The organism is Sinorhizobium americanum, assembly GCF_001651855.1.
Classification (GTDB): domain Bacteria; phylum Pseudomonadota; class Alphaproteobacteria; order Rhizobiales; family Rhizobiaceae; genus Sinorhizobium; species Sinorhizobium americanum.
The window spans coordinates 54994-100121 of the sequence record NZ_LNQC01000050.1; the positions used below are offsets into that span (position 1 = coordinate 54994).

General features: G+C 59.7%; 31 protein-coding genes and 2 pseudogenes (1 of these 33 running past the window's edge). 24 read left to right on the forward strand and 9 right to left on the reverse strand.

Annotated features, from left to right (window positions below):
- Positions 1–1084, forward strand: partial view of a LysR family transcriptional regulator gene (locus ATC00_RS13125; protein ID WP_234782291.1) — the 3' portion only. Its footprint begins 23 nt before the window's first position; only the last 1084 of its 1107 coding nucleotides appear in the window; its start codon lies off the left edge, out of view; it ends in the stop codon at positions 1082–1084.
- Positions 1085–1438: 354 nt separating this feature from the next.
- Here the strand turns inward: ATC00_RS13125 and ATC00_RS13130 are convergent, their stop codons facing one another.
- Entirely contained in the window at positions 1439–2554 is a 1116-nt protein-coding gene (locus ATC00_RS13130; protein ID WP_064253123.1) for an IS110 family RNA-guided transposase, read from the reverse strand.
- Positions 2555–2829: 275 nt separating this feature from the next.
- On the opposite strand from ATC00_RS13130, the pseudogene ATC00_RS33410 reads away from it, so the two are divergent.
- A pseudogene (locus ATC00_RS33410) lies at positions 2830–3297 on the forward strand (type IV secretory system conjugative DNA transfer family protein); the annotation flags it as partial.
- 395 nt (positions 3298–3692) lie between these two features.
- On the opposite strand, the gene ATC00_RS13140 reads toward ATC00_RS33410, so the two are convergent.
- On the reverse strand, positions 3693–4712 hold the full coding sequence (locus tag ATC00_RS13140; RefSeq protein ID WP_064253124.1) for an ABC transporter substrate-binding protein: 1020 nt from the start codon (positions 4710–4712) through the stop codon (positions 3693–3695).
- Between the two features lie 684 nt (positions 4713–5396).
- Here ATC00_RS13140 and ATC00_RS13145 point away from each other — a divergent pair.
- From ATC00_RS13145 to ATC00_RS13170, 6 genes are read left to right on the forward strand one after another with little or no spacing between them, the layout of a single operon-like run.
- Complete coding sequence (locus tag ATC00_RS13145) at positions 5397–6404, forward strand: ABC transporter substrate-binding protein (protein WP_064253125.1); 1008 nt, start codon at positions 5397–5399, stop codon at positions 6402–6404.
- A 44-nt stretch (positions 6405–6448) separates the two neighbouring features.
- Positions 6449–7465 carry an ABC transporter substrate-binding protein gene (locus tag ATC00_RS13150; RefSeq protein WP_064253126.1) on the forward strand — a complete coding sequence of 339 codons (1017 nt, stop codon included), beginning with the start codon at positions 6449–6451 and terminating at the stop codon, positions 7463–7465.
- Positions 7462–8046, forward strand: a complete 585-nt coding sequence (locus tag ATC00_RS31015; protein ID WP_072642859.1) for an SCO family protein — start codon at positions 7462–7464, stop codon at positions 8044–8046. Before ATC00_RS13150 ends, ATC00_RS31015 begins: the two co-directional genes overlap by 4 nt.
- Complete coding sequence (locus ATC00_RS13160) at positions 7976–10645, forward strand: ATP-binding protein (RefSeq protein WP_161951906.1); 2670 nt, start codon at positions 7976–7978, stop codon at positions 10643–10645. The genes ATC00_RS31015 and ATC00_RS13160 overlap by 71 nt, the downstream gene beginning before the upstream one ends.
- A complete protein-coding gene (locus tag ATC00_RS13165) occupies positions 10642–11007 on the forward strand; it encodes a response regulator (RefSeq protein ID WP_064253129.1) in 366 nt (121 codons plus the stop codon). The genes ATC00_RS13160 and ATC00_RS13165 overlap by 4 nt, the downstream gene beginning before the upstream one ends.
- 13 nt (positions 11008–11020) lie before the next feature.
- The gene (locus tag ATC00_RS13170; RefSeq protein ID WP_064253130.1) at positions 11021–12160 is read left to right on the forward strand and encodes a response regulator; all 1140 of its coding nucleotides are present in this window, start codon (positions 11021–11023) and stop codon (positions 12158–12160) included.
- Positions 12161–12617: 457 nt separating this feature from the next.
- Here the strand turns inward: ATC00_RS13170 and ATC00_RS13175 are convergent, their stop codons facing one another.
- Complete coding sequence (locus ATC00_RS13175) at positions 12618–15941, reverse strand: ATP-binding protein (RefSeq protein ID WP_064253131.1); 3324 nt, start codon at positions 15939–15941, stop codon at positions 12618–12620.
- A gap of 556 nt (positions 15942–16497) precedes the next feature.
- Here ATC00_RS13175 and ATC00_RS13180 point away from each other — a divergent pair.
- The 11 genes from ATC00_RS13180 (at position 16498) to repC (ATC00_RS13225) (ending at position 30322) form a co-directional block, all read left to right on the forward strand.
- Positions 16498–19707 carry an ATP-binding protein gene (locus tag ATC00_RS13180; protein WP_064253132.1) on the forward strand — a complete coding sequence of 1070 codons (3210 nt, stop codon included), beginning with the start codon at positions 16498–16500 and terminating at the stop codon, positions 19705–19707.
- A gap of 1429 nt (positions 19708–21136) precedes the next feature.
- Positions 21137–22414, forward strand: a complete 1278-nt coding sequence (repC, locus tag ATC00_RS13185) for a plasmid replication protein RepC (RefSeq protein WP_064253133.1) — start codon at positions 21137–21139, stop codon at positions 22412–22414.
- Positions 22415–22425: 11 nt separating this feature from the next.
- Positions 22426–22923: a thermonuclease family protein gene (locus ATC00_RS13190; protein WP_064253134.1), complete on the forward strand. Its 498-nt coding sequence runs from the start codon at positions 22426–22428 to the stop codon at positions 22921–22923.
- A gap of 399 nt (positions 22924–23322) precedes the next feature.
- The gene (locus ATC00_RS13195) at positions 23323–23655 is read left to right on the forward strand and encodes a DUF736 family protein (RefSeq protein ID WP_064253135.1); all 333 of its coding nucleotides are present in this window, start codon (positions 23323–23325) and stop codon (positions 23653–23655) included.
- Positions 23656–23772: 117 nt separating this feature from the next.
- Positions 23773–23976, forward strand: coding sequence for an antitoxin VbhA family protein (locus tag ATC00_RS13200; RefSeq protein WP_064253136.1), 204 nt, complete (start codon positions 23773–23775; stop codon positions 23974–23976).
- Between the two features lie 166 nt (positions 23977–24142).
- Positions 24143–24292 (forward strand): hypothetical protein, encoded by a 150-nt coding sequence (locus tag ATC00_RS33415; protein WP_234782292.1) that lies wholly within the window; start codon positions 24143–24145, stop codon positions 24290–24292.
- Positions 24293–24564: 272 nt separating this feature from the next.
- On the forward strand, positions 24565–24894 hold the full coding sequence (locus ATC00_RS33420) for a hypothetical protein (RefSeq protein WP_234782293.1): 330 nt from the start codon (positions 24565–24567) through the stop codon (positions 24892–24894).
- A 374-nt stretch (positions 24895–25268) separates the two neighbouring features.
- Complete coding sequence (locus tag ATC00_RS13210; RefSeq protein WP_064253137.1) at positions 25269–26147, forward strand: ArdC family protein; 879 nt, start codon at positions 25269–25271, stop codon at positions 26145–26147.
- Positions 26148–26761: 614 nt separating this feature from the next.
- Entirely contained in the window at positions 26762–27937 is a 1176-nt protein-coding gene (gene repA, locus ATC00_RS13215) for a plasmid partitioning protein RepA (protein ID WP_064253138.1), read from the forward strand.
- Positions 27934–28926, forward strand: coding sequence for a plasmid partitioning protein RepB (gene repB, locus ATC00_RS13220; protein ID WP_064253152.1), 993 nt, complete (start codon positions 27934–27936; stop codon positions 28924–28926). The genes repA and repB overlap by 4 nt, the downstream gene beginning before the upstream one ends.
- 181 nt (positions 28927–29107) lie before the next feature.
- Positions 29108–30322 carry a plasmid replication protein RepC gene (gene repC, locus ATC00_RS13225; protein WP_064253139.1) on the forward strand — a complete coding sequence of 405 codons (1215 nt, stop codon included), beginning with the start codon at positions 29108–29110 and terminating at the stop codon, positions 30320–30322.
- 21 nt (positions 30323–30343) lie between these two features.
- Here the strand turns inward: repC (ATC00_RS13225) and ATC00_RS13230 are convergent, their stop codons facing one another.
- The 6 genes and pseudogenes from ATC00_RS13230 to ATC00_RS13250 all read right to left on the reverse strand — a co-directional run bounded on the left by ATC00_RS13230 (position 30344) and on the right by ATC00_RS13250 (position 33386).
- Positions 30344–30940, reverse strand: coding sequence for a nucleotidyl transferase AbiEii/AbiGii toxin family protein (locus ATC00_RS13230; RefSeq protein WP_064253153.1), 597 nt, complete (start codon positions 30938–30940; stop codon positions 30344–30346).
- Positions 30941–31020: 80 nt separating this feature from the next.
- The gene (locus tag ATC00_RS13235; RefSeq protein ID WP_037381689.1) at positions 31021–31293 is read right to left on the reverse strand and encodes a hypothetical protein; all 273 of its coding nucleotides are present in this window, start codon (positions 31291–31293) and stop codon (positions 31021–31023) included.
- Positions 31294–31499: 206 nt separating this feature from the next.
- Positions 31500–32209, reverse strand: a 710-nt coding sequence (locus ATC00_RS13240) for a site-specific integrase (protein ID WP_234782295.1), incomplete at its 5' end; no start/stop codon positions are given.
- 1 nt (position 32210) lies between these two features.
- Positions 32211–32523, reverse strand: a pseudogene (locus tag ATC00_RS33425) (integrase); the annotation flags it as partial.
- Between the two features lie 222 nt (positions 32524–32745).
- Positions 32746–33132: a type II toxin-antitoxin system VapC family toxin gene (locus tag ATC00_RS13245; RefSeq protein ID WP_064253140.1), complete on the reverse strand. Its 387-nt coding sequence runs from the start codon at positions 33130–33132 to the stop codon at positions 32746–32748.
- A complete protein-coding gene (locus ATC00_RS13250) occupies positions 33132–33386 on the reverse strand; it encodes a type II toxin-antitoxin system VapB family antitoxin (protein WP_037381694.1) in 255 nt (84 codons plus the stop codon). Before ATC00_RS13250 ends, ATC00_RS13245 begins: the two co-directional genes overlap by 1 nt.
- Positions 33387–34054: 668 nt before the next feature.
- On the opposite strand from ATC00_RS13250, the gene ATC00_RS13255 reads away from it, so the two are divergent.
- The 5 genes from ATC00_RS13255 to ATC00_RS13275 all read left to right on the forward strand — a co-directional run bounded on the left by ATC00_RS13255 (position 34055) and on the right by ATC00_RS13275 (position 45082).
- The gene (locus ATC00_RS13255; protein WP_064253141.1) at positions 34055–34633 is read left to right on the forward strand and encodes a hypothetical protein; all 579 of its coding nucleotides are present in this window, start codon (positions 34055–34057) and stop codon (positions 34631–34633) included.
- 220 nt (positions 34634–34853) lie between these two features.
- Positions 34854–36461: an N-6 DNA methylase gene (locus tag ATC00_RS13260; protein ID WP_064253142.1), complete on the forward strand. Its 1608-nt coding sequence runs from the start codon at positions 34854–34856 to the stop codon at positions 36459–36461.
- Positions 36462–37621: 1160 nt separating this feature from the next.
- Complete coding sequence (locus ATC00_RS33435; RefSeq protein WP_234782296.1) at positions 37622–39226, forward strand: hypothetical protein; 1605 nt, start codon at positions 37622–37624, stop codon at positions 39224–39226.
- Positions 39223–43557: a DEAD/DEAH box helicase family protein gene (locus ATC00_RS13270; RefSeq protein WP_064253144.1), complete on the forward strand. Its 4335-nt coding sequence runs from the start codon at positions 39223–39225 to the stop codon at positions 43555–43557. Before ATC00_RS33435 ends, ATC00_RS13270 begins: the two co-directional genes overlap by 4 nt.
- Entirely contained in the window at positions 43529–45082 is a 1554-nt protein-coding gene (locus ATC00_RS13275; protein WP_234782297.1) for a hypothetical protein, read from the forward strand. Before ATC00_RS13270 ends, ATC00_RS13275 begins: the two co-directional genes overlap by 29 nt.
- Positions 45083–45128: the final 46 nt, after the last annotated feature.

Here is a 45128-nt window from a genome sequence, read left to right on the forward strand (position 1 = left end):
AAGGAAGGCGGTCGCACCGACAGCTAGACCGAGGTTCCGGCGAGTAATCGTTGTTAGGGGCATTGTCGGCGCTTCCTCATTATTCGCTCAAATAATATTTGGTGGAATCCAGTTTGATAATCTGCAAAAATATGAAAGGGTTTTTAAGGTAGATTTGATAATGCGAGCGGACCTACTGGATGGAATAGTCGTCTTTACCCGTGTCGCGGAACGACGCAGCTTTACCGCTGCTGCGCTCGAACTCGGCGTGACGCCTGCTGCGATCAGTTGGACGGTCAAGCAACTGGAAGCGCGTGTGGGCGCGCCGCTTTTCACCCGCACAACACGATCTGTCGGGCTTACCCAAGCGGGACAACTCTTTTTGGAGCAGGCTACAGCGGGCATCGCCTACGTTGAAGCTGCATATGAGGCAGCTCAGCGCCTCAGTGACAACCCAAGAGGGCTGCTGCGCTTGAGCGTACCCTATGTGGCGCAGACGCTTATCGAGCCCATGCTCAAGGGATTTACTGACGCATACCCGGACATCGAACTCGAACTGGTCTTTGAGGACCGTTTTGTCGATGTCGCCGGAGAAGGCTATGATGCTGGCATCAGGGTCGGAGAAATGATCGCACAGGATATGGTGGCCGTACGGCTCACCCAAGCTTCTCCGAGGGTGGTTGTAGGGTCACCTGCTTACTTTGCAGATCGCGGGAAACCTCTGCGGCCGGAAGAGCTTGAGCATCATGCCTGTATCAATATTCGCCTCGCCGGAGGCGCGGTCTACCGCTGGGATTTTGTAGAGCACAGTAAGGAGAATGGGACCCGATCCTTCGTGATGGACGTGGAAGGGCGTCTAACCGTGAATGGACCTGCAACTTCCCTCTCGGCGGCGCAGGCAGGGGTAGGTCTAGCCTACAATATCGAGGTTGTTGTCGAACCGCTGATCCGCGAGGGTCTCCTCGAGAAGTGCCTCGAAGCATTTATGCCTATAAGCCCCGGTTTTTTCATCTACTTTCCGGACCGAAAACAAGCACTACCAAAATTACGAGCATTCATAGATTACTGGCACCATTATCACCCCTCTCAAACCACTGTGTTCTGAGCACAGTTAGCTCGCCGAGCAAAAAGCAAAATCGGATTCCGGCGCAACCTGATCAAGGTGTAAGGGGAACAGCGCTCTGATGTCCGTTGTCAATGCTTTGGGCACGAGGAACCGACCGTCCAAACGAACGGCTGTTCATGATGATGATCGCGTATGGGTGGAGGCGGGACTCAAGGACGTCGGTGATCAAGCTCTGATGCGCGGATTGGATACCGCATTCCCGATAATGCGTCCGGGGCTGTTCCTATCTTACTGCGGGCGTCGGTCAGTGCCGGCCACAAAGCGGCTGACGGATATTCCCCTGCCGTTGTCCCGCCTCCGCCCATGCGCGAGGTGCAAGTTTGCTGCAGTGACCTATGTTCTGATCGCCTGCGCCTCCCTTGCAACAGCCCACATGAAGCCGGCCAGTTCTCGGGCAATTGCAGTGCAAACTACTGTCGTTCGTTTTCCCCGTACGGCAAGCAAACGATATCGAGCCGTCAATCTGCTCTGAGCTTTCCACGCGATCTCTCTGACTGCCGGCGGGGCTGCCTGCAGGTGGTACAGCTTCCTAACGCCCAGCTTCGGTGGATGCCGATACGTCCACGCACTCTCAACAAGCATGTGTCGGACTCGTCCATTGCCAGCCTTCGTTATTGCGCCTCGTCTTACGGTCTCCCCCGTGGATCGCTCGCCAGGAACGAGACCGAGATAGCCCATCAATTGGCGTGGGCTTTCAAAGCGGGTCACGTCACCGACTTCCGTGGCGAAGGTGACGGCGACAATCAGATCGACCCCGCGCAGCGTTTGCAGGGCTCGAACAACCGGGCCGAGAGACCAGTTCGGGACGAACTCCTCGATCACTTTCTCCAGTCGTTCGACACGCTCCTTCGAGATGCGAACTGCCTCGACCATTTCTTGCAGCGCTATCTGATGTGCCGGATGATCGAACCACTGCTCTTGCAGCCAGTGCAGATACCGCATCGTCCAGCCTTTCTTGCGCGGATAGACGCGCCCGTGTTTGAGCATGAAGGCACTTACCTGTTGCCGATGAACCCGCAACGTCTCGACAGCGGCAGAGCGGGCGCGAACGAGATCTCGCATAGCTTCGTGACCCTCGTCGGGAACCCAGACTGCCGTGAGCTCGCCGGCCCTCAATAGCCGGGCGAGCGCAAGCGCGTCTCGACGGTTCGTCTTGACGCGGTCACCAGGCTTTTTCGGGATTAGCGACGGAGCGACAACCATGCAGTCATGGCCCAGCGACTTGATGAGCCGGTGGAGGCCGTAACCGGTGGGGCCGGCCTCGTAGCAGAAATGCACGTGATCAAACTTTGCGGCTATACGCTGGATAATGCGGCGCATGCTGGCATCCGATGCCTCAACCTCGCCGACATAACGGATCTCTCCGTTCCGGCCACATTCAGCAATCGCAATCGCGTTCTTCAGCTTGGCAACATCGATTCCGACAAAAGCTTCTCTATAATCTGCCACGGCTCGTCCTCCTGTCGTGAGGATCGGCTCGGCCTATCCGTGCAACCCTCGGAAGACCAGAGTAGGGCGAGCCACCTCAGCCACGAAGAAGGACATACGGACTTATGGTGCGTCAGGGGACGGTCCGCGCTTTGAGCGCGCCGGCCAGGCATAGAGCTTGCGCTCTCGACGGTCATGTGAGCGCGAGGTCCGCCCCGATGGGGCCGGATTACGCCTGTGACACTGGGCTCCTCCCATCCTCATGAGGAGGAGTCGCCGAAGTGCGGCACGCTCCCGTTCCGGAAGTCGATTATCTGTCACCGAAACCCGTTCCGGCGACAACTCCGGAATATGCCAAGGGGGGAGATCCTTCCGTCGAAATTGCCGCGCCGGCGCCAGTAACGGAGAAGCCTTTGACGGCCGCCGCGGCGGAGGCGGGCCCGGTCAAGGCAGAACCTGCGGCAGACGCGAAAGCTGCAGCACCTGCCAAACGCACCGCCAATAAAGAGGCGCTGCGCCCGAAGCCCAAGGCGACTGCTGCAAAAGCGGCTGGTGCGGAAGCATGTGCAAGCCTTGATGCAATGGAAGCCCGGATAAAGGCCATCGAGGAGGGCCTCAAACCAAGGGCCGCGCAGCTCAAGGAAGTGGTCGAGACGAAAGCTGAGAAGCTTGGCGACAAGTCTCCGACCAAGCGCCGCAACATCATGGACATCTTCAGCGCAACCGTGCCTGATCCCGTCGAAGTTGGCGTTGCGGCCGAATAGCTTGCGGAGACCGCTCCGAACCCAAGCGGAAGTTCGCCTGCCCCGGTCGAATTCACGCCCATGACCCGTCCCGGTAGGTCGCTGCGACGCAGCTGAATGTCCCAGAACCGGACGAAAGCAGAATCCAACTTACGCTGCCTGCAGCCCGACCAGCTTCGCGGTCAGCTGTGGACAGGCGTCGGCGCGGGAGGCGAAGATAAAGGCCACCACCACGACATCTTCCCGCGCAGCTCCTTGAGGGACCCGCGCCTGCAATCCTGGATCGTTAAACTCACCTCTGGCGCCGGCCAAATACTTGGCCAGGCTTCACACTCTGGGGTGGCATGACGGAAGATGAGCCCCAGGCGGCCCACCCCTCCAGCCCCATCTCGCCTCCGCGTTCCCCTCTCCCCCTGCTATCCCTTCAACTCCTTCTTCAGTTCGTTCAAGAAACGCCAGTCGGTGCCATGGGCCAGGAGCTCATGGGGTGTGCTCTTGAGCATTCCGACTTCGTGGAGGCGCAGGGCGTAAAAGCGCAGGGTGTCCTCAGCGCTATACTCACGCCACTGATAGGGGAGCGCCTTCATGACCTGGAGGGCGTGGTCATAGCGCTCAGTATAGCCCTGGTCCACCATAAACTGAGCGGATTGCTCGGGCTCGCTGGCGCAGAAATCCGCCGCTTTCAAGATGGCGCGGAGGGCGCGTTTGGTGGCCACCGGATTCGTGCGGACGAACTCCCGGTTCCCAGCCAGCATGCAGCAGAAGTATTGCGACCAGGGCCGGTCCACGATGCTGCTAATCACCACATGGCCGATCCGCTGCTCCCGCATCTCCTGCGGTTCGGGGGGAAAGCCTAGGTAGGCATCGATCTTCCCCTCGCTGAGGAGCCGGATGGACTCGGGTCCCGGATACGTGACGAAGTGTATGTCCTTGTGGAGGTCCAGGCCCACATAAGCCGTGATGGTGGCGAGAAAGACGAATCGGCTGGAATCCAGCGTTGGTACGGCCACGGTCTTCCCCTTGAGGTCGCGGATCGCCTGGACGCGATCGGTCCCGAACAGCTCAAAGCAGCCGACGTGGAGTCCTGCCAGGATGACGATGGGATCCCCCGCCTCCAGGCGGAGAAGGAGCGGGGCGGCGAAATGCCCATTGAGGTCGGCTTCACCGGAGGCGAGGGCCGGCGCGATGTCTGCGGTCCCCTCTTTTTGAAGGTAGTGCACCTCGGTGAACCCTTCGCTGCGCAGCAGTTCTTCGGCTACAAACTGGGGGGCCTGACAGATGCTGGGAATCCGGACGAGCCGGATCCGCGTCGTCTCAGGCGGGGGCTCCGCAGCGGCTGGCCCGGGGTGCCAGCCCAGGAGCCCCGCAGTCCCCGCCAGCGTCATCCCACTCAGAAACTTCCGGCGGCTGAACCGTCCAGGGTATAGGGTATGCATGGCTCCCTCCCTTCCAAATGCTGGCCAGTGTGAACCGAGAACGTACCCATGGACGCCTCCGACCGTGCATGAACAGGTACAGCCTCATACGATTTAACGGGATGGGCGATGATAACACATAGTGCCACGGATTGGCACGCGAGGTTGAACCAGCGGCTCGGTGCACGGAAGCGAAGCAATGCTATCTCCGTTCGATCGAGTAGCCCGCGAGCGGTAGGCGCGATCGCTCGAACTGCGCGCGGCGTATTCGCTCGCAGGAGCCGCGATGTGGCGCCCATGCATACGAGCGGCTACGAGCTGAGCAAGCTGCGCCGTCTCCCCGGCGCGACGCCATGATGGCGGTCGGCGGATTCAAGCGAACTATCAAAGTCGGCGCGAACAGATGCTCAAGTAGTAGTCGAGCCGGATGCTGAATGAGAGCTTTCCTCTCGATACCGGCGCATCTAAGGCGTATAGTTACGTGGAACTCAGTGCCCGGTGCGAGAACCACTCCTCTTGGTAAGGCGCACTCCGCATTGATAATTACTTTGCACGGAGCTTCTGCCCTCTGGGATGATTTCTTGAGCGACTCTGATTGGAATTTTTCTGCTGAGTTTGGTGCAGGCCGATGCTGATCGTTCAGAAACGCTGCCAAAACGTGCGGACGTAATCTAAACGATGTGCTTTTCCAGGAAGGAGAGCACGATGCACCTCATGCTCAGCCGCCGCCGCTTCTTGGCAAACGCCACATCGGTGGTCGTCGCTGGCCGGGTCGGCGCAGCGGAATCATTCGCCGCTGAAGCGCCATTGGAAACCAGCACTATCCGCCTGGCAAAGATCGGGGGCATCTGCATCGCCCCCCAGTACATCGCCGAGGAGTTGCTGCGCCTGGAGGGGTTCACAGGCGTCCGCTATGTGATGGCGGAAGCAGGCTACGGCCAGGCCGAGAAGATCGCGCGCGGCGATGTGGATTTCAGTTTGAACTTCGCTGCACCACTTGCCCTTGCGATCGATGCGGGTGACCCGATCACTGTTCTGGCCGGCGTGCACCCCGGCTGCTTCGAACTGTTCGGAAACGAAAGCATTCGCGGCATCACGGATCTGAAGGGCAAAACTGTGGGCGTACAAGGCCTGGGTTCAACGCCGCATGTGTTCGTGACCAGCATGGCTGCCTATGTTGGACTTGACCCACAAAAGGATATCCGCTGGGTCACCAATCCATCGGTCCGGCCCATGGAGCTTTTCGTCAAAGGGAAAGTCGACGCGTTCCTCGGTTTTCCACCCGAACCCCAGGAACTGCGCGCCCGCAACATTGGCCACGTGGTCGTAAACAGTGCCATCGATCGTCCCTGGTCGCAGTACTTCTGCTGCATGCTGGCCGGCAATGCGGATTTCGTTCGGAACAACCCTGTAGCCACCAAGCGCGTGTTGCGCGCCATTCTCAGGGCGGCAGACCTATGCGTTGCCGAGCCGCAGCGCGTCGCGCGGCAGATCGTCGATGGCGGGTTCACAGCTAACTACGATTATGCCCTGCAGACGATGAGCGAGGTGCCTTACGGCAAATGGCGCGAATACGATCCCGAGGACACGATTCGGTTTTACGCCCTGCGGCTGCATGAGTCGGGCATGATCAAGTCGAGCCCGCAAGAAATCATCGCCGACGGTACCGATTGGCGCTTCCTCAACGAGGTGAAACGCGAGCTGAAGACGTAAGCGGGTGGCCGGCACGCTCTTTCGAAGGGGAAGGAGGGGTCCCAATGCAGATCATCCAGAACCGCCGCTCTTTCTTGACCAGCGCAGCGGCAGCTGGCGTCTTTGGCTTTCTCGGCACCACGGAACAGGCCTTGGCCGAGCCGGGGCCGGAGACAACTTCTGTTCGCTTGCCGCGGTGGATCGGTGGCGCCTACTGCTGGGCGGGCTTGTACCTCGCAGGAGAGCTGCTGCGCGCCGAGGGCTTCACCGATGTGCGATACGTGCAAGGCGACCCCAAGGTCGATCAGTCGGTGTGGATTGCCCACGGCGAAACGGATTTCAGTGTGAACTACGCGCCTGTTCATGTCTCGTCGATCGAGGCCGGCATACCGATCAAGGTGCTTGGCGGTCTGCATTCCGGATGCCTCGAACTGATCGCCAACGACAGCGTCGACAGCATCAAGGATCTGCGAGGCAAACGGGTGGGCGTGTTTGACCTCGACTCGGCGGGGTATGTGTTCGTCGCTCTGATGGCCGGCTATGTCGGACTCGATCCGGTCAACGATATCGATTGGATCATCGTGCCGAACGATGAGACGATGGCGAACAGCTTCGTCGAAGGAAAATTCGACGCATTCCTCGGCCAGCCACCCGTTGTGCAAGTGCTGCGCCCCAAGAAAATCGGCCATACGATCCTCAACTCGACCATTGACCCACCGTGGTCGCAGCATTTCTGCTGCATGATTTCCGTCACCGAGGATTATGTGAACAGATACCCGGTAGCGACCAAGCGTGTCCTACGGGCAATCTTCAAATCAGCCGACCTTTGTGCTTCGGATCCTGCATTGGTTGCACGGCAGTTGGTCGACCGAGGTTTCGTCCCCAGCTACGAAATCGCGCTGCAGACTCTGAACGACATCCGCTACGATAGATGGCACGACTATGACGCTGAAGCCTCTCTGCGCTTCTACGCGCTGCGCATGCAGGAGACGGGGATGATCAGGTCGAGTCCCAAAGAAATCATCGCCAACGGTACGGATTGGCGCTTCGTCAACGAACTAAGGCGTGAGTTAAAGACATGAGGAGGTGGCCGGCACTGGTTTTGCTGTTGGTGCTGCTAGCTGGGCCCGCGCAGGCGCATGATGCATCGCAAGACCAGCGCTTGCCGACTATTGGAGCGGCGCCAGACTTTACCCTGACGTCGCAGGACGGTGTACCTGTGTCACTTCGCGATCTTCGCGGCAAAGTAGTCGCCGTAGCGTTCATTTTTGCATCCTGTACCGACATCTGCCCGATGCTGACCGACAACATGGCGCGTGTGAAGGACGCGCTGGGCCCTGTGTTCGGGCCGCAGATCAGCTTCGTTTCGATCACCGTCGATCCGGAGCGAGATACGCCCGACGTGCTGAAGCAATACGCGCGGAATTTCGCCGCCGATGTCAAGGGGTGGTTGTTTCTTACCGGCGATCCGGCAGTCGTCCACGAGGTCGGACGGAGGTACGGCGTCATCTCGAAGAAGACAGCGAAAGGCGACGTCGACCACATTCTGCTGACGTCGCTCGTGGACCGCAATGGCAGCCTGCGCGTGCAGTATGTCGGCGCTGGCTTCGATCTGGAGGAGTTCCGGAGTGATCTTCTCAGACTCGTGGATGAACCCCGGTAATGTTGCGACCCGGCTGATTGGTTGGGTTGCGCGTCTGCCGGTGCGCGTTCAGACCAAGCTGTTGATCGCGTTCCTGTCGATTGTCGCAATGCTGATCGTGCTTGGGGCGGTCGGGTTGCAGGTGTTGAGCGGGATCAACGATCAGACAACCGAACTGATCAAGCTGCAGCGCAGGATCGCAGCCTATCGCCAGGTCCAGCACGACACGACCAACCAGCTCTACGGCATCTCGACGGCACTTTTGCTGCAGGATGAGAGGATGCTGGATGCGGCGCTACGCCAACTCAACCAGTTCGGTTACGATCTCGACCGCATGGAGTTCGTCGCCATAAGCGAGGTGGAAGTGCTCGGTCAGGTGCGGCTCGAGTATGATCGGTTTGCGGCCGGCGTGACGCGCGTCGCGGAATTCATCCGCGCCGGTCAGACAGAGGAAGCACGCAACGTTCAACTCAATGAGATCATGCCGTCGGCCGACCGGCTCGAACGGCTGACAAATCAGCTGGTCAACATGGCAGAAGCCGACATGGTGACGGCAATCGAGGTGACGGAGGGAGCCTACGATACCTCGCGACTGGTCGTAGTGTCCTTTGCTGTGGGTAGCATTCTGCTAGCACTGGGTCTCGGCTACGGCATCTCCTGGTCGCTGGTCGACCCCGTCAAGAAGATCGAGTTGCGTCTGCGTCAGATAGCTGCCGGCGACTTTGCCCAACAGGTTGCGGTTGGCAACCGGGACGAGCTTGGAGCGCTTGCCGACAATGTCAACCAGACCTCAGCGCAACTCGGACGGCTGTATCGGGAAATCGAGACCCGCAACCGGGAGCTGACCGAAACACTTGAGCAGCAGATGGCGACGAGCGCGATCCTGCGCACGATCGCCGCTTCCCCCACCGACATTCGACCCGTCCTGAATGCCGTTGCCGAGAGCGCGGCAAAGCTCTGCGACGCTTACGACGCGGCCATACTCCTGCAAGACGGTGAGTCGCTGACAATCAGAGCGCATCACGGCCCGATCCCGATTGATTTCGTGAAATGGCCGATCAGCCGTGACTGGGTTGCCGGTCGCGCCTTTGTAGACCGGAAGTCCGTGCATGTAAGCGATCTCAGCGCCGCAGGCGACGATTTCCCCGCGGGCCGGCAAATGGCCATGCGGCTTGGCCATCGGACGACCCTTGCTGCCCCGCTCCTGCGGGAAGACGAAGCCATCGGAAGTCTGATAATCCGGCGAGTCGAGATTCGGCCATTCGACCGCAAGCAAATTGAACTGCTCACCACCTTCGCTGACCAGGCGGTGATCGCGATCGAGAATGTGCGTCTGTTCCAAGAGGTCCAGGCCCGGACCGCCGAACTCGCGCGCTCCGTTGCCGAATTGGAGGCACTCGGGGAGGTGAGTAAGGCGGTCAATTCGACGCTTGATCTCGACACCGTGCTGCAGACGATCGTGGCAAAGGCCGTGCAACTGTCGGACACGGATGCGGGTACCATCTATGTGTTCAGCAGCACGACGCAGCAATTCCGCCCGCGTGCAACCTGTGGGATGAGCGACGAGCTCGTTGCCGCCATTTTTGGGCAGCGCATCGGCCTGAATGATCCAGGCATCGGTGACGCCGCACGGCGGCGCGCACCTGTGCAGGTGCCCGAACTCGGTGAAGGAACGCCGACTCCCGTTCAAAGAATTATCCGCGACGCGGGATATCGCGGCGTGTTGATTGTTCCATTGCTCAGGCCGAACAAAATTGTCGGCGCACTCGTCGTCAGGAGCCGCAATCCCGGCGAATTCGACGAGCGGGTCGTCCACCTTATGGAAACCTTTGCCGCACAGTCGGTGCTGGCCATTCAAAACGCCAAGCTGTTCCGCGAAATAGAGGAAAAAGGCCGGGAGCTGGAGGCCGCTAGCCGCCACAAGTCTCAGTTCCTCGCGAATATGAGCCACGAGCTGAGGACTCCGCTTAATTCGGTTCTGGGCTTCGCCGAACTGCTGGTCGACGGCATTTACGGTGAGCTTCCGGACAGGGCAAAAGCGACGGTGGCGCGGGTGCAGGCCAACGGTCGTCACCTCCTGGGGCTCATCAACGACGTGCTCGATCTTTCAAAGATCGAAGCCGGCCAGCTCACACTGACGTTTGACGATTATTCCCTTGGGCAGATTGTTCGAACTACCGCCGCCGCGGTCGAGCCGCTGGCGCGGGAAAAGGGCCTGGCGTTCACTACGACAGTTGCCAACGACCTTCCGACCGGCCGCGGCGACGAGCGCCGCCTGACCCAGGTCCTGCTCAATATTGCCGGTAACGCTGTCAAGTTCACCGAGGCGGGTTCCGTCGACATTCTGGCCAGCGCAGACGATGGCCACTTCGAGATCGCCGTGCGGGACACCGGTCCGGGCATCGCGCCTAAAGACCAGGGGCTCATCTTCGAGGAATTCCAGCAGGTCGACAACAGCAGCACCAAGCAGAAAGGGGGCACGGGTCTCGGTCTGGCAATCTCGAGACGCTTTGTCGAAATGCACGGCGGAACGATAACCGTGGAGTCGGTGCCCGGTTCCGGGGCGACGTTCCGCGTGACGATACCAATCAATGCAGAGGAGAACTTTGAAGCGCCATGAGCAAAAGAATCCTGTTGGTGGAAGACACTGAAGACAACCGCCAGATCGTACGCGACCTCATCGCTACCACCGAATACGAGCTGATAGAGGCTGCGGATGGGGCCGCCGGCGTGACCGCTGCGGCGGCGCAGAAGCCGGACTTGATTCTAATGGACATCCAGCTGCCCGTGATGGACGGGTATGAAGCGACGCGTCAGATCAAGTCCGACGCGGCGCTCCGGCACATTCCGATCATCGCCGTCACCTCCTATGCGTTGTCGGGGGACGAGGCGAAGGCCCTTGCTGCAGGATGCGACGGCTATGTCGCCAAGCCGTTCAGTCCGCGCCAACTGCTGGCGAAAATCCAGGAATTTCTGTCTTGAGGGAGGCCGCACCATGCATGATCCGGCCCGCATTCTCGCCGTCGATGACACGCCGGAAAATCTCGAAATCCTGCGGATGCGACTCGAGGCGAATGGCTACGAAGTGGTGACCGCCGCGGACGGCGAAGAGGGTCTTGCAAAAGCACGCGACCTCAAGCCTGATCTCATCCTTCTCGACATCATGATGCCGAAGTTGGACGGCATCAGCGCCGTGCGCCTGCTCAAGCAGGACATTTCGCTACGATCGATCCCGGTCATTCTCGTGACTGCGAAAGCCGACACGCGAGATGTCGTCGAGGGGTTGGACGCTGGCGGCGACGACTATCTGACCAAGCCGTTCGAGCATAAGGCGCTGCTGGCGCGTGTCCGGTCGATGCTGCGGCAGAAGGCGCTCCACGATATGGTTGAAGCCCAGGCCCGGCGCCTTCAGGAACAGGCCGATCAATTGGCGGCATGGAACCAATCCCTCGAACAGAAAGTGGCGGAGCAGGTCACGGAGATCGAGCGATGGGCTCGGCTCCGACGGTTTCTGCCCGCTCAGGTTGTCGATCTCATTGTTGCGGCCGGCAATGGCGACGCGCTTCTCCAAAGCCATCGCCGCGAGGTGACGGTCGTTTTCTGCGATCTGCGCGGCTTCACAGCATTTGCCGAGACTGCCGAGCCTGAAGAGGTGATGACAGTTCTTGGGGAGTACCATTCCTGTCTCGGTGAACAAATCACTCGCCACGGAGGGACGTTGGAACGGTTCGTGGGCGACGGCATTCTTGTGGTTTTCAACGACCCACTGCCCTGCGCCGACCACACCGAGAGCGCTGTTTCAATGGCCGTGGCGATGCGTGACGCAATCGACGAGCATTCAGAGCGATGGCGCAAGCGGGGCTATTTGCTCGGTTTCGGAATCGGCATCGCCCGGGGCCACGCAACCATCGGACAGATTGGCTTCAACCAGCGCTCGGATTATGCGGTCATCGGTACGGTCCCGAACCATGCGGCCCGATTGTGCGAGGAGGCCAAATCTCGTCAGATTCTCGTCAGCCAACGGGTCTTCGGCGCCGTCGAGCCATTAGTCGAATCCATTCCTGTTGGCGAATTGACTCTGAAAGGTTTCCACCGCCCGATGCCGGCCTACGAAATTGTTCGGTGGCTTGACTGACAAAGTTAGCAGCCGATCGTATCCAGACGACTTACAACGCGCGCAATCCACCCACCCGCCAGAACTGGACACTTCTAAATGACCGCAGCGGGTGGGGAACGGTCGTCCCGCCGACAACAAGCAAATGGCAACAATTGGCGCACAGGCGCCCTTCGGAGCGTGGGCGTCAACCTGTTCAAACCACGCGTCGTTGTTGCCGCCAGCTCAGAATTTCACAGATGGCCAAAGCAACGCCTTTTCCACGGCCGCAACCGCATGCAGCTTGGTAGTATCGAAGATCGGTACTGGGCTGTCATCCGAAGCAACAAGCAGCAGATTTCCGTGCAGCCCAGCACCACCAGCGGTGAGTTTCGCCGTGTTCCACCGGCAATTGCTCCGGCCCGCGACAAAGCCGCTCCGGTACCCGCACGAACGGCGGCATGCCGACCTTCAGCGTCACATCTTTCAAACAGCATTGCTAACGCAAGGGGTCGAGAAGTGCCTTGGCCTCGACAAGATCGCCAGTATCGAAGCCCTCGGTGAACCAGTCGTAAATTGGGACAAGCAGGATTCGTGCCGCATCGTCGCGCCCCTCGTCGATGTAGAGCCGGGCAAGGCTCTCTGCAGCTCTTAGCTCGGACGATTTTGTACCTTCGATATGGGCCATCGCCAGTGCCTTTCTAAACCACCTCTCGGCAATCTCATCGTGCGGATTGAGACGCCACAGGAGTTCACCTTTGGTGCGCAGCAGTTCGGGCAGCTGGTATTTCGAGCGGGTTCTGGCGGTGATCTCGAAGGCCTTTTGCAGCAAAGCCAACCCCTGGTTACCCGCGCCGAACTCCCCGTAGGCTTGCGCCAGGACACAAAGACAGAAGCTCATGCCCATGTCCGCACCGGTGGCCTCGAAGCCTTCGAGCGCCTTTCGCATTTCCCGGATCCCATCCTCCAGTTTCCCTTGCTGGGAGAGCGCCCAGCCGATGTTGAACAGGGCCGCGGCCGCCATGAGCCTCAGGTCGAATTTCGTAGCCACCTCGAGCTGCTCTTGCGCTGTCTCGCGGGCTGCCGCGGGCTCGCGGCGCATGAGCTGGATATTGGCCATGTTGTTCAGGGCGGTGGCCATGGTGACGGAATGGCCAACCCGCCTTGCCAGAGCCACCGCCTCCCGTATGCGCGCAAGAGCCTGGTCTGGATAGCCGCGAATCCAAAGCATCTGGGCCGAGAAATTCCTGCAACAGACGCCGGGGTCGTGGCCAGTGAAGATGTAGGTCAGGGGATGATCCCGATCGGGATCGTAGGTTGCCATTCCCCAGTCCGCATGCTTCTCGGCGGCCCGATAGTCCCCAAGGAAGAACCTCGTCGCCCACAGCTGATGATGCGCTTCGAGGAGGAGGCTTCTGTCATTGGCGGAGCGAGCGATCCTCAGGCATTGGCAACCGAGGTCGTTCGCCTCGCGCAGGTGGCCCGATATCAACTGGTATGAGGCTTCGCCCCGAACCGCCACGAACAGTTCGTTGCTATCGCCCAGCTCCTCGCAAAGCATCCGGGCCGACGAGAAGGCGCGCAGGACCTCCGGAGCCCCCCAGCCTCTCACCGCCATTGAGGCCACCCCCATGGCGTTCTGAAGATGAATCTCGCGCCTCAATCGGTCCTCGTTGCTGGGCAGCGATGCTACCACCTGCAAGCCCTTGCGGAGGTGCGCCACGGCTTCGACATTCGCAGACCGCTTCAGCGCAAGCTGACCTGCCTTCAGCCAGTACTCTGCGGCCTGGTCGGGGAGCTGGGCGGATGTGTAGTGACGCGCGAGTGTCTCGGGTTCGGCCTCGGCGACTTCCGGGAACTCCGACTCAAGCGTCGAGGCGATGATCGCGTGGATATGATGCCGCCGGCTCTTGAGCAGGCTCTCATAGGCAGCGTCCTGCACCAGCGCGTGCTTGAAGGCGTAGGTCGCCTCCGGCGGGATGCCGTTGCGCAAGACAAGCCCCGATCGCTCGAGTTTCAGAAGATCGGCTGTCAGCCTCGCGTCCCCACATCCGGCGACCGCCGCCAGCAGCCGGTGATGGAAGACGCGGCCGATGCATGCGCCGGTTTGGGCAACGCTCTTGGCCGACGAAAGCCTGTCGAGGCGCGCCATCAGCGAATCCTGAAGGGTCGACGGGATCGCAAGCGACGTCGTCGGACCCTTGGATCGGTCGCGGTCGCCGACGGGCGTCACCCAATTGGTTTCGAGGACGGCCTTGGTAAACTCCTCGACGAACAGAGGCACGCCCTCCGTTCTGGCCAGGATTTCGCTCCTGATTTCCGAGGGCAGCGTCCTGCCTGCGGCCACCCCGTCGGCGACGGCGGCTCCCTCGTCGGGGGCGAGCGGGTCGAGCGTTATCACCGTCACGTTCGACGCCACCCACGCGGGGCGGAACTCCGGGCGGAAGGTGACGACCAGAAGCACGGGCAGGTCGTGCAGGCGCTCGATTATCATGTCGAGCCAATCGCGCGTCGTGGGGTCGATCCAATGCGCATCCTCGACGACGAGGACTGTCGGCTGGCTTGCCGCCATCCCTTCGATCTGCTGCCTGAGTATGCCAAGGGTGCGGGCTTTCTGCGCCTGCGGCGTCAGCTGCGTCGGCGGGTATCGGCCAGTGGAGTCGATCGGCAGCAAAGCCGCCAATAGCGGGACCGCCTCGGTCGTGTCGGAAGCCCACTGCAGCGTCAGCGCCTCGAGCTTGTCGAGCTTCGCGCTGTCGCTGTCGCCCCGCGTCAGTCCGGCGGCGCGTTCAAGCTGCCTGATTACGGGATAGAGTGCGCTGTTCACGTGGTAAGCCGAACAGAAATAGCGCAACCGTGGGTGCGGCTCCTTGTCCAGGCTCTCTTCGAGCGCGGCGATCAGCCGGGACTTGCCGATCCCCGCTTCGCCCGAGAGCATAACCGCCTGGCCTTTTCCCGCCCGAGCCTGGTGCCAGCACCGGACCAGAAGCTCGAGTTCCTCGGACCGCCCCACCAGCGGTGTCGCGATCCCATGCAGCGCATCGAAACGGCCCTCGGCATCCGCCTCGCCAACGACACGCCAGGCGGTGACCGGAGCTGCGAAGCCCCGCAGCTGTTGCAAGCCGAGATCGATCGTCTCGAACAAGCCGGCAACCAGCCGATGCGTGCCGTCGGAGATCACGACGGTGTTTGGTTCTGCCAGGGCCTGCAGGCGTGCCGCGAGGTTCGGCGTTTCCCCGACGACTGCCGCTTCCTGGGCCGATCCTTCGCCGATCAGGTCGCCCACCACGACTACCCCGGTAGCAATTCCGACACGGCCTGCAAGGGCGTCTCCGGCGGGTATCGCAAGCCTTGCGGTCGCGGTCGCGGCGGCCAGACCCGCGCGCACCGCCCGTTCGGCGTCGTCCTCGTGCGCCATCGGCCAGCCGAAATAGGCGAGCACGCCATCGCCCATGAGCTTGGCGACGCGGCCCTCGTACCGTCCGATTTCGGCCGAGACCGCGCTTTGATAGGCCCGGATGACGTCGCGCATCTCCTCCGGATCGAGCCGCTGCGACAGCTGAGTAGAACCGACGAGGTCGACGAACATGATGGTCAGCTGCCGCCGCTCGGGTTCGCGTGGCGCAGGAGCCGACATTGTGCCAGCCGCTAGCGCGGCGATTGCCGCCAGAACCTTCCGACGAGGGCCGACGGGTAAGCCCAGTTCTTTCAGGTCGTCGTCGCTGAGGTGACGAAGCGCATCCAAGTCGATCTCGTTGGCGGTAAACGCCGCTGTGTACTTGGCTAGTCCGAGGCGGTCCAGCCAAGAGGCAATGTCCGACATAACTGCTTCCTCGCCGTCGACGAATATAGCACCGTCAGCCGAGGGCAGTAACGTTGATCGGTTCCAGTCAGGTGGCGGAGTTTAACAGAACCCTCCAGCTACCGGATTTCCCGTGCCGGCTCAGAGTGGGGTTCAAAGCGGGCCAATGCTCCACGGACCCACCTCGTTCTCCACCCAGACGGCTGCTTTTGGATACTGAGCGTTGGCACGCTGAGTCCGGTCCAGAGGTGCTGCGGGACTTTGGCTACGACTTGAACCTGCTCTTTCACCAGCTGGTTGGCCTTGACCACATAGAGGCAACCGGAGTTCGGCGCCAACCTTGAGAGTGCGGCGCTGGAGAACGCATGAAAGACGATTGATCGGGGCGGATGCGTGGGCAGGTCGGGTTACCCGCTTGCAGCCACAGCGAACTTCATCTGTTGATCGGCGGCTGCATGTCCTGTGCTATATTGCGATTAAGGAGGGTCGCTGACGAGGGCGTCTTGAGAACGCGAGTCGGCTCACTTCGGTTCAAGAATATTTCCGCCGTCCCCTTAAAGCTGAAAGGACCGGGCAGGTGGACGTTGTCAGCTGGTTGCGCTCACTAGAGCTCGAGCAATACATCGGGTCGTTTCAGGAAAACGCCATTGACGGTGAAGTCCTGCGGGGCCTGACTGATCAGGATTTGCGCGACTTGGGTGTTTCTGCGCTAGGGCACCGCAAGAAGCTGCTCGACGCGATCGGGAAACTAGCCGCATCCCACGACGAGAGATGGTCGGGCGCATCAACGCACCGGCTGGATAGCGAGCGCCGTCAGGTCACCATCCTCTTTGCAGATATGGTTGGCTTTACCGCCCTTAGCCGGGAGCTGGATGCCGAGGAACTGCATAATCTCGTGGACGGTTTCTTCGAGCGTGTGGACCCGGTCGTTGTGAACCACGGAGGATACCTCAACAAGCACATCGGTGACTGCGTAATGGGCGTTTTCGGTGCACCCATAGCTTATGGCAATGACGCCGTCCGCGCGATTTATGCAGCCTTGGAAATTCGCGACGCTGTCTCAGAACTCGCAGAAATGCACGGCCGCAGGCTCCAGGTCCATGTAGGGGTCGCTGGAGGCCAAGTGCTCGCAAGCACGACTGGCAGCGTTAGCCACCACGAATACACTGTAACGGGCGAGTCCGTGAACCTCGCCTCGCGACTTGCGGCTGCGGCGCTACCGGGAGACATTCTCATTTCCGACACCGTCATGAGGATGACGCGCGGAAAGATTGATTGTGTTGACGCAGGTTTGCTGACCGTAAAGGGCTTTGCAGAACCTGTACGGGCGTGGCAAGTACTCCGCCGCAGGACAGAGGTTTCTTCGGAAGAAGGTCCTCTCGTTGGTCGCCGGGTCGAGATTCAGATGTTCCAGGCTGCAGCGGCGGCATGCCGAGCGTTTGGCCGAGGTCAGACATTCTACGTGCGCGGCGAAGCCGGAGTTGGAAAGACCCGCTTGGTCGAGGAACTTCAACACGTCGCCCGCGACGCCGGCTTTGATTGCCACGCCACTCTTGTTCTCGACTTTGGAGGCGGGACTGGACGGGACGCAATCGGCGCTTTGGTGCGAAGTCTCCTGAACATCAGCTTAAACGATGAAGATTCGGCCAGATACTCCGCCGTTGACTTGGCGCAGGCCAATGGGCTCGTGGGCCAGACCGAGGTCATTTTCCTGAACGATCTCCTAGACCTACCGCAGCCTCCCGATCTTCGACCTCTCGCCGAGGCGATGGACAACGACACCCGACATGCCGGCAGGATTACTGCGGCCGCCAGCCTGGTAAAGCGGGCAAGCCGCGACCATCCTATCCTCCTTGTCGTCGAGGACCTCCACTGGGCTGATGAGATGACATTGGCCCAACTTGCGGAAATCGCCATTGCGACCGCCCGGTGCATGACCATTGTTGCTATGACGTCGCGTATAGAGGGCGATCCTCTTGCATCCGCGTGGCGTGAGCAACTCTCTGGAGCCCCGCTCATCACTGTCGATCTCGGACCATTGCAGCCGGACGAAGCTCGTTCACTCGCCAGTGGACTGCTTGCGGCGAGCACGAGTTTCGTAGAGCGCTGCATTGAGCGTGCTGCAGGCAATCCCCTGTTCCTTGAGCAGCTCCTGACGGAGACGCAGCTTGGAACGCCTGAAGTTCCTGGTTCCGTGCAGAGCCTGATGCAGGCCCGACTTGACCGGCTCGACCCCGCCGACAAGACGGCTCTCCAGGCGGCTTCCGTCATGGGACAGAGGCTTGACCTAGGGGCTTTGCGGCACGTTATCGGAAACCCGCATTACATACCGGATCGGTTGTTCGAACATCGCCTTCTCAGGCTTTATGGCCATGCGATTATGTTCAGCCACTCGCTCATTCGGGATGCGGTGTATGAAACTTTGCTCCGAAATCGGCGCCGCGATTTCCATCTAGCGGCTGCCGAATGGTTTACAGCGAATGGCGACCTAGTTTTACGGGCGGAGCATCTCGATCGCGCCGAAGACACGAGGGCAGCCGCTGCATACCTGGCTGCAGTGCAGATGCAGCTCGGAGGCTATTGGTACGAGAGCGCGCTTCGACTTGCAGAGCGAGGCCTTGAGATTGCCGTTGCCGCTGACGAGGGTTACGAATTGGCCCAATCCAGGGCCGAAATTCTGGAGCAATTGGGCCGGATTCGGGAAGCGGTGGCGGCCTATGACGTCGCTTTGGCGACAGCGATTGACGATCGGGGCCGTTGTCACGCCCTGATTGGCCTCGCAGGAGCGAAACGGACCATTGACGACATTGATGGAGCCTTTTCTGACCTGGAGCAGGCCGAAAACACCGCTTCGCAGCTTGGCCTCACGGCGGAGCTGGCTCGCATTCACTTTCTACGCGGCAATCTTTACTTCCCGAGCGGTAACGCCGAAGGCTGCAGCCGCGAGCACGAGCAGGCCCTTGAGTTGGCGAAGCAGGCTGGCTCGGTCGAGCTTGAAGCCATGGCGCTCGGCGGTTTGGCCGACGCGCAATTCATACGCGTCAGAATGCTGTCTGCTTACGAGCTCTTTGACCGCTGTGTGACGTTGGCCCAGGAATGCGGGTTCGGCAGGATTGCTGCGGCGAACCGCCCCATGGCGGCCCTTGCTCAATACTATTCAGGAAGCACGGCGGCGGCTCTGGACATTGCCCTGCTCGCTATATCGGACACGGCAAAGATAGGCCACAAGCGGGCGGAAATCCTTGCTCAATACGCCGCTGCCCTCTGTTATCGCGAGTTGGGCGAATATGGCAAAGCGTTCAGTTACACCCGGGCAGCCTTTGACCTGGCGAGAACTCTCGGTGCAAGGCGCTTCGAAGCCATGGGTTTATATATACGCGCCAGCCTCTTGCGGCTCTCGGGTGATCTGAATGAGGCGCTTCATCATGTGAACCAAGCCCTCGCAATCGCACGTGAGACAGGGATAGGCTTCGCAGGGCCACGAATCTTGGGCGAACTGGCGCTGATCACCGACGATCCGGAGGTCCGGGCATCGTCGCTCGCCGAGGCAGAGGGACTGCTTGCGAAAGGAGCGGCTGTGCTCAACCAGCTGGAGTTTAGGAAGTCTGCCATCGAGGCTTGCCTCAAGGGGGGCGATTGCGACGAGGCAGAGCGCCATGCCGCGGTGCTTGAGGACTATACCCGTGCAGAACCCCTTGCCTGGGCAGAGAAGGTGATCGCACGAGCGCGGGCGCGGGTGGCGGAAGGTCGACTCGGAGCCACCTGCACCGCTGCCAGCCGGGAGTGAACCGTGCGCACAACTGGAAATGGCCAGGGCTGAAATCTTTGGAGGGTTCAGTTGCCGTGTTCCCGTGGACATATTATGCGCTCTCCTGAGCACAGAACTCGAACATCCCCGACACGCTGACGATGCTCGTAAAGCTACGACTGCTCTCGGTCGCGAACGTGCAATCGGAGAGCTGAGGCCGAAAGTCCCTTTCCCAACCCAATTGAGAAGTTCAGCGCGGTCGCGCGAGGCGTTTTCCAGCCGCGCCGGCACAGGCCGGCAAACGGCCGCAGCGAACCTCAGGTGAGCGGAGCAGCCGGAGGCAACCCGCGCCCGCCAGGTAGCGCCGTAGGGTTTGCCGAAGGCTCGTGGGATCCGGCCGGCACCAGAGGTGGAAGACCAAAATGAACCGCTTGCCGGGTGCAGTCGGTCCCGGTTTCCGCCCTTCGGGCGGCGCTAATGCTAAACCTCCTACGGCTGCCCTTTTAACCGGTCAAGCGGTGCGCGAACTGGCTTCGGCAGTGCCTGCGCCTGGTATGCTCATTTGTTTGTTTTTGAGGGGGAAAGAGGGCTCTGCCCGCCTCTCCCCCAACAAGGGGAAAATCGGTCTCCCCGTCCTTCCTCCCCTCGCCTGTCGCTCGCTTCGTGCAGGATCGACGCGGATCCGCATGAGCGGATCATGCGTCGCCCCTTCGGCATAGCCTCGGGCGGGTGATCCCCCTCCGAGTTGTCACCTTGCCCCCTCTCCCCCGCTGCTCCGCGCGAGCTCGGGAAGCAGGAGCGGGGCTCCTGCCCCTTCGGGCATGAGACCGCTTCGCGGGAATAGGGAAAAGGGAACCATCATGACTGACATCATTACCGTTGCATTGAGCAAGCTGGACGCCGACCCGAGGAACGTCCGCAGACCTACAGCGCCGACAGCACGCGTTTGTCCCCTTCTTGATGCCGTCGCTTCGAGAACCAGCATAGTCATATTCCGCGACGGCTCGGAGGGCCGTTCCACACCATCAAACTCCCCTTCCCGCTCGGGTGTTCGTGCGTTTCAGGAACCGTTTTGCATCAAAATGCTTCATCCTTGGGGCTCAAAGGTGGCGTTTCAAGATCAACAAAAATGCGGCAACACATTAAGAAATAAGAGAATCTTTCGCCTAACGCGCGCCTCTACAGGCTTTGCGTGTAGCACGTTGTTGCACCGTTTTGCTTTATGAGGTTATTTTTCAATGGCGGAATCAGTCGTGATTCCGGCGCCCACACATTCTGATCAAATTTCACGGAGATGACAGGCCCGACCAGAAAAGAAAAACCGCTCCCGAACAAGTCCGGAAGCGGGGTCTATGAGTCAATAAATAAGCCGAATCCTTTCTCGCAGACCCTCCCTTCCCTGTCAATTGCAAAAGCACCTTTTCGGTGAACGGCGAAGCTTTGCCTGGTCCCTAAGTGGAGACGAGGAATGGGGAATACCCAAAGTCATCAGCGGCCAATCGGCCGCAGGATAACGCCGCAGCGTGCGCAATTCCGGCGTCTGGCAGAGTCGGCGGAAATCGGAACGGTGACGCGTGCTCAATTGGCCGTGCTTGCGCAAAGCCTGACATGCACAGGGCTAATCAACGGGACCGAAAGCCACCTGTTGGTGGCGCTGATCAACACGACGCCCGCCGAATCGTTCGACAAGTCCGGCAGGCCGATCGTTTTCAAGTCCAACCAGCAACTGGCCTTTGAGATCGGCCGGTCGATCGGTCGCGTCAGCCGGATGCTGTCGCGCCTGTTCGACGCTGGTCTGATCACGATGCAGGACAGCGGCAACTATAAGCGCTATCCGATCCGCAACGGCGACGGCGAGATCACGGACGGTTGCGGGATCGACCTTCGCATTCTGATCGTCCGCTATGCCGAACTCGACGAGCTCGTGAGACGGGTTCGGGCTCAGAAGAAAGCCGCCGACGCTGCGCTGCGGCGCTATCGTGGGGCGCTTCGCAATGCCCGCTATGCCCTTTCGGCAGCAGCAGAGCTTTCCGGACAGATATTGGATCGCATCCGATCCCGCATTGAGCGCGTAAGCAACTTTGTCGGAGCTGCCGGCAAGGCCTCGAGCGAGATCCTTCGTCGCGCAATCGCCATTTTGGAGTGGCTTGTGGAGCGGCTGATGCATCTCCCCCGCCGGTCTGCAGAGGGGTCGGAAACCAAGAATATGACATGCCCGCATGTCGAAAACGGCATGCACGTACAGATTACAACCCCTCATCCCTTTGACGATAGTAGTGAGGAACGACGTTCGGCTAACGCCGAACAACCTAATTCGCCTAAGGCTGCCTCCGCCAGCAAATCGGCTTTTGAAGAAAGCCTGAGGCGACGCCGGAGCGAAAGCAACCAGCCACGGCGCTTGCAGCAGGCAATGGTGGCATTGCAAGACGTGCTTAGGGCGGTGCCAGCGCTGAAGACCTACGGGTTTGCGCCCATCAGTTGGGCCGAACTGGCGCGGGCCGTGCCGCTGATGTGTCGCTTTGCCGGGATCTCCGAGGATGCCCGCGCCCGCGCCGTCGAGCAGATGGGTGAGCAGCAAGCCGCCGTCGCGGTCGCCGTGACACTCGAGAAATACGATCGGCAGGACGTGACTTCGCCGGGAGGCTATTTGCGGGCCATGACGGACCGCGCTAGAGCGGGCGAATTGCATCTCGCCCGCTCTGTCTTCGGGCTCGCCGCCCGAAATCCCATGGAGGTCAGACATTGAGACGTAACGCTTTGCCGGCGCTATTCGCCGCCCTGGTCATCGTTCACGGTTCGGCGGAGGCCGCCGATTATTCCGGCCGTGCCCGTGTGATCGATGGCGACACCATCAGCATCAGGAATCAGCGGATCAGGATAGCAGCCATCGATGCTTGCGAGCGCGACCAGACCGGATTGAGAGATGGGAAGGTTTGGCGCTGTGGCGTCGCAGCCCGCAGCTATCTGGGAAAGATGGTCGACGGCCAGCATGTTCGCTGCAACATCATCGATCGGGATCAGTATCACCGCCTGGTGGGCCATTGCTTCATCGGAGCGACCGATGTTGGCCTTGCGATGGTGAACGCCGGACTGGCGGAGGCGATGCTGCGGTATCTGCCGGCGACCCACTCAATCAGCGAGGTCGAGTACGGTCAGGCCGAGAACCGCGCCCGCGATAATGGCTTTGGTATGTGGTCGGCCGAGATCGAGAGCCCGCACGTCTATCGTCGTTCCAAATCTTCCGGGAACCAGTGACCCGCGAGATAGCCCATACGGAGCAGTGGCGCCGACGGTGCGCGGAGCATATTGCTTCAGTGTCGTCGTCGGAATCGCCGCAAAACCTGTTGATCAGGTCGCGTCGTTGCATCATATTGGCGCAGATTGTGCGGTTGGTACGGCGCTAGCAAACGGGGAAACGTTGCCAAAACGGTTCAAGCCATACTCCTCCAAGGCGGTTCCTTGTGACGCTCGTTCGCACGTCGACGCGGTTTACGCAAAGCGGACGCCACAAAAATTTCCCCGCCTTCGGCTCCCTCGCGAAGCAAATTTTTGCGTCCTCTCGCCTCCTCCGCTCACGCTCCGGCCTACGGTGCGCACCGCTTTCCGCCGTGCCTTTGGAACGATCATCGCAACCACCAAAGAGGAGTGAAAGACATGAACATCACCAACTACATCCAGTTCGACGGCGACAGCCTTGACACCGCAAAGGGCGCTGGCCTCATCTCGACTATCGACCGCGACATGGACATCAAGGTCGTGCCGTTCGAGTCCGATAATGAAAAGGCCCCGACGCACCGCGTCTACGCCAAGTCACCGCGCGGCCATGACATCGAGGTCGGCGGCATCTGGAAGAAAGAGAACCAGGACGGCAAGCCGTACTACACCCTCTCGATCCGCAAGCTTCGCTACAACGCCAATCTCGGCCGCTTCCCCGGCCAGGACGACGCCTCCCTGCAGGCGATCATCGAATGGGAACCCCGCGATTAATCCGCTCACAGCGCCCGGCTGGTAGCCGGGCGCTCACCTTCGAAAGGCCCGAAAGTCCCACAAATTGCTGGATTTTCAGCATTTTTCCTGCTACCGCCCATAACTGGAGATTTGCCGATGAACGTTCATTCCCGCCGTCCGGATCGTTCCCCGGAAGCTATCGAGAAGCGGCGCAATGCCGCCGAGCAGGCGCGCGCTGCCAATATCCGGCAGGGCTACGTTCACGATCCTGCCCTCGAGGAGGCGACAGCGCGGTATGTCGCCGGCGACATCACCCGCGAGGAATACCGGCAGCTCATGATCGAGCCGCCTGTCAGATAACCTCCGGATCAACCTTCAAGAGCAGAAGGCCGCCTTCTTAGAGCTGGCGGCTTTTTGTTGAGCTTCGCCATGGCTGATGAACGCCCCAAAGTTCCTACCCCTATCCCGCCACGTCGGACCATCCAGACCGGACGAACGTTCTGAAAAACAGATGGGGAATTGTCGGATGGCGGAAATTGCTGAAGGAGACGGCCCGCAAGGCAATTTCGACAAAGCGCACCTGAAGGCGATTCACGGCCACATTTTTCAGGATGTCTACGAATGGGCCGGTCATACGCGCAACGAAAGTCAGGTGGTTGAACGGCAGCGCGCGTAGAGCCGATCGGCGGCCTCTCTAAAGGCGGCACTTCCTTCCTGCCCGGCTCGCGCCTGGAAATGGGTCTGGACGAGTCCCTAAAGCCGATCCGAGATCCGCAGGCCCTCGCAATGCGACGCCTGAGGAGCTGAGCGGGCTGAAGAGTCCTCTCAGAGCTAAACTATGAGCACCCGGTCAGAGAGGGGAACGGACGTGCCCAGGAGGCGTTTATTTCCGAGCTGGGCCGCCATGACGGCCAAGAGATCGATGTTTCCGTAATCACCAGGCCGCGCATGATCGAGGCGTCGATCGAGACCACGAACGACCCGTCCAGTCCCGCAATGAAGCATGTGATAGAGAACGCGATGAACAAGGCCCGCCGGGAGGCCATTCGATCCGCATTCGAAGATTTGCGAGAGATCGGCGAAGAGCCTCTGCAACACCATGTTCGCACCGCCCGCCCGGGCGAGGAGATCACAGGAACGGTTCTCGGCCACGACGATCGCATTGCCAGCCTTGTGATCGATCAAGGGATTGTCGTCGCCGATCGCGCGGATCTGCCGGAGAGGTTGCCGGACGACGAGGAGATTACCTTCACTGCCCGATCCACTTTTCGCGAGTGAGGCGAGAGCAGCCGGCCGAGGAGGCGCAATCGCAACAGCCGGCGCCAGCGAGACAGCCACAGCAGGACCTTAACCCGGAGTTGAAGGCGATCGAGGCGCAAATGACGGCACAGCGCAGCCGTGAGCGCGATGGCGCCGATCGCGGGCGGTGACCGGCTCAGCGGCTTTTAAAGCTGCAAGAGCTATCCGTGAGCGGGAGGTGCCGATACTCTGCGCCCTCTCCTTCCGTTGGGTGATTTGACGGACAAGCTACGATAGCCCCTCCCCTACGCAACCGCTGGCGCGGTCCTCCACTTCTGTTGCGGCCCTTCGGGTGCGTGGGCTCGCTTCGGCTATCTCTGTCTTTTGCCGTCAACCAACGGAAGGAGACGGCAATGCAGAGCATCAAGGACACCTACCAGCGCATCACCGATGCCATCATCGAGCAGCTTGAAGCCGGCACAAAGCCGTGGATCCGGCCCTGGCGCGGAAACAGCCGCGGCTCCCTCGTTCCGCGCCGCGCCACCGGCGAAACCTATCGCGGGATCAACGTCCTGATGCTATGGCTCGCAAGCGAGCTCGCCGGGTACGAGGAAAACACCTGGATGACCTACCGCCAAGCTCAGGATCTCGGCGGCCAGGTCCGAAAGGGCGAGAAAGGCTCCTTCGTCGTCAAGTACGGCACCTTCACCCCCAAGGAGCGCGAAGATGACGAACGCGCAATCCCCTATCTCAAGGGCTACACGGTCTTTAATGTCGAGCAGATCGAGAATCTTCCGGATCGGTTCTATCGACCGGCCGAGGAGCTGCCGGCGACGCCAGTTCCACATCTTGAGACTGTCGAAACTTTCGTCCGCAACACCGGCGCGGCGATCACCTACGGCGGAACGACCGCGTGCTATCGTCCCGCCCCCGATGACGTCCTCATGCCCGACCGGGCACGCTTCGTCGACGAGGTTCACCTTTACTCGACCTTGCTTCACGAAATGTCGCATTGGTCAGGCGCAAAGCATCGCCTCGACCGTGACTTGAGCGGCCGATTCGGCCGTGAAAGCTACGCCATCGAGGAGCTGGTTGCCGAGCTCTCTGCTTCGTTCCTCTGCGCGGATCTCGGAGTGGCTCACGACCCTCGCGACAATACCGCAACCTACCTGGAAAGCTGGGTCAAGGTGCTGAAGAACGACAAGCGGGCGATTATCACCGCGGCCGCCAACGCCCAGGCAGCAGCCGACTATCTGCACGAACTTCAAACGACTGGCATTCCGCCAGTATGATCCGCGCAAAAGTTCCCCGCGGGGAACTGTGTCGCGAATTCCGTCGCGGCCGGCGGTTTGTTCGTCAGCGCAGACGAGCATCACTATTTGCGTGTGATGAATCTGAGGGAGGGGAGGGGGCTCGCTCCCCGGAAACGAGTTCCCCGCGGGGAACTATGGACAAGCTGCCGCTGCGCAGCCTAGGCCGCCGCATCATTAGCGCAGCCTTTTGCCGATCATGACCCATCTTCTCCGAGTCGGAACGACTGGGTTGGCGCCAGTTCGATCAATTTCATGTTCAAGTTCCCCTCGGGGAACCGGGTGGCAAACTTCGTCGTGACTGCTGCGGTTCGCCGGCACGGACGGGAATATTCAGTTTTTGCTTCAGGGTCTGGGGCGCTGGGTGCCTATTCCCTCTGGTACCGAAGTTCCTCGCGGGGAACTGTGAAAAACATAGCCATTCACATCTGATCTGAATTCACGTGCCACAATTGATGCGCCGGGCCGAATCGGAGTACCGGTTAGTTGCGGATAAAACTCGAAATTGCGGGTTTTTGAGTAGTTATGGGGTTGTTAGCAGATCGTTAACCACAACAGCGGTTAAGTGGCGACAGTGACCACCAAGGATTCTTTTGATGACGCGACACCTCAGCAGTCTTTCCTTCATGGAGAATTTCTCCAGCAAGCTCGAGCTGGCGTTGAACAATTTGAGCATGGCGCAGTTTCCGCCGGATGCGCGGCGCACTATGCGCAAGTTCACATCTACCGAAGTCGCTCAGCTTTTAGATGTCACCGAAGCCTACATCCGGCAGGTTGCCGCAAAGGAGCAGGGCCCTTCCCCCGAAATCTCCAATGGTCGCCGGCTCTATACCCTAGAGCAGGTCCTCGAACTGCGGATGGCGCTCGCCGCCAATGGCCGAAAGAAATGGATGAATCCGCGCCGTTCAGGCGACGAACAGTGCCAGATCATCGCAGTCACCAATTTCAAGGGCGGCTCCAGCAAGACGTCGACCACCATCCATCTTGGACATTACCTGGCTTTACGCGGCTACCGCGTTCTAGCCGTTGATCTTGATCCGCAGGCGTCTCTGACAGCTCTGCATGGCAATCTCCCGAACTTCGACTACAGGGGCGGGGATACCCTCTATTCGGCAATTCGTTTCGAGGATCCGGTTCCAACAAAGTCGATCGTTCACCAAACGCATATCGCGGGCTTCGACGTGATATGCGCCGGCCTCGAACTCACCGAATTTGAAACGGCTGTGGCGCTGGAGATGCGACGGGCTGGAGGGACAAGCTTTCTGCTTCGCGTTTCCCAGGCCCTCGAACAGGTTGCGGACGACTACGATTTCATTCTGATGGATTCGGCGCCATCCTTGAACTTCTTGACGCTGTCATCCCTCACCGCTGCGACAGGCGTCGTTATCCCTGTTCCGGCGCACATGCTTGACGTGGACTCGACCGCCAAATTCCTCGAGCTCGCTGCATCATACATGCAGATCCTCGATGAGGTAGGCACGTCGGCGCAATGGGACTTCGCCAAGTTCCTCATTACGAAATTTGAACCTAACGACCACCCTCAGGCCAATATGTCAGCCCTCATGCGGCAGGTGTTTGGTGAAGACCTGCTGTTGAACTCCGTCATCAAGTCAACTGCGGTCGCAGATGCGCTCACCTGGAAACAAAGTCTGTACGAGGTGCAGCGGACGCGCTTCTCCGCTCCCAAGACCTATGACCGCGCCATCGAGTCCATCAATGCGGCCAACGCCGAACTGGAAAGCCTGTTCTGGAAGGCATGGGGGAGAGAATGAGCCGCAAGGATTCGAAAGGTCTGTTTGCTAACGTCCTGGGTCAGCTCGAGAGCTCTCCCGAAAGGGGAGGTGGTCAGAGAACGACGTCCCCACATCTTCTGAAAGTGGCGGCTGGGGTTAGGCAAATCCAGGAGCGCAGCGAGTTCGCTGAGCGGCTGCTGAAGGATGGCGGTCAGATCATCGAGGTTGACCCGGACGATGTTCTGGATTCGGCGATTCCGGATCGCTTCGCGTCGGCATACGATGCGGCGAATCTCACCGAACTCATGCAGTCGATGGGAGAGCATGGGCAGAGTACACCGGGCCTTGTGCGCTCAGTGCAGGGAGCCGCCAAGCCGTTTCAGATCGTATTCGGTCGCCGTCGACTCGCAGCCGCCAAACTCTTGGGCATTAAGTTCAAGGCGATAGCACGGGATCTCAGTGATGAGGATGCGGTCGTTCTCCAGGGCGAGGAGAATAGCAATCGCAATGATCTCTCCTTCATAGAGCGTTGCCTTTTCGCGCATTCGCAAGAGGCGGCCGGTTTCGGTCGCGATGTGATCTGTAAGTCACTGAGCACTGGCAAATCGCATATTTCGGAAATGATCCGGCTCGCCAACACGTTGCCGCGAGAGATTGTGCTGGAGATTGGCCCGGCCCGAGAGATCGGCCGTCGGCGCTGGCTAGACTTGGAAGCTCGATGGGCGGCACATGCGGCGCCGCTCCAGGCGGCCCGGGAAGCGCTCAGCCGACCCGAAACTCTGAGCGGAGGAAGCGACGCCCGATTTACCGCCGTCTTTGACGTGCTCGGCACGGAGCGAGACTCCGCCTTATCGACCGCAGACGCCACGCAGCTCGTAGCCCACGGCCTTGTTTTGGGGCAGGTGAGCCACGCCAAATCCGGCTCCAAACTCGCCTTCAACAAATCCGTGCCAGCTGGGTTCGTCGACTTCGTTGCGGCGCAGATTGAGGCGCTGCACGATCAGTTCGTGCAGCGAAATAGACAGTAGTTCACAGAATTGGACTAGGAGGATAACCGCAAAAGAAAAAGGCCCCCAAACGTTGCCGTCGTGGAAGCCCTCTCTGTGTTGTAGCAAACCGAGAATCGCATTTCCCCGAATCCTAGTCAAGAGTCCATTGGCACCGTTTTTGGTGAGCGGATTTCTTTTGCCTTCTGAAAGGTAAAGGAAAATGCTGAGTCGAAATGTGACGACGCCCTTCGGGCGGCGGCCGATGTCGCTTGCCTTAATAAAAGGGCAGATGCGAGCGGCCGAGATCAAGCCGGGCAAGACCGCCGACAAATGGAAGGTGTTCCGCGATGCCTGCGAGGCGAGGGCCGTGCTCGGCATTCAGGATCGTGCTCTTGCGGTGCTGGATGCGCTGCTGACGTTCTATCCGGACAACGAGCTTTGCGAGGAGCGCGGTCTGGTCGTTTTCCCGTCGAACGATCAGCTTTCTGTCCGCGCGCATGGCATCGCCGGCACGACGCTGCGGCGGCATTTGGCGGCTCTAGTCGACGCCGGATTGATCCAGCGGAAGGACAGCGCCAATGGCAAACGCTACGCCCGCAAGGACGACAGCGGCGAAATCGAGGAGGCGTTCGGCTTTAGCCTGGCGCCACTGCTCGCGCGTGCCGAGGAGCTTGCGCTGGCCGCGCAGCAGATGGCAGCGGAGCGCCGACGTTTCCGCTCTACCAAGGAAGCGTTGTCCATCTGCCGCCGAGACGTCCGTAAGTTGCTCACCGCCGCGATAGAGGAGGGGGCTGCCGGCGACTGGGGACGCATCGAGGGGATGTTCCTCGAGCTGACCGGCCGCATCCCCCGTACGCCGACGATTGCGGATATAGAGCCGATCCTCGACGAAATGCAAATGCTGCGCGAGGAAATCCTCAACCGGATGGAAATTCAGGAAGATTCCCAAAATACGGACAGCAATGCTGTTCAAAATGAACGTCACATACAGAGTTCAAATACCGAATCCAGCAATGAACTTGAACCTAGCTCTGGAACCGAGCAGGGGGCGAAGCCGAGCCAGAATATCTGGCCGACGCGTGTGGCGGTAAAGGCATTCCCATTGGCAATGGTGCTGCAGGCCTGCCCGGACATTGCGGACTACGCACCGGGAGGCACCGTCGCAAACTGGCGCGACCTGATGTCGGCTGCGGTGGTGGTGCGATCGATGCTCGGGGTCAGTCCGAGCGCCTACCAGGATGCTTGCGAGACCCTTGGGCCGGAGAACGCCGCGGCAGTAATGGCGTGCATTCTTGAGAGGGGAGGGCACATCAATTCGGCCGGCGGCTATCTGCGCGACCTCACGCGAAAGGCGGCCCGCGGCGAGTTTTCGCTTGGGCCGATGCTGATGGCACTAATGCGGGCGAACGGCGCTCCTGGATGCAAGGCATCGTAGCGTCGAAGGGTGGGTGACATGCTAGGTTTTTGCGTCAGTGCAGATGGTTTCCAAAAGCTCAATCGTCATCGCCTGAGCCACGCGCGGAATATCAGAGAAGCTCTCGCGGGAGAGAAGTTTCGTCATGATGGTCTCCGCGAACTGCGGGTTCATCTGGCGGGCGACTTTCAGTGCGGCCTCGCATTTGTCGCGGAAGGGCGCCAGCGCCTCGTTAAGGTACTCCACTCCGTGCGTTCTCAGGACGCAAGCGATGTCGAACATGTCGCGGGGCTGCATCGCGGCGCCGCGGTAGTATATCTTCTTTGCGATGATTTCTGCGGGAGTTTCAAGCAGAACGTCTCTTCCGCGCACCTCCGCTTTCACCGTCGGGTTGTCGGTCAGGCTAGGGGCGCAGATGAAGTCGATTTCACCGACATTTTCGAAGACGATCTTTAACGTCCTCGATCCGTCGGACTCATAGCCGACAGGGCTAATGTCGAGCGTGTAGCCCTGTGTCTTCGGATTCAGGTATGGCAGGACCTGTGGGTCATCGAGAAATATGTCGACATCAAAGCTCTCACGATGATCGATCTGGAGCATTAGGGCAGTGCCGCCTCCAAAAGTCCAACCGTCGATCAATGTGAGTTCGGAGTTCGCTTGATCGAAGATGCGGCCAGCCTGCTCAAACAGGTCACCCCATCTGCTGGCTGGGTGTTCAATCAACTAGCCGCTCGCGCCAAAGGAAGCAGGTAGCCAGCAAGGGCCGAGAACTCCCGTGCCAGGTTGGCGGCGATCGATGGATCAACGTGCATCTCGTCCAGGAATGAGTTCTGAAGGTCCTCGTCCACTTCGGAAAAGAAGGAGAATGCCGAGGGGTCGAAATCGACTGCGCTGGCAGGATCAGAAATCTTGGAGGCCAACTGCTCAGCCGAAAGCGCCGTCCCGTAAGGGGCGTTGACAGTGGACAGAACCTTTACTGCAACAATCGACATCTTCCTACCGCAGAGCTTCTTAGATTTTTATATACCGCGACGATGACTGCGAAACAAGGATCGCGGGTTGGGGAGGTCAGTTCCACCGTGTCGGTGCAGCTGCATCGGCCGCCGACCGGCACGATAGATCCCAGACGGAAGCGGAGCCGGCAGAATGGTAGTCGTTTGAGAGGCGCGCCGATGAATTGTTCGGCGCGTAGTCACGCTTAGACGATCAGCCGGGCCGCTCGTCCATTCTTTCGTTCCGCATTGTTGTAGTAGCTCGCCGCCTGGGTCACCGATTTGTGCAGCGACTGCTGCATCGCTTCCGGAAGCGGAATGCCGCGGTTCGCGGCCTCGGTCAGATAGCCGGATCTTAAGCCGTGCGCCGAAAACAGCGCCGGGTCGAGGCCGGCCTGTTTGCAACGGGTTTTGAGGATCAGGTTGACCGACTGCGGCGTCAGCGCCCGCCGGTCGACGTTGGCCCACTGATCGATGCGCCGAAATATCGGCCCTTCCTTGATCCCGGCTTCCGTCAGCCATCGCTTCAGTGCGGTCACCGGACGCCCGATCAAGAGAACGTGTTCGTTGTCGTCGCTTGTCGTGGTCTTGGTGCGGCCGAGATGGATCGACAGGCAGGGCAGGGGAGGGGAGTTTGGGTCGTTCGGATCGGCGCGCACCGGCTCCTCGTCGACGAGGTCCTCGACACGCAAGGCCGCCACTTCCGATCGGCGACGGCCGCCGGAGGCAAAGGCGGTGAGGAGCAAAGCCCGGTCGCGCCGATCGACCAAGCGTTCGCCGGCGCAGACAGCCAGCAACCTAGCGAGCACGTCGCCGGTCACCGCCTTTTTGCTCTTGCGCTGTCGCGGACGGTTGCTCGCCTTCACCGCGAGCCCCAGAGCGCTCTTCAGCGACGGTGCGCCGAAAGCGCCGCTAANCCGGATCCCAAAGATGGTGGGCAACGAATTTCAACAGCAGCGATTCCGGCGCCGGCCAGGGGAGGGGAGAGCCGGTCGCCAACTGGCACCAGCCCTCGAGATAACCGAGATCGGAAGCAAGCGCACGGAGGGTGTTTTCGCCCATGCCTTCGCCGGCCAGATGTTTGAGAGTCGCGACATCGTCGTCGGTCAGCAGCGCGGCGAGCTGGTCACGGCGATCGAAGGGCAGGATGGCGTCGAGCGCGTCGAGTTCTTCGGCGCGACGAAGCACAGCTTGGCTGTCTGAACCCGCCGCTCTATGATTGTCGATCATTGACCCTAGTCTCCGACGATCTTGCGGAAATTACGGAAAATCCGAATATTCCGGAAAAAGGTGTGTTGAGATGACGCCGAAGTTGCCGCGGTCGAGAAGGCGGAACAGGAGCCGTGCCTCGATCATCTCAATGCCGAGCTCCTGGCGGACAAGCAAGCTGCCGACTGAAATCTCGAGTCATAACGCTGCTTGCGCCGGCTGCCGGGTGCAACGGATGCGATCTCATGCCCCCTCGATGTCTGTGAGCGAGAAATCATCGCCCTTATAGAGCAGCGGTTCACTGCGTGTCTTGGCCAGCGCATAGGAGAAACAGTCCCCATAGTTCAGCCCCGCCGGATGTCGGCCCTTGCCATAGCTGCGCCAGGCTCGCCTTGCCACCGCGATCTGTTCCGCATCGACGGCTACGATTTCGACGCCGGCCTTATGGAGCCACAGGTCGAGCTCTGCGGTCCCTGCCTCGCCGAGGCGGGCCTCGATGACAATGGTGAGTTCCAGGAGCGTGGCGGCCGAGAGAAAGCGTTGCGGAGCGTCGACGACCTTTTGCTCGTAGGTTTCCGCTTCCGGCTCATTGAAGGCGATCGCGACGATCGCGGACGTATCGATGACCATCAGTTGGGGAGCCCGTTTTCGTCATACCCCAAAATCTCGTCGACAGAGCGGTTGTCGAGCACAGGCAGCCTCGCCCAGCGTTTACGGCTGGCAGCAAGCTCCTCGAGAAGGACATCGCGATTTCCGACGTTTGCGAGGCGCCGCAGCCGTTCCTCCAGTGCCCGGCGGGTCGCCATGGTAATGGTTTCGCCGGTTTTCTCGGCCAGTGCCTTTGCGAGGCGTTCCGTCTCTAGATCTTTAATGCTGAGCGCCATTTCTGGTTCCTTGGTTCCTAATCAGCTATATTCTACCTCGTCGTAGCGTCGTCGCAAGCGCCTGGAACTCGTATCTGGTTTGAAACTGAGATCCCAAGCGCAAATGTGAGCCGATCCGACTTTAGCTCCTCTCAGCGTGGCTTGACGCGAACATAGGGGATTTGCGACTCCAGATCCATCACTATCGATACTTGGTCCCTATCGATAGTAATGGGGCGCGGAAATCGGCGTCCGGATGACGGAAGTAAATTGCTTTTTGATTTCTGTTTGTGAAATTTCAGACGTTAATTCAGATGGTTAATTCTGAGTTAAGTTGTGCACTAACATGCCTCTGCGGTCACTCATGTCGAAAAGTCTCAGCCTTCGCCCCTTCTTCGATCGAAACTATTGGATCACTGGCCCCTTCCTGCGATGCCTGGCTCGTTGCATCGACGGTCAGCGGTGTGCGTTGAGGACCTGGTGCTACTTCAGCGGCACGGGTCCGATAACGACGCCCGCACACCGACCCACTAGTCGAGGATCGCCTGTGCCGCGAGCTTGCTTTCGATGGAGAGCACATGCTCCTAGTTCAGGAAGTGTTTGCGGCTTGCTCAGGAGCCAGCGTTCCGGAACTTGAATAGTCGGATGCAGCTTCAGTGTTTAGAAGCGTCTACCTGTGGGATAACGGTATGGAAGAAGAAGAGCAGATCGACATTCTCTCGCCAGTGAAAGATCTCGGGTTCGTAAGTTTTCTCCTCGCGGATTTGCATGATGACCTAACTGGTAAAGTCGAAAGGTTTCGGCAACTCGCGGATCTTTCCGTGTCCTTAGGCGCGAACGGAACATTGTTAACCGGTGGGAAGACGACCTATCACGCTTGGGTAGAGGCGCGAACGAGCTTCGTGCACGGAAACTACATCGCAACAGTCATGCTCTGCCAAGGATTGGCTGAGCATCTTCTGGCGTCGTTTGTGGAGCTCAACGTTGGGGCAGTACCTCTCCCTCCGAAGGTCTCATTTTATGAGACCCTGAATCGGTGCCTGTCGACCGCCATTATTTCAGAACCTGATGCCGACGCGCTTCGGCGGCTTATGAAACTTCGCAATCCTTTGTCCCACTACCGCAACTTAGATGATCCCTCGAACTTGACTCGACGCATGTTGGACACTGGCGTGGCTATTGAGGAACATCTGAGAGGCGACGCTAGCTTCGCTCTCTCAGTGGCCGTGCGGCTAATGTCTCTTCCGTCTTTCAGGGTCGATCGATAGCTTAGGTGAGGCCAAGCGAGGTAAACCGGCAGGTCCTTTGGTTTGGGTCGCGGGAACACCTGCTGACGCACGCCAAGCAGAAAGACTGTGAATTAGAATCGGGATTCCACATGCAATTTTAACGAAACTCTGAAATCGTCAGTTGAGTTTGCGGTTGTTGCGTTATGCGCCTTGGCGTTGCATTCTGAGTTGCCAGGTCGGCGCGGTTTGTGGGGGGCGGATGGGTAGAGAACCGGTGGGTGGTGAGCTGCCGATGCTTACGGTGGCGAGAGCTGCTGCGCGCGCGCTTCTCAAGGATCTGCCAGACCACAGTGATATCGGCGGCGTATGCATCAATCTGAACTATTTTGAAAATAGGGAAGTCGCGAGCTTCAAAGCCAGGCTCGCGGCTCTTGCCGTACACGACCGCAATTACTGGCTCGGCACGCTGTATACCCTCATGATGTCGCCCGCGGATCGTCGGGCTCAAGCTGCCTATTTCACGCCGCCCTATTTGGCCAACGCCGTCATCGACATGGCGTTGGATCATGGATTCGATATGGAGAAGCACGACGTCCTCGACCCCGCCGCAGGAGGAGCCGCGTTTCTCTCCCTGATTGCGGATAGGATGTGTCGTGCAGGAATTTCGAGAGAGGACATCGCCGATCGCTTGAACGGTATAGAGATCGATGAGCGACTTGCCCGGATTTCCGAATTCCTGATCGCCGAACAGCTGGAGGGCTTCCGGAGCCGCCAGATTGTCAGGGTCGGAGATAGTATTCACACACAGACGGACGAGTCCTACGACCTAGTAGTCGCCAACCCTCCCTATGGCCGCATTAGGCCGGACGAACTCGCCAAAGAGAGATGGAGCAAGGTCGCGTACAGCAACCATATCAATAAGTATGCCGTCTTCACCGAGCTGTGCCTCCGCGTCGCCACAACAGGCGGTCTGGTCGCACTTGTCATTCCCTCCAGTTTCCGAGGCGGCCCGCTCTACGACCGCATGAGGTCGTTCGTTGCAAGCCAAGGACAGATCCTGGCACTCGGCACTGTCACGAACCGCGCGGACGTTTTCGCCGACGTGGCACAGGATGTGAGCGTCTTGCTGGTGAGAAAGGGCGCGCCGCATCGGGCCAAGCAGCCTGTGAAGTTTCCAGCGATCACGGGGGCGGGCGTCTCGCATCCGGTTCCGGCTGGTCTCCTCCCCAAGGACATGTCGTCGCCCTGGCTGGCGGGAACGGATGCAAGGAAAGACCGCGGCGGCGCGACCCTGTCGGACTATGGCGTCTCGGCGAAAGCGGGATATTTCGTCTGGAACAGGGAATGGGACAGAATTTGCGATCCTGAGGATGAGCAGGCGTATCCCTTGTTCTGGGCGAAGAACGTCAGGGCAAAAAGCCTGTGCCGTCCCCTGAACCGCAGCGGCGACGGGATTGATTTTGTACGAGTCCCTCCCGGCAGCACTGCGATCGTCGACGGACCTGCGGCCATCGTTCAGCGCGTCACGAACAGCAGTCAGCCGCGTCGGATCGTCGCCGCAACCGTCGACCGGGACTCGATTGTTCCCTGGAAGGGGTTCGTCTCGGAAAACCATACGATCGTACTCTCGGCAGCGGACGCCACGGATCTCGACCTTCTCGTTTCACTTCTCAACACCAAGGCCGTGGACGAACGCTACCGAGCGGTTTCCGGGACCGCCACAGTCTCCGTGACGTTGCTCCGGGAACTGGATCTTCCATCCCCACATGCATTCCGAGCAGCGTTGCAGAGAACGGACGACATAGAGGAAGCTGCTGTCATCGCCTATCGGAACGGCAACGTTCAGTCGTTCTCGGAGGCATCGTGATGAGAGGCAAGCGTCAAGGCTTCCGGGAAGCTCCGGGTACTTCTCTGTCCGACCGCCTTCGACAGCAGCAAGAAAATGCTCAACGCCGAAGCGAACTGCTTGCGGCCCGTTCGACCCAGCCGAAACCAAAACGGTTCGAAACCGAAGATCCAGCCAACGAGAATTCCAGGATTGCCGCTATCGCGAATGCGCGGCTTTCCGCGCTGGGTAGCGTTCCGCTTCGACCCATCGGTGAAGACCCTCAGCCGCTCTCCGAGGTCTACAATGAAATCCTCCGAGCCGCGATCGAGGCGTCGGAAAGGGGTGAGCCGACCGTCCTGATGACGTGGCCAGCACGCGACATCTGTCTTTCCGCGATCGCGTCGCTCCTCGCCCTTGCGGAGGTCGCCGTGGCTCCGGAAACCTTGATCGACGGCTACGGCGGAAAGATGAAGTCGTTCGAACGACCAAAGGGGTTCAAGGCGCTGATCTACCCTTACGCACGGACGACCCACGAGCTCGCTCGAGACATCCAGGTAGATCGGAAATATCTCCATCGAACTCACCTCGACCATCTGACCAGACACACCATCTCCAATGACGACGCACGGTCACTCAAGGACTATCACCAGATCCTAAGTCGCGTTTCCACTCTTTCTGGAAGGGGCAGGGATGGAACAGTGCGTCCGGAGTTCGAGCACCCGACCCTTGATGAGATACTCCCTCACGGCGGGTGCGACGGCATCGTCCACCCCAACGGCTCGCTTCTCTGGAGAACCGCATCGCGGACCGATCTCAAGGAGCACAATACCGTCAGCAAGCACGCGAATGACGGAAACCAAGCCGAGTACTTCCTCTACGGCCTCAAAAGGGGAGAGGAACTCTCCATGCGAAAGATCCGTGGGGGGCTGAACCTCATCCTTTTCGATCTTACTCGGACAGGCAGGGGCAGGCTTGGCGAGGAATGGGTCGAACGGGCCACTCGCATCTACAAGACGATGCGGAAGATGTTTCCCGGAACAGGCTTCGTCGCCATCACCGAGGATCCTTGGACCTTCGACAAGGCCCGGTTCGACATCTTCCGCGAGATGAATGACCTGCGCGGTCGCAAGACTCCGCCTGCGAGATCCAAGACGATAACGGCAATATCACCGTCGGTGTTCAAATCTAGCGACACGTCGGTGACCTGGTCGGGCGTCGAGACTGTCCACGCCAAAGGCTTCAACGGGCCGGGGCGAAAGGTGATGGATGACCTTCGGGCGGTGCGCCATCGCGTGAGGCGGGGAGGGGATCCCACGGGCCTTGCCGCGATCAACGAAATCATCGCGAAGCTGCGTCGGACCGCATGCCTTCCCGGATCATTCCCCGCTTTCAACCAATATCTCTTTAACGAGCATGGTCAGGCTGTCGCTGCCGACGTGATTGAAAACTACCGGATATCGCAGCAGGTGCAGATCCTTCGCCAGCCTTCCCAGCGAGCATTCGTCGTCGGCGGATCCGAACTCGCCGCGTCGCTGCAGGAGGCTTCGACCGTAATGTCGGCCTTCAATCGCACGACACCAATGTCGACGATGCTGGAGACTGCCATCCGCAGGATACTCAACTCCTCGTCCAAGACACTCTTCATGTTCCGCAAGCAAACTCTTGCCGAGTTTGCGGTGGACTACTTGGGACGGAAAATCCCGGATTTTCAGGCCAGGCTGGACAACGAGATGATCGTCTTCTCCGGTCCGGGAGGTCTTTCGGACATCGCTGGTCTTGCTCCATCCGAACGGAACAAGTTCAAGAGAATCTTCGTCCTTTCCCCTCCACGCGATGGCGTGCTCAGTTTCTTCGCACGGCCGTGGCTGCCCAGAGAGGTCATCATTCTCGCCGACGGAGACACGCTGAAATATTCGTCCCGCGATGCATGCCGATTGGCGGAGCAGGTCCGGGAACCAGAAATAGCGTCCCGGCTGAAGCTGTTCGCCGATGTGGCCGATAAGGATGTCACTGGTCTGGGCATGGCCCCGATCAAGCTCACCGAAACACCTGATCTGCCGGAGGAAGTTCATTTTCCCTCCGAGTCGGTCATCAACCTTGTGGGAGCGTACAACAAGTTCGACGGCGAACTGATCGAACTCACAATGGAGGGCGGTCAGACGATTATCGCCCGCCCGGGATCGGCTCTTGTGCGCCTGGACACCTCTAGGTCGATCCAGACCTTCAGAAAGATTGAAGCGAAGGATGCCCACGAGCGGGACAACATCTGCGTCATCAGTTCCAGCTTCGTTGATCGTGCTCGCCTTCTTCTCAGCATCCAGGCCAACGCGTCCGAAGCGATCCGCGACTACCACGAGGAGGTGTCGGAGCGCTTCGCAAAGCTCCGCGGCCTCCACGAGAGCGACAAGATCCGCACGCTGATCGAGAAGATGGGTGATGCCAACCTTCAGATCGCAACTGTTCGCCGATGGGTTCATCTCGAGAAGCAGTTGCAGGCTCGCCTGGAGGACGTTGTCACCCAGGCACCCAGACAACCTGAGACCTTCGCCAAGTTCACGGCCGCCTTGGGAATTCCGACTAATCTCGCCAAGCGTTTCTGGCACTGGGGTGTCCGCGCCCAGCGCAGCTTCAGGATGAAGGCCGGAATGGAGTTCCACGACGCCTACCTAAACATCTTGACTGATCCAGACGCCTCTCTCGCTTTTGCCGGGGATGCCAAGCGTGCCGATGAAATCGCTCGGCTGATACGTCTCGCGGAAGAGTTCGTCTCGCCAGTCAGATCGACCAGGAGATTCAAGCCATGATGAAGGCCAAGACGCCCGGCGAACTTGCTGGCATCGATGTGGAACTCAAGGAAGCCGTCTGCGACGCACTGGTGAACATGATCACCCGTAGGGCAAGCGGGACGGACGAGGCGGGCAGGACGGTCTACGGCAAGACGCCCCGCAGGAGTGTCTTCTCCGGTCAGCTCCTGCCCCGGATGTCGAGAGACAACGAGGACGAAACGTCCGACATCAAGATCGCCGCTATCGGTATGGATTTCAATATTGACGCGGAGAGTTCGTCGCAACTCACCGTGGCCCCACAATTTTCCGTCTATGTGCGGGTCCTACCGACTTGGGAGGAGATTTCCACCGAGCGGTTCGGCATCGTTATCGATTTCAAGCTTCGCAAGGACAAGAAGCAGGAAATCGACCACGAGATCCGTGAACGACGCCAACAACTCTATGCCCAGGAGAAGCTGGACCGCTCGGACTGGAACGAGCTGTCACAGGAAGAACGAGAAGCACTTCACGCGCGCAGACGCGAAATCCGCGACAACCTTCGCAACAGCGTCTACGGCAAGCATGGCATCATCCTGGACAAGGCGAGTCTCGAAAAGTTCGGAAGCGAGGAGGCCAACCAAGCTGAAGAAACGGAGGAAGCAGTTCCTGCCGACGGGACCGAGGATCCAGACGCAGGTCCATCCCCGTTCATGGGACGCCTTGTAACAGGCGGGGCACAGATCCCCGCGGCGCTGCTTTCGCCCGCGTCCATCCCGCCGAAGTGGAAGCGGCTCGACCTGAAGCTGCCATCGTTCACCTGGTCGGCAGCGCTGTCCGGAAGCGCCCTGAAGGAACAGTTCGAACAGTTTTCAAACAGCATGGCTGCAGGGGTGCTGGCTCAGCTCGCAGACTGGCTCCGAGGAGAGGGCGAGAAGATCGCCTGGCGAGATCAAACGGTATCCCCCGCAGATGCGGCCAGCGAAACCAATTGGAACAACTTCATTGCGGAGCTGACAAAGACGCCAGCCGATCCGAAGATACTCCCAGATCTTAGAGCAGTGGCGCTCCGTGCCGAGCGACAGCGGGACTTCGTCGATCCTTCGCGCGCATCGATCAGGATCACTCTCGACAACGGCTGCGCCGAGCTGTCGAAGATCGAGGCTAGGTACAAGTGCAATGCGATCTTCGGGACGGGCGTCTCGCTGAAGATGGTCGAAAGCGACCATCGAGCGGTTCAGCTCGATCGCGTGGAGCCATCCTATAGATTTCGCGATTTCATGTCCTATCCCGCGATAGGTCTGAACTGCGGCGTCGATAGCCAGGAGCTCGATGGAGGACTGCTTGAACTCGCGACCACGTGGTCGCCACACTTCAATCAGCCTCGCATAGTTCCGCGAAGGATCGATCGTGTCGAATATCGGTTCCGACCGCTGGCTGATGGTTATGACGTCTCGAACCTGCTCGTTCTCGCCGACGAGTATCGCAAGTGGATCGATCAAGAGGAACGAGATCTCGCACCGGAAATCGCCCGGGGGCTTTCGCCCGAGGACGCTGCACGTGAACGGGAACGCTTCGCAACCGATCTCGCCGGGCAGCGATTGGAGGCACGCCATATCGAACAAGGCGTACGACTGCTGATTTCCTCCCGCGAGGCCGCGCTCGCTGCACGGCAAGCGACGGGATCGGAGGCGAACAGGCTTCGGCGGAAGGCGGCGCCGTGGCAAGCGTGGCTCATGATGAACGAGTCCTTTGCACGACGTGATCGTAGGGACCCAGAAAGAGGCTGGCGCTTGTTTCAGCTCGCTTTCATCCTGGCCCACATTCCGACCTTCGCATCCCGGATGGAGGAATATGCCGACGCCTTCGATGTCGAGCGCGATGAATTGGCAGCGAGCCTTCTTTACTTTCCTACGGGCGGCGGCAAGTCCGAAGCGTTCTACGGCGCGCTGGTCTTCGCCATCTTCCTCGACAGACTTCGGGGCAAGGACCGCGGCAACACCGCGATGATCCGATATCCGCTCCGACTTCTTACTCTCCAGCAGGCGCAGCGCCTCCTGCGCCTCATCGTCTGGAGCGAAGTGGTACGCAAGGAGAAGAATGTTGGAAACTGGCCGATCGAGATCGGCTTCTGGGTCGGGTCGTCGAACACGCCAAACCGCTTCAGTCAAATGAAGGCAGCTTTGCCGGATCTAGGCGACTATCCGGACGACCACGAAATCGGCTACGGCCGGAGTAGCGAGGCCAAGCGGTATCAGGAAGTCCAGGCTTCGTACAACAAGGTCCCGACCTGCCCATGCTGTGATCAGCCGACCGGGCTGCGCAAGTTCAAGGCGCCCAGCGGAAAGGCCGAGTTCGCCGCCATCATCTGCTTCAACGCGAAATGCGAGTGGAACAAGGCCCATCAAGGCACAAGTCCACTTCCATTTCTTCTCACCGACGACACCATATATCAGCGCGCTCCCGCGATCGTCCTCGGCACTGTCGACAAGCTCGCAATGCTCGGCCAGAGCACGTCGACCATTACGGAAATCCTTGGAATGTTTGGACTTGCCCGGTGGATCGGTCCGGACGGGCATCTGTCGAACCCGTCCGATAGGGAGACGCTTCAGAACGGTCCAGCGGCCGTTGGATTCCGTGGCGTCTCTCCCGCCTACGAGCACGGTAGCAAGATCTTCGTCGATCCGTTCCCGTCGCTCATAATCCAGGACGAAGCACACCTTCTCGAAGAAAGCCTGGGCACGTTCAGCGGTCTATTCGACACCCTCCTCGACAACACATTCACGACGGTCGACCAAATAGCCGGAGAAAAATTGGCTGTAAGCCGATACCGCGACGCGTCCAACAAGCTCGTTCCGCGTCTTCCGAAGATCGTGGCGGCAACCGCCACCATCAGCGATCCCGATCGACAGCTCAAGATACTCTACCAGCGGAAGCCACTGCGGTATCCATACCCTGGTCCTGACATTTATCGCTCATTCTTCGCGGAGCCGGATCGCGCCCCGGCCGTAAACGCCGAACGTGTCGCGCTATCGAGGGAGCTACCGAGCCACCTCGCTCCGGAGGCGACGGCGCCGTGGATGCGCCTGTACGTCTCCCTGATGACGAACGACGCGACCCACACAGTGACCACGGTCGGAGTTCTCAGCTCGTTCCACACCGTCATCTCGCATCTCTGGAGAGATCTGCTCGATCCAGCCAAAACTCAAACCGCCATCAAGGAGCTTGCTGCATCGGTATCGCCCGGAAATCTGGGCGCCTGGAGACGTGCCGCTATCGAGCGCGCTACCACCGAAGGGCGCGAAGACGAAATAATGGCCCTCGTCGACCTCCATCGCATTGCCCTTGCCTACGTGACCAACAAGAAGGGCGGCGACCAGATCATCGACGCTCTGCACTCGGCCGTAGCGCAGAAACACGAGGTTGCCGGAATTCCTCAGACCAAGTTCCGCAGTAGCCTGATCTCTGGCGGCATCGACATGCAGGAAATCCAGAGTGTCATGAAGGACGCCGAGACGTCTTTCGCTCAGACAGGATATCCCGAGATCGGCGAGACGCTCCGAAACATCGTCGCCACCTCGGCTATCAGTCATGGCGTCGATGTGGACAGATTCAACAGCATGTTCTTTGCGGGTCTGCCTTCTGACATCGCAGAGTACATCCAGGCCTCGAGCCGCGTCGGCCGAACTCACGTGGGGTTCGTCATGTTGCTTCCCACCCCGCAAAGCCGCCGTGACCGGTATGTGATCGAGACACACGACATCTTCCATCGATTCCTGGAGCGAATGATCGCTCCGCCTGCGGTGGAGCGGTGGTCAGAGGCTGCGATCGACCGAGTTCGAGCTTCGTACTTCCAGACGTGGGCGATGCTCGGGGACGCCAGTAACTTCCTCAAACTGCCGGATAATCGGAAGTCAGAATTCGTCACGCGGGACTCAACCACGATACTGAGCCGACTGGCCGCAAAGGATACGCTTGGCTTTGCCAACGACATCGGCTCCTTCATGCTCGCCTCAATGGGGTTCGCAGGAAAAGGGCCTGATGCGCTCGGCCAGCCCGTTGCGGGGGAATATTACCGAAGCCGCACCGATGCCGCTTCTCAGAACCTCAGCAGAGCGATGAAGGATTTGAATTATGAGGCCAAGTTGCGGCGCTACTGGGAAGAGCAGGATTCGACGCTCAAGAAGCCGATGACCTCGCTTCGCGACGTGGACGAAGCAGGCCTGATCGTCGCCGCGGACTTCGACCGCAGCGCCTCAGGAAACACGCGCATCATGGACGCCGCCGACATTGCCTCCGTTATGAGGGCAATCAGACGGCAGCGCGGGGATGCTGCGGAAACAGATGGCGAAATTGAGAGACCGGAGGGTTGAGATGAGCGGTGGAGCGAAGACGCTAGACATGGAGCGCGGCCGGAAGCGCTACGCAACCGCCGAGGACTCCGAAGCGGCCAAGAAGGCCGCCCCACCAATCATGCAGCGTTCGCGGGCACAGATAGCGACCTCCTACGCCCCCGGCGTCCTGATGACATGGGAAGGGGGCAGGGGTATCTGCAAGTCGGTACCAATAAAGATGCCGTTCTCGCAACGTCTGCCGAGAAACGTGAGCGACACCATCTTCGAGGGAGTCCGCGAATTCGCGGAAAGCTGGAAGGAGAGGGCGAGGGAAGGGTGCCCGAATGCGCCAGACGAGTTCATTCTCGACGACGCCTTCTACGACCTGGCCACCAAGGAAGTCAGGATCAACCAAACCGATTTCGTTCTGAACCAGCCGAACGTCGTGGGCTATGTGCCCTATCCACTGCTGTTCCAGTGCGGGGAGTGTGGGACCGTCCGCGAATACAAAAGCGTCGCTGAACTTGCTGACAGGAAGCTCCCTGCTCGCTGCAAGGATCACGAATCCCGCTGGACACAGGTCGACGTCGTATATGCGCATTGGTACGGCACCATCGAGCCGCTGAGTCCGTACAACTACACCTTCGATGATCGTACGGGAACGACCCGGCAGATCACGCACTGTACCTGCGGATGGCAACACTTCACTCTGAAGAACAGTGCTCCCGTGTTTTCCGAGTGGAAGTACGTGTGCGAAGGGTGCGGGACGCCGCGCGATCTTAAGAAGGCCGAACGACATGTCCTTCAGAGGCTGAAATCCGACAGTTCGCAGGCCGGAGGCAGGACGTTCGAGTGGATCGAGATCGACATGCTCCCGGTTTCTTACCGAGCAAGCAGCGCCTTCTACCCTCAGCGCGCGAGCTTCATTGAACTGCGAGAGACCAAAGTCGTCGAACTGATGAGGACGACACACACGGATGAGCTTCTGCGGAAGCTCGCTGAGATCCATTCGATACCGTATCAAGAGCCTTCCGATACGGAAATTGAGTCGATCCTGGCAAACGCGGGTAGGCAGGAGGATTGGGAAGAGTACGCCTCTCTCCGAAAAATGTTCCTGAAGCGGGCGGAGGCAGCACCTGACCGAGCCGATCTCGGCAATGCAATGCGAAAGCTCCGCGAGGGATGGTTTGATGAGGGCCTGCTGGAAAGAGGAAGACTGCAGAGTGAAGCAATCGAGATCGCCGTCGGGATCCGCAAGGACTGGGCTCGGAAATTCGACCCGATCAGACTGACGATCGAACATGCTGCCTTCGTGGAAGAACACATCCAGGATGGCGAAACCGGGGTACGGAAAACTGCGGTCGATGTCCTCAATCCCGATATTACGCTCATGGAGAAAGCTGGCGTCGCGGGAGAGCTGAAGCGGTACCAATCCGATATAAAAGACGTCTTTGGAAAGACCGGTATCAGCCATATGTATTTGCTCCGGAGCCTGCCGATCTGCGAATACAGCTTCGGCTACACCCGCGGTAAGCGGCAAGCTGAGGCCATTCAGCCGACGTAGTTCCACGGCATGAGTGCGTCGATTTCGCTGCTCGGCCAGCCATTGG

Excerpts from the sequence above, each read along its gene's own strand:
- ATC00_RS13245 (WP_064253140.1), bottom strand. The coding sequence starts at position 33,132 with ATGGTCATCGATACGTCCGCGATCGTCGCGATCGCCTTCAATGAGCCG.
- ATC00_RS13145 (WP_064253125.1), top strand. The coding sequence starts at position 5,397 with ATGCACCTCATGCTCAGCCGCCGCCGCTTCTTGGCAAACGCCACATCG.
- ATC00_RS13165 (WP_064253129.1), top strand. The coding sequence starts at position 10,642 with ATGAGCAAAAGAATCCTGTTGGTGGAAGACACTGAAGACAACCGCCAG.
- repC (WP_064253133.1), top strand. The coding sequence starts at position 21,137 with ATGGGGAATACCCAAAGTCATCAGCGGCCAATCGGCCGCAGGATAACG.
- repA (WP_064253138.1), top strand. The coding sequence starts at position 26,762 with ATGACGCGACACCTCAGCAGTCTTTCCTTCATGGAGAATTTCTCCAGC.
- ATC00_RS13210 (WP_064253137.1), top strand. The coding sequence starts at position 25,269 with ATGCAGAGCATCAAGGACACCTACCAGCGCATCACCGATGCCATCATC.
- ATC00_RS13260 (WP_064253142.1), top strand. The coding sequence starts at position 34,854 with ATGGGTAGAGAACCGGTGGGTGGTGAGCTGCCGATGCTTACGGTGGCG.
- ATC00_RS13235 (WP_037381689.1), bottom strand. The coding sequence starts at position 31,293 with ATGTCGATTGTTGCAGTAAAGGTTCTGTCCACTGTCAACGCCCCTTAC.
- ATC00_RS33420 (WP_234782293.1), top strand. The coding sequence starts at position 24,565 with ATGATCGAGGCGTCGATCGAGACCACGAACGACCCGTCCAGTCCCGCA.
- ATC00_RS13150 (WP_064253126.1), top strand. The coding sequence starts at position 6,449 with ATGCAGATCATCCAGAACCGCCGCTCTTTCTTGACCAGCGCAGCGGCA.
- ATC00_RS13270 (WP_064253144.1), top strand. The coding sequence starts at position 39,223 with ATGATGAAGGCCAAGACGCCCGGCGAACTTGCTGGCATCGATGTGGAA.
- ATC00_RS33415 (WP_234782292.1), top strand. The coding sequence starts at position 24,143 with ATGGCGGAAATTGCTGAAGGAGACGGCCCGCAAGGCAATTTCGACAAA.
- ATC00_RS31015 (WP_072642859.1), top strand. The coding sequence starts at position 7,462 with ATGAGGAGGTGGCCGGCACTGGTTTTGCTGTTGGTGCTGCTAGCTGGG.
- repB (WP_064253152.1), top strand. The coding sequence starts at position 27,934 with ATGAGCCGCAAGGATTCGAAAGGTCTGTTTGCTAACGTCCTGGGTCAG.
- ATC00_RS13175 (WP_064253131.1), bottom strand. The coding sequence starts at position 15,941 with ATGTCGGACATTGCCTCTTGGCTGGACCGCCTCGGACTAGCCAAGTAC.
- ATC00_RS13250 (WP_037381694.1), bottom strand. The coding sequence starts at position 33,386 with ATGGCGCTCAGCATTAAAGATCTAGAGACGGAACGCCTCGCAAAGGCA.
- ATC00_RS13160 (WP_161951906.1), top strand. The coding sequence starts at position 7,976 with ATGTCGGCGCTGGCTTCGATCTGGAGGAGTTCCGGAGTGATCTTCTCA.
- ATC00_RS13275 (WP_234782297.1), top strand. The coding sequence starts at position 43,529 with ATGGCGAAATTGAGAGACCGGAGGGTTGAGATGAGCGGTGGAGCGAAG.
- ATC00_RS13140 (WP_064253124.1), bottom strand. The coding sequence starts at position 4,712 with ATGCATACCCTATACCCTGGACGGTTCAGCCGCCGGAAGTTTCTGAGT.
- repC (WP_064253139.1), top strand. The coding sequence starts at position 29,108 with ATGCTGAGTCGAAATGTGACGACGCCCTTCGGGCGGCGGCCGATGTCG.
- ATC00_RS13255 (WP_064253141.1), top strand. The coding sequence starts at position 34,055 with ATGGAAGAAGAAGAGCAGATCGACATTCTCTCGCCAGTGAAAGATCTC.
- ATC00_RS13195 (WP_064253135.1), top strand. The coding sequence starts at position 23,323 with ATGAACATCACCAACTACATCCAGTTCGACGGCGACAGCCTTGACACC.
- ATC00_RS13200 (WP_064253136.1), top strand. The coding sequence starts at position 23,773 with ATGAACGTTCATTCCCGCCGTCCGGATCGTTCCCCGGAAGCTATCGAG.
- ATC00_RS13170 (WP_064253130.1), top strand. The coding sequence starts at position 11,021 with ATGCATGATCCGGCCCGCATTCTCGCCGTCGATGACACGCCGGAAAAT.